The sequence below is a fragment of the Stenotrophomonas sp. RS-48 genome (assembly GCF_030053245.1).
In the GTDB taxonomy this organism is placed as follows: domain Bacteria; phylum Pseudomonadota; class Gammaproteobacteria; order Xanthomonadales; family Xanthomonadaceae; genus Stenotrophomonas; species Stenotrophomonas maltophilia_P.
Genome location: NZ_JASGBV010000010.1, coordinates 1 through 51867 on the forward strand (window position 1 = coordinate 1; position 51867 = coordinate 51867).

The window sequence follows — 51867 nt, forward strand, 5'->3', positions numbered from 1 at the left end:
GCAGCTGCGCCGATGGTAGTGTGGCTCAAGCCATGCGAGAGTAGGTCATCGCCAGGGTTTATACCCAAAACCCCGCTGCTCACGCAGCGGGGTTTTTCTTTATGCGTTTCAACAGCCGATGTTTCAGCCGGCGTTGTCGTGCCCCAGAAACGGCTGGATCACTGCCGCGATCTGCGCAGGCGCTTCCATATGCAGGTGATGGTTGCCCGGAAACACGGCCAGGCGCCCGTCGCGCAGGTGCTGCAGTCGCTCGCTGCGCATCGGCTCGGGATAGTACGACTGCGCGGGAGTCGCGTAGATCACCTGCGTAGGGCAGGCGATGGCCTGCAGCAGGTTGTCGATCTGGCCCTCGCTGAGCCGGATGGCGGTGGGCAGCATCAGGCGCGGATCGCTGCACCAGCGATAGCCGCCCTCTACGGGTTCGACCCCGCGCTCGACCAGCAGGCGCGCGCAGCCTTCGCTGAGCTGGTTGGTCATCATCCGCGCGCGGATCGGCGCGGCGAGATCAGGAAAGACCCGAAGCTGCTTGCGCGAAAGCGCGCGCGTGGCAGTCACATGCTCACGCAGCCGATGCGCGGTGTCCTCTTCCGGTCCCCGCAGGCCGCCCAGCGCTTCGATGGCGACCAGGCGTTCAATGCGGTCACTGACCGCCGCCGTCAGGCTGGCGATGCCCGCACCCATCGAATGGCCGAGCAGGCTGAAGTGCTCCCAGCCCAGCGCGTCGGCCACGTCAAGGACGTGGCAGATCGCGGCAGCGGTGGTGTAGCTGGCGCCGGCCGGGAGATGGGCGCTGTGGCCATGGCCAGGCAGGTCGATGGCCACCAGATCCAGATGGGGCAGATGCGGCGCGAGTGGCACGAAGCTGGCGGCGTTATCCAACCACCCATGCAGGGCCAGCACACGCGGGCCCTCCCCGTGATTGCGCAGGCCGGCCACGCGCGCGCCGCCGACCTCGAGTTCGAACCCCTGCAGGCTCATGCCAGCGAGGCCACGGCCAGCCGTGCCAAGGCACGCGCGTGCTCGGATCCATCGTTGAGGCAGGGGATGTAACGCATCCGTGCGCCGCGTTCGGCGAGGGTTTCAGTGAATCCCATCTCGACTTCTTCCAGCGTTTCCAGGCAGTCGGTGGCAAAGCCGGGACAGACCACGTCGATCTGCTTCACGCCGGCCTCGGCCAGCGCCCACAGGCTGGGTTCGGCATACGGCTGCAACCAGCGCTCGCGCCCGAAACGCGACTGGTAGCCGAGCTGCCACTCGCTCCGTTCCAGGCCCAGCGCATTGGCGATCGCCTGCGCACTGGCCTCGCATCGCTGCGGATAGGGATCACCGCCATCGGCCAGGCGCTGTGGAATGCCGTGGAAGGAGAACATCAACCTCTGACCACGGCCATGCGCCTGCCAGTAGCGCTGGATGGAGGCTGCCACGGCCGCGACCCAGTCCGGGTCGACCGAGTAGTCCTGTACCAGGCTGACCGTGATGCCCGAATTCCTGCGCTGCCAGGCATCGACACGATCCTCCACCGATGCGGTGGTGGTGGTCGAATACTGGGGATAGAGCGGCAGCACGACGATGCGCCGCACGCCTTCCGCCGCCAGCCGGTCCAGTTCCGCGGTCAATGCGGGTTCGCCATAGCGCATCGCATGGCGCACGCGCAGGGTCGGCAGCAGAGCTTGCATCGCCTGCGCCAGCCGCCGGGTATGGACCATCAGCGGCGAGCCCTCGGGCAGCCAGACCTGGGCGTACTTGGCGGCCGAGCGGCCGCTGCGCAATGGCAGGATCAGGCCGCGCAGCAGCGGCTGCCACAGCAGCGCCGGAATCGACACCACGCGCGGGTCGGACAGGAACTCAGCCAGGTAACGGCGTACGGCGGGGGCCGTCGGCGTCTCGGGCGTGCCTAGGTTGACCGCCAGCACGGCGGTATCGGGTGCGTCGAGCATGGGGCTCATTGTCGCCGATCTGCCGCTGTATCGGGATGCAGGATCTGCATCGCAGGCATAGTCATCTCCGATGCGGGACCGATGACGCTCATTGCCGATTCATCACAACACTACTAATTTCAGTCACTTGCTATATCTTCCTATGGACTGACTTCTGGAGCCTGCCATGCGTCGCCCGATCCAAGCCCTGCTGATCGCCGCCAGCCTGCTGTCCAGCCAGGCCATGGCCGGGCCGCAGGAAGACCAGCGCGCCCGCAACGCGGTGCGTGTGCTGGCTGAAATCCAGGAAATCCCTGAACAGGGGATTCCGGACAAACTGCTCGACGAAGGCCGCGCGGTCATCGTCATTCCCGACACGATCAAGGCAGGCCTGGTCATTGGTGGCCGCCGTGGCCATGGCCTGATGTCGGTCCGCATGCCCAACGGCGCGTGGTCCAACCCGGTCTTCGTCAAGCTCACCGGCGGCAGCATTGGCTTCCAGGCCGGCGTGCAGTCGTCGGACGTGGTGCTGGTGTTCCGCAACGACCGCAGCCTGGACAACCTGGTCAACGGCAAGTTCACCCTGGGCGCCGATGCCGGTGTGGCGGCCGGTCCGGTCGGCCGCAATGCGGCCGCGGCCACCGACGGCCAGCTCAAGGCCGAAATCTGGTCGTGGTCGCGTGCGCGTGGCCTGTTCGCCGGCGTCGCCCTGGACGGTGCGGTGCTGCAGATCGACGATGCCGCCAACCTTGACGCCTATGGCAGCAACACCACGCCGCGGATGATCTTCGAGGGCCGGGCAGCAGGTGCGCCGTCGATGGATGTGGTCGCCTTCCGTGATCGCCTGGAGGAGGCGACCTATGCCGCGCGCAACAACCGCGGTGGCAATGGTGGCACGGCCTCGCGCCCGGCTCCGGCGCCGACGGTCGCACCGCCGCCTGTTCAGGCAGCCCCGGCGGTCCCGGCGGAAGCCACCACCGCGCCCCTGCAGAACGTGCCGCAGAACCCGCCGCCACAGCAGCAGGGCTTCCAGCCGGTCAATGAAGGCGAAATCCGCACGGAGACGCTGGGCGGGAACTGACTTTCGTCACGCGCGCCGGCTAACGGCCGGTGCGCTATGCTCGACAGCCTGATCACTAACGTAACGAGCGTCTTTATGGGCAGTTTCAGCATCTGGCATTGGTTGGTCGTGCTGGCCATCGTCCTGCTGGTGTTCGGCACCAAGCGTCTGACCAGCGGCGCCAAGGACCTCGGTTCGGCGGTCAAGGAATTCAAGAAGGGCATGCGCGACGAGGACAAGCCGAACGCGCAGCTGGGCGATGAGACGCGCAGCCAGGACGCCTCGCGCACCGCGCAGGACGAGCACGACCGCAACGCACGCTGATCCGGAGCGGTCGCGGTGTTTGATATCGGCTTCAGCGAACTGCTGGTCATTGCGGTGGTCGCCCTGGTGGTGCTCGGTCCCGAGCGTCTGCCCAAGGCGGCCCGTTTTGCCGGCCTGTGGGTCCGTCGTGCCCGCAATCAGTGGGACTCGGTGAAACAGGAACTGGAGCGCGAACTGCAGGCCGAAGAGATCAAGCGGCAGATGCAGGACGTGCGGCAGGGCATGCAGGACACCGAGAACCAGTTGCGTGCCAGCGGCGAGGCGATCCGTCGCGAAGCCGCGCAGGCACAGCAACAGGGTGATGCGCTGGCGCAGGAGACGCGGGCACCGGCGCCGGCGGACCTGCCGCCGCATGTCAGCCAGGCACAGCAGGCTGCACCTCCCGCGTCCATGGGCGACGGCACTGCGGCCGATGCCGGCGGGGCGTCCGCTGCATCCGCAGCGGATGTAGACGACACCCGTCCGGTGCCAGCGTCGCAGAGCGAGGAGCGCGGCCGATGAGCGAACAGGATTTCGGCGAGAGCTCGCTGGTTGAGCATCTGGTGGAGCTTCGCGGCCGCCTGGTGCGTGCGCTGCTGGGCCTGGGCGTGGTGCTGCTGGCACTGCTGCCCTTTACCCAGAAGTTGTACAACGCGCTGGCCGAACCGCTGGTCTCGCAGCTGCCGAACGGCCAGACGATGATCGCCACCAACCCGGCCGGCGCCTTCTTCGCTCCGTTGAAGCTGACCTTCTTCGTCGCGCTGTTCGTGGCGGTGCCGTGGCTGCTGTACCAGTTGTGGGCCTTCGTCGCGCCGGGACTGTATGCCCGCGAAAAACGCCTGGCGGTGCCCCTGCTGGTGTCGTCGGTGCTGCTTTTCTACACCGGTTGCGCCTTCGCGTATTTCCTGGTGTTGCCGGCGGTGTTCCACTTCCTCACCACCTTCAGCCCCGATGTGATCGCGATCACTCCGGATGCCAACGCCTACCTGGATTTCGTGCTGGCGATCTTCTTCGCCTTCGGTGGCAGCTTCGAGCTGCCGGTGGCGATGGTGATCCTGGTACTGCTGGGATGGGTGACGCCGCAGCAGTTCAAGGAGGGCCGTGGCTACGCGATCGTGGGCATCTTCGTGGTGGCGGCCGTGCTGACGCCGCCTGACGTGGTCTCGCAGCTGATGCTGGCGATCCCGATGTGCCTGCTGTACGAACTGGGCATCCATGCCGCGCGATGGCTGGTGCCGTCCTCGGTGGTGAAGAAGCCCGCCGCGTGATGCGGCAGCGCCGGGCATGGCCCGGCGCTACCGTTGGGCGTGCTCAGGCGTGGAAGACGTCGTTCGCCGGCGGCGTGGCCGGAACCGGCGGAGCGCCACGGCTGCCACGGTGCACGAACATCTGCTTCCAGGCGGCATACACCGCGCCGACGTACAGCGGCATCACCACGGTGGTCAGCAGCAGCTGTGCGATGAACACAGCCACCATCTGCCCCCCCAGCAGCATCGCGATCTGGATCACGATCACGAACAGGATGTAGCCGCAGAAGGCGGCGATCACGCCGAGCACAGCGAACACCGCCATCGCCGCGATGTTCTCGATGCAGCCCTGCAGGCTCAGGCGCAGCGCGTGCATGCCGCTCTGCTTGTCGAACACCACCAGCGCGGGCTGGGTGAACATCGCCAGGGTCAGGGCGATGGCGGTCACGAACACCAGCAGCATCCACAGTGCGATGCGCGTGGCCGGCAGCTGGGCGACCAGTTCGGCGGCGGCTTCGGGGCTGACCTGCTGGTTGCTGCGGGCGATCTCTTCCATCCGTGCCATGACGTCGCTGAAGGCGGCGAAGCCTTCGCGACCGATCATCAGGTACAGCAGCACGCCCAGCAGCAGGACCACCAGCACCTGGATCGCCAGCGGCACCAGCAGGTGGCTGACGCGGTGGTCACGGATCGGCTGCAGCAGGTGGGTGACCAGGCCGGGCCGGCCATCGTCGATCTCGCCCATGGCGTACAGCATGCCGCCGAACATGATCGGCGAGACGGCCAGGGTCATCAGCTGCACGGCCAGGCCCAGCGCGCCGGGCACCAGGGTGGACAGCAGGGTGACCACCCAGCTGACCAGCATCCAGGTCAGGCCGATCCGCGCCAGCTGCAGCGGTGCACGCCGGTACAGGGAGAACGTATCCAGCAACCACTGGGCGCCCGCCGAGGCCGGCAGCTTGCGAATCTCTTTCATGGACATCCGGAGAGGACAGAAGGGGAGCGGGCAGTACCCGCGCCGCCGATTATCCCTGTTTTGCCGCCGGCTGGGCTGAAGACTGCCGTGCCTGGCGGATGAAACGGCGCAGCAGCTGCCGGGCCAGGGGGGCGGCGCTGACCGCGCGCTCGATGCTGCGGGCGCAGCCACCATGGCGGCCGATGCAGTCGGCCCGCGCACGCACGTAGCCGCGCATGTGGTGGGTGGCGAACTCGGGATGGAACTGCACGCCCCACGCCTGCCGGCCCCAGCGGAAGGCATGGCAGCCATCCTGCGGCGACCGTGCCAGCACGGCGGCCCCCTCGGGGGCACGCAGTACGGTCTGCAGATGGGTCGCGTGTGCCGCGAAATGCTGCGGCAGCCCCTGGAACAGGGGGTCCTGTGCTGCCTGCGGCTGCAGCTCCAGTTCAATGGTGCCCGACTCGCGTCCGGCCGGGTTGTAGGCCACTTCGCCGCCCAGCGCATGCGCCAGCAGCTGGTGCCCGTAGCAGATGCCGAACACCGGCACGTCATCGTGGGCGGCCTGCCGCAGCCACGCCGCGCTGCGCTCGCTCCAGTCGGCGTGGTCGGTGACGAAAGCGGCCGAGCCGGTCACCATCACCCCGGCGAACGCGCGCGGGTCGGGCAGGACGCCGCCGTGCTCGACATCGACCACCACCGTCTCGTGTTCTTCCAGGCCGGCGGCGACGCGGATCCAGTGCGGGAAACGCCCATAACGACGCAGCGAGGGCACTGGACGGCCGGTTTCAAGAATCAGGAAGGGCGCTGGGTTCATCCGGGGGCGGCAGGACAGACAGGACTTCCTCGATTGTAGTCAGCCCCTGCGCCACCTTTTCAAGCCCCGCCTGGCGCAGGGTTCGCAGGCCCTCGGCACGGGCGGCACGGCTGAAACCGGCCAGATCCATGTCGGCGCGGATCTGCGCGCGAAGCCGCGAACCCAATGGCAGCAACTCATACAGGCCGATGCGGCCGAGGAAACCGGTGCGCCGGCACTCCAGGCAACCGACCGGCCGACAGGGCGTGGCGGCATCTGGATATGCGGCATGGCTATCAGCCAGTACCGCCCAATCGGCGGCACCGAGCGTATGCGGCTGCTTGCAGTGCGGGCACAGGGTGCGCACCAGGCGCTGGGCGAGGATGCCGTTGACGGTGGAGGCCAGCAGGTAATGCGGCACGCCCAGGTCGAGCAGGCGGGTGATGGCCGAGGGGGCGTCGTTGGTGTGCAGGGTGGACAGCACCAGATGGCCCGTCAGCGACGCCTGTACCGCCATCTGCGCGGTTTCCAGGTCGCGGATCTCGCCGATCATGATGATGTCCGGATCCTGCCGCAGCAGGGTGCGTACGCCGCTGGCGAAGTCCAGGTCGATGTTGGTCTGCACCTGCATCTGGTTGAACTCCGGCGCGATCATCTCGATCGGATCCTCCACCGTGCACACGTTCACGTCCGGGGTGGCCAGGCGCTTGAGCGTGGAGTACAGGGTGGTGGTCTTGCCGGAGCCGGTCGGGCCGGTCACCAGCACGATGCCGTGCGGACGCTCGACCAGGGCGTTCCAGCCGGCAGCCTCCTGCGGGCTGAAACCCAGCTGGTCGATGCTCTTGAACGCCGCATCCGGGTCGAAGATGCGCATCACGCACTTCTCGCCGAACGCTGTGGGCATGGTCGACAGGCGCATTTCCACCTCGCGCCCACCCGGTGACCGGGTCTTGATGCGGCCATCCTGCGGCCGGCGACGCTCGGCCAGGTCCATGCGGCCCAGCACCTTGATGCGGCTGACCACGGCGGTCATCACCGCCGGTGGCACCTCGAACACCTTGTGCAGCACGCCATCGATGCGGAACCGCATGCGGCCCATGTCGCGGCGCGGTTCCAGGTGGATGTCCGACGCACGCTGCTCATAGGCGTACTGCAGCAGCCAGTCGACGATGTGCACGATGTGCTGGTCGTCGGCATTGACGTCGCCGGTGCGGCCGAGCTCGACCAGCTGCTCGAAGCTGGGCAGGGCGGTGTTCACCTCGCCGCGCACGTCGCCGCGCGCGCCACGCACCGAGCGCGTGACGCCGTAGAACTCCATGGTGTAGCGGTGCAGGTCCAGCGGATTGACCACGGCCAGCTCGATGCGGCGGCGGGTCAGGTGCTGCAGGTCGCGGCGCCATTCCTGTACCAGCGGTTCGCTGGTGGCCACCAGCACGCGTTCGGCGTCCACCGCCAGTGGCAGGAAGCGATGGCGGCGCGCATAGGCGTGCGAAACCAGGGCCGTGACCGCCGCCACATCGACGCGGGTCGGGTCGATGCGCAGGTAGCGGGTGCCGGTGCGCCGCGCCAGCCACTCGGTGAGGCGTTCCAGGGTCAGTTCGCCGCCGTCGCTGGCGGCAAGCTTGAGGTTGGACAGCAGTACCAGCGGATGGACTTCACTGGCGTTGCGGGCGCCCTGCGCGGAAAACCGCACGCGCTCGCGGTCCTGCCCGGCCACCAGGCCATCGGCCAGCAGTGCGGCCGAGACCTGTTCAAACAGCAGGCGGCCCCACGGCAGCGGTACCGCGCCGGGCTCGCCGGGCGTGCCCGCCGGCAGCCGATGTTCCATCTGCCTGCTCCTCCCGGGTACGGAATGCCCCGCAGGTCGGCCGTTATACTAGCGCACCCCCTTGCCGGCCAAGAATCGTCCGCATGTCCGCGACCCCGACCGTTCCGATCACCTTCCAGGGCCTGATCCAGACCCTGAACCAGTTCTGGGCCCAGCAGGGCTGCGTGCTCATCCAGCCGCTCGACCTGGAGGTGGGCGCCGGTACGTTCCACCCGGCGACCTTCCTGCGTGCGATCGGTCCGGAAGGCTGGAACGCGGCCTACGTGCAGCCCTCGCGCCGTCCCACCGACGGCCGTTACGGCGAGAACCCGAACCGCCTGCAGCGCTATTACCAGTACCAGGTGGCGATGAAGCCGGCGCCGGACAACATCCAGCAGCTGTACCTGGATTCGCTGCAGGCGCTGGGCATCGACCCGCTGGTGCACGACCTGCGCTTCGTCGAGGACAACTGGGAGTCGCCGACCCTGGGTGCCTGGGGCCTGGGCTGGGAGGTCTGGCTCAACGGCATGGAAGTGACCCAGTTCACTTACTTCCAGCAGGCCGGTGGCCTGGAGTGCCGTCCGGTGCTGGGCGAGATCACCTATGGTCTCGAGCGCCTGTGCATGTACCTGCAGAACTGCGACAACGTCTACGACCTGGTGTGGACCTACGGGCCGGACGGACAGCCGGTGACCTACGGTGACGTCTATCACCAGAACGAGGTGGAGCAGAGCACCTACAACTTCGAGCATGCCGACGTGGAAGAGATGTTCCACCGCTTCGACGCCTGCGAGCGCGAGGCGCAGAAGCTGGTCGAAGTGGGCCTGCCGCTGCCGGCCTACGAGCAGGTGATGAAGGCCAGCCACACGTTCAACCTGCTGGATGCGCGCCGCGCCATCAGCGTGACCGAACGCCAACGCTACATCCTGCGCGTGCGTGCGCTGGCCCAGGCGGTGGCCCGGGCCTATTACGAGCAGCGCGAGAAGCTGGGCTTCCCGGGCGCGAAGAAAGCCTGACGGCCGCTCTCCACCCTGCTTTTCATCACACCCCGGGGCGCCGGACGCGTTGCGCGCTGCGCCCCCCACCACAGGATCGAACCGATGAGCCAATTGTCCCCCCTGCTGATCGAACTGGGCACCGAGGAGTTGCCGGTCAAGGCGCTGCCGGGCCTGGCCCAGGCGTTTTTCGACGGTGTTGTCGAAGGCCTGCGCAAGCGCGGCATCGCCCTGGACACGGGCGATGCACGCCCGCTGTCCACCCCGCGCCGGTTGGCCGTGCTGCTGCCGGGCGTCGGCCTGGAACAGCCGGAGCAGCACAGCGAAGTGCTGGGCCCGTACCTGAACATCGCGCTGGATGCCGAAGGCCAGCCGACCAAGGCATTGCAGGGCTTCGCCGCCAAGGCCGGCATCGACTGGACCGCGCTGGAGAAGACCACCGACAACAAGGGTGAGCGTTTCGTGCATCGCGCGGTGACGCCGGGCGCGAGCACCGCCGATCTGCTGCCCGAGATCCTGCGCGAGGCCATCGCCGCCATGCCGATCCCCAAGCCGATGCGCTGGGGCGACCACCCGTGGGGCTTCGCGCGGCCGGTGCATTGGCTGGTGCTGCTGCACGGCAAGGACGTGGTCGCGGCCGAGTTGTTCGGCCTCAAGGCCGACCGCATGAGCCGTGGCCATCGCTTCCACCATGACAAGACCGTGTGGCTGACCCAGCCGCAGGACTACGTCGAATCGCTGCGCGCGGCCCATGTGCTGGTCGACCCGGCCGAGCGCCGCGCACGCATCGTCGCCGAGGTCGAAGCCGCCGCCGGCGAGGCTGGCGGCAGTGCGCGCATCACCGAGGACAATCTTGAGCAGGTGGTGAACCTGGTCGAGTGGCCCTCGGCAGTGCTGTGCAGCTTCGAGCGCGCCTTCCTGGCCGTGCCGCAGGAAGCGTTGATCGAAACGATGGAGATCAACCAGAAGTTCTTCCCGGTGCTGGATGACGCGGGCACGCTGACCGAGCAGTTCATCGGCATCGCCAACATCGAGTCGAAGGATGTGGCCGAAGTGGCCAAGGGCTACGAACGCGTGATCCGCCCGCGCTTCGCCGATGCCAAGTTCTTCTTCGATGAAGACCTGAAGCAGGGGTTGGCCGCGATGGGCGAGGGCCTGAAGACCGTGACCTACCAGGCCAAGCTGGGCAGCGTGGCGGACAAGGTCGCGCGCGTGGCGGCGCTGGCCGAAGCGGTTGCCGTGCAGGTGGGTGCCGATCCGGTGCAGGCCCGCCGCAGCGCGGAGTTGGCCAAGAACGACCTGCAGTCGCGCATGGTCAACGAGTTCCCGGAACTGCAGGGCATCGCCGGCCGCCATTACGCGGTGGCGGGCGGAGAATCGCCGGACGTGGCGCTGGCCCTCGACGAGGCGTACCAGCCGCGCTTCGGTGGCGATGACATCGCGCTGTCGCCGTTGGGCAAGGTGCTGGCCATCGCCGAGCGTGTGGACACACTGGCCGGCGGGTTCGCGGCGGGCCTGAAGCCGACCGGCAACAAGGATCCCTTTGCCCTGCGCCGCAACGCACTGGGCCTGGCCCGCACGATCATCGAGAGTGGCTTCGAGCTGGACCTGCGCGCGCTGCTGGCCAGCGCCAACCAGGGCCTGGCTGCGCGTGGCGTGCAGGCCGATGTGGGTGAGCTGTACGACTTCATCCTGGATCGCCTGAAGGGCTATTACGCCGACAAGGGCGTGCCGGCCACCCACTTCAACGCGGTCGCCGAACTGAAGCCGGCGTCGCTGTACGACTTCGATCGCCGCCTCGACGCGATCGGCACGTTTGCAGCGCTGCCCGAGGCCGAGGCCCTGGCCGCCGCGAACAAGCGCATCCGCAACATCCTCCGTAAGGCTGAAGGCGACATTCCGGGCCAGATCGACCCGTCGCTGCTGCAGGAGGAGGCCGAGCGCGCGCTGGCCGAAGCCGTCCCCGCCGCCATCGACGACACGGGCGCCAGCCTGCATCAGAAGGACTACGTGGCCGTGCTGGCCCGCCTGGCCCGCCTGCGCCCGCAGGTCGATGCATTCTTCGATGGTGTGATGGTCAATGCCGAAGACCCCGCACTGCGCGGCAATCGCCTGGCGCTGCTGACCCTGCTGGGCGAGCGACTGGGCAAGGTCGCCGCGATCGAGCATCTGTCGAGCTGAGTGGTCGCGCCGGGCCACGCCCGGCGAACGCGCGGTGTGGTGCTGGAAGAAGCCGCCGGGCATGGCCCGGCGTTACCGACATCATGCGGATGATGTCGGTAACGCGTATTTTGACCGCCACTTAACAACCGATGCCTGAAGGCGTGATGCATTTCGCATCGTCACGTTGGGTCGGTATGCTGTGCCGCATGCAGCCAAAGAAATACGCCCTGCCGCTGATGGTCCTGTCGCTGGTCGCCACCCCCGTGGCCCACGCGCGCGGCACCATCGACAAGGTGGACATCAAGGGATTGGACAAGGGCGACGACGCCGCGATCATCGAGAACATCCAGGAATCGCTCACGCTGTACGACACGATCGGCAAGGAGCAGGGTGAATCGCGGCTGGAGTACCTGCTGTCACAGGCCGAGCGGCAGACCCGGCAGGCGTTGGAGCCGTTCGGGTACTACAACCCGGTGATCACGGTGGAGGCGCCGCGCCAGGACGAGCATGTGCAGGTGCTGATCCACGTCGACAAGGGCACGCCGGTGACGGTGCGGCGCGAGCACATCGACATCACCGGCCCGGCCATGTACGACCAGTACCTGCAGGATGACCTGACCGCCTTCAAGCCGCGCAAGGGCCAGCGTTTCGAACATACCCAGTACGAAGCCAGCAAGATCACCATCACCCGCCGCCTGGCCGAGCGTGGCTACTTCGATGCCGATTACACCCAGCGCCAGGTACAGATCACCCGCGCCGACAACGCCGCGGACATCGACCTGACCTGGGACAGCGGCCGCCGCTACAACATGGGCCCGGTCCGGTTCGAGCAGGATTACTTCGTCGACAAGCTGTTCGATCCGCTGGTGTACTGGGAACAGGGCAGCTACTACCACGAAGGCAAGCTGGACCGGCTGCGCGAGTCGCTGACCAAGCTCGACTACTTCAGCGTGATCGACATCCAGCCGCGGCCGGACCAGGCCGACGACAATGGTGAGGTGCCGGTCGACGTCAAGCTGACCCGTGCCAAGCGCACGATCTACACCGCGGGCCTGAGCTACGGCAGCGAGAGTGGTCCCGGTGTACGCGGCGGTGTCGAGCGGCGGTTCCTCAACAACCGCGGCCACAAGATGAACACCCAGCTGGACTATGCGCAGAAGCGCAAGAGCCTGGTGACCAGCTACCGGATTCCCGCGTTCGCCTGGCTTGATGGCTGGTATACCTTCGCCGCCAGCGCCTACGACGAGCAGACCGACTACATCGACCTGCGCAACTTCAAGCTGATCGCCAGCCGCAGCGGCGAGATCAACGAATACTGGACCGCGATCGCGTCGGTCAACGCGCTGCGCGAGCGCTGGCGCTATGCATCGGGTACCGAGTTCACCGACGCGGTCTACAACACCTCCACGCTGGTCTATCCGCAGCTGGTGGCCGACTACGTCAATGTCGATGACGAGATGTTCCCGCGCAAAGGCATCAGCGGCACGGCCACCGTGCGCGCGGGCGTTGAAGGCGCCGGCTCCGATACCAGCTTCGTGCAGGCCAATGCCGTGCTTCGCTGGTACGTTCCGGTGGGCGAAAGCAACCGCCTGATCCTGCGTGGCGAGGGGGGCACCACCTGGACCAGCGATCTGGTGGCGATGCCACCCAGCCTGCGCTACTTCGCTGGCGGTGACCGCAGCATCCGTGGCTATGCCTACCGCGAGGTGGGCCCGCGCACGCCCGCGCCGGACAAGTACGCGCTGGGTGCCAAGAACCTGGTGATCGGCTCGGCCGAGTACGAGCACTACTTCAACGGTGGCCCCTGGGGTGCGGCGGTGTTCGTCGACACCGGCAGTGCCTTCGACAACACCATCGACCTGCATACCGGTGTGGGCTTCGGCGTGCGCTGGAAGTCGCCGGTGGGCCCGGTGCGCATCGACGTGGCCCACGGCCTGAACAACCCGGATTCGCAGTTCCAGCTGTATCTGAACATCGGAGCGGACCTGTGAGCACGCCCGCACAGACCCCGGGAACACCGCCGCCGCGCGTGCGCTTCTATCGCCGCCGCCGCTTCTGGGCATGGTCTGGCGTGGGCGTGCTGGGTCTGGTCCTGCTCGGCCTGCTGCTGCTGTACTGGCTGCTGCAGACCGTGGCCGGCCGTGACGTGCTGCTGGCGCAGGTGGTCGCGCGCCTGCCGGTGGGTGCCAGCTTCACCTGGGACAAGGTGGACGGACCGGTGGCCGGCCCGCTGACGCTCTACAACGTCGACTTCCGCTATGACGACATCCACTTCCATGCCGAGCGCGCGTACCTGGAGCCGGACCTGCGCCCGCTGCTGGGCCGCAAACTGCTGCTCGACAGGCTGGAACTGACCAATGCCTCGCTGAACCTGGCCAAGAGCGAGGAGCCGTTCAAGCTGCCGTCGTGGCCGGACTCGCTGCCGCAGATCGAGATGCCGCTGGCCATCCAGGCCGACGCCATCGCCATCGACGGGTTTCCGGGTGACCCAGGCCGGTGAACCGGTGATCGACATCAGCCGCGTGCGCGGCGGGGTGGAAATCGCCAACGGCGAATTCCAGGCGCGCGCGCTGGTCGTGGACAGCGATATGGGCAACTTCACCGCCCAGGGCCGCTACATCCCGGCCAAGGACTACGACACCGACGTGACCGTCACCGCGGTGCTGCCGGCGCCGCGTGGGCGCACGGCCGCCACGCTCGGCCTGGTTGCACGGGGCAATCTGGCGCACATGGAAGTGGCCGTGGCCGGGCGCGCGCCCAAACCGCTGCATGCGATGCTGGTGTTTGACGGGCGGACCGATCCGAGCTGGAGCGCGACCGTGCGCAGCGACGAACTGGACCCGGCTCTGCTGTCGCCAGCGCTCGCGGGTTCGGCCATCGCGCCACTCGCGCTGGATTTCAGCGCCACCGGCAAGGGCGGCAACGCCCAGCTGCGCGGCACGGTGAAGCAGGGCGAGCAGGCGCTGGAGCTGGCGCCCTCGGTCATCTCGCTGCAGGACCAGGTGCTGAAGGTCTCGCCGCTGGTGGTGAAGGGACTGGGGGGCGAGGCACGCCTGGAAGGTACCGCTGATTTCAGCCAGGAAGACCAGCAGAAACTCGATTTCTCGGTCATCGCCCATGATCTGACCTGGGTGCCGGCGGAGGATCCGAACACCGCCGGTGGTCCGCCCGTACCGGTGACACTGAAGGAAGCCCGCTTCGGCCTGGCAGGGACGCTGAAGGCATGGGCTGCGATCGGTCGTGCCGACGTGGAGCGCGAGCAGCAGAAGGCGCAGCTGCGTTTCGACGTGCGCGGCAACGACCAGGCGGCCTCGATCCGCGAGCTGCAGGCGCAGACGCCCGGCGGGCAGTTGCAGGTGGAGGGCCAGGTGGCATGGGCACCGCAGCTGGACTGGGATGCCAAGGCCACATTGAAGGACTTCGACCCGGGCTATTTCGTGCCTGGATGGAATGGCCGGCTGTCGGGCAATTTGGCGTCCAAGGGCCGCCAGCTGCCGCCGCCGGCAAATGCCCCGCCGGGTACTGCCGGCACGCTGGAAGCCACGGTCGATCTGCCGTCGCTGAAGGGCGTGCTGCGTCAGCGCAACCTCGATGCGCAGGGCAAGTTCGCGCTGCAGGGCGAACAGGGCCAGGGCGAGCTGAAGCTGGCCGTCGGCAGCAGCCGGGTCACCGCCTCGGGCAAGGTGGGCGACCGCCTGGACATCGACGCACGTTTCGAACCGCTGCAGCTGAGCGACCTGCTGCCTGGCGCCGATGGCGGCCTGCGCGGGCAGGTACAGGTGACCGGCCCGCGTGACGCACCGGACATCACCGCGGACCTGGTCGGCAACAACCTCAACTGGGATGGCTATGGCGCCGAGAGCCTGAGCATCAAGGGGCGGCTGCCGTGGCGTGGCGACAGCGGCACGCTGGCCGTGCAGGGACAGCAGGTCAACGCGGGCATGCTGCTGGAACGGTTGAACATCGATGCGCAGGGCAGCGTGTCGAACCTGCGCCTGGCGGCACAGACCCGCAACGAACTGGGCGCGATCGACCTGCAGGGCAGCCTGCGCCAGCAGGGCCAGCAATGGCGGGGCGAACTGGCTTCGCTGCGTATCGCACCGGTGAAGGGCGATGCCTGGGCGCTGCGCGCGCCGGCCGCCTTCGCCATCAACAATGGCAGCTACACGCTGGCCGAGGCCTGCCTGGCTGCCGCCAGCAGCGGGGCGCTCTGTGCGCAGGCGAACTGGCCGCGCGAGGGCCTGGTGGTGCGCGGCGATGCGTTGCCGCTGGCACTGGTGCAGCCGTGGCTGCCGCCGCAGTCCGGACGTCGCATCTACCTGCGCGGCGAGCTCGGTCTGGATGCGCAGATCCGGCCGCGCGGCAATGCGTGGGAAGGACACGTCGAAGTGCGTTCGCTGGAGGGCGGGGTGCGCCTGGGCGAGAACCGCAACGTCGGTGGCGACAGCACCCGGGGCGAACTGGTGCGTTATGACCAGTTCTCGCTGAAGCTGGACATGACCCCGGCCAGCATCAAGGGCTATCTGGGCATGGGCTTCCAGGGCAACGGCTTCGTCGATGCCAGGATGCAGACCGGCTGGGAAGCCAGCGCGCCGTTGAACGGTGAGCTCTACCTCAACATGTCGCGGCTGTACTGGCTGGAGCTGTTCTCGCCGGACATCGTGCGCCCGACCGGCCTGATCGAGGGCCACGTGAGCCTGCGCGGTACCCGTGGCCAGCCATCGCTGGGCGGCGACGCGCAGCTGAGCAATTTCAAGGGCGAATTCCCCGCGCTGGGGCTGACGTTCGACCAGGGCAAGGGCAGCTTCGTCGCCCAGCCCGACGGCTCGGCCAAGATCACCGCGCAGGCCAACTCGGGCCAGGGCACGCTGTATGTCGATGGCGGCCTGTCCTGGTTCGGTGATGCGCAGCCGCTGCAGCTGAAGATCCACGGCGAGAACGTGCTGCTGTCCAATACCAGCGAACTGCGCATCGTCGCCAACCCCAATCTGGACTTCACCCTGGCCAAGGCCGCGATGGAGCTGCGTGGCACCGTGCATGTGCCGGAGGCGGACATCGATCTTGAGCGGCTGGATCGCGGGACGTCGGTTTCCGAGGACGTGGTGGTGCTGGACCCGGCCGATCCGGAGGAATCGCGCACCTCGCCGCTGGACATGGACCTGACCGTCAGCCTGGGCGACAAGGTGAAGATGACCGGCTTCGGCCTGAAGGGCGCGCTGACCGGCAAGATGCAGGTCTGGGCCAAGCCCGGTCGCGAGATGACCGCCAATGGCGGGCTGGAGGTCAGTGGCCGCTACAAGGCCTATGGCCAGGACCTGACCATCACCCGCGGCAACCTCAACTGGAACTACAACGCCGTATCCGACCCGCGCATCAACATCCGTGCCGAGCGCCGGATCGGTGATGTCACCGCTGGCATCGACGTGACCGGCCGTGCACAGCAGCCGCGTGCGGACGTGTGGTCCGACCCGGCGATGTCGCAGTCCGAAGCGCTGGCCTATCTGGTGCTGGGCCGCAGCCTCACCGGTGCCAGCAGCGACCAGGCCCAGCAGGTCAATGCAGCCTCGGCCGCACTGTCGGCCGGCAGCGGCCTGCTGGCGTCGCAGCTGGGGGCCAAGCTGGGCCTGGACGATGCGGGCGTGAGCCAGTCGCGCGCGCTGGGCGGATCGGTGATCGGCGTGGGCAAGTACATCTCGCCCAAGCTGTATGTGGGCTATGGCGTATCGCTGGTCGGCGCCGGTTCGGTGATCACCCTGAAGTATCTGCTGCGCCGCGGTTTCGACGTGGAAGTGGAGTCGAGCACGGTGGAAAACCGCGGCTCGATCAACTGGCGGCGGGAGAAGTAACCCGCCGCCATCGACCGGTAGCGCCGGGCCGCGCCCGGCCCCCAACCATCGGCCGTTGCCCCTGCCGGCCCCAGCGGCTATGGTCCCGGGCTGTTCTGTCGTACCGGATCGCCTCATGTCGCCACGCAAAACCCTTCCTGCCGCCCTGGCCCTGGGCCTCACCCTCGCTGCGGGCGCCCATGCCGATGAAGGCATGTGGATGCCGACCCAGCTGCCGGAGCTGGCCAAGCCGCTGCGCGCAGCGGGCTTCATGGGCGATCCGGCCGACCTGGCCAACGTCACCGCACCACCGCTGAGCGCCGTGGTGCGGGCCGGAGGCGGCACCGGTTCGTTCGTTTCCGCCGACGGACTGCTGTTGACCAACCACCATGTGGCGATGGGCGTGATCCAGTACAACAGTTCGCCCGAGCACAACCTGATCGACAACGGCTTCATCGCCCAGGGGCGCGCCGACGAGCGGCCGGCCAATCCGGACTTCCGTGTGCTGGTCACCGTCGGCTTCGACAAGGTGACCGATCAGGTGCTGGCCAATGCCCGTGGCAAAACCGGCCGTGCGTACTTCGATGCGGTCGATGCGGCCAGCAAGCAGATCGTGGCGGAGTGCGAGAAGAACGGCAGCGTGCGCTGCTCGGTGGCTAACATGTACTACGGCACCGATTTCTATCGCATTGCCCAGCTGGAACTGAGCGATGTGCGCCTGGTCTACGCGCCGCCGCGTGCGATCGGCAACTATGGCGACGAGATCGACAATTTCATGTGGCCGCGCCATACCGGCGATTTCACTCTGCTGCGTGCCTATGTCGGCAAGGATGGCAAGCCGGCCGCGTACAGCAAGGACAACGTGCCGTATCAGCCACCGGCGCACCTGAAGATGTCCGTTGAAGGTCCGAAGGAGGGCGATTACGCGATGCTGGCCGGTTACCCGGGCATCACCTACCGCCACCGCACCGCGGCCGAGTTCGCCAGCCAGGTCGATGCGGTGTTGCCGCGCCGGGTATCGGTGTTCCAGCAGATGATCGACACCATCGAGGTGGCAACTGCCAAGGACGCGCAGGCGCGTACCCGTTACGCTTCGCAGCTGCAGTCGCTGAAGAACAACCGCAAGCGCGCCGCCGGTGAGCTGGAAGGCCTGCTGCGCAGCGATGCCAAGGCGCAGCGCGCTGCCGACGAGTCGGCCATGCTGGCGGCCACCGACCGCCGGTACCGGAGTGACATCCAGGCGTTGCTGGCCAATCTCTCGCAGGGTGCGGCGGTGGGTGAGCGCGACCTGCTGCTGGAGCAGATGGCCAACCAGAGCCAGCTGCTGCGCTCGGCGCTGCTGCTGGAACGCCTGCGCATCGAGTCGGCCAAGCCGGATGCACAGCGCGAAAGCGGTTACCAGCAGCGCGACCAGGCGATGATCGAGGGCGTACTCAAGCAGGTGCAGCGTCGGTATGCAGCGGAGGTCGAAAAGGCGCTGCTGACCACCCTGCTTACGCGATACCAGCAGTTGCCGGACGCGCAGCGCGTGGCCGAGTTCGATGCCGCCTTCGGCCGCACCCCGGCGCAGCTGGCGCAGGCGCTGGACACGCTTTACGCCAGCACCCGGCTGGGCGACGAGGCGCAGCGTCTCTCGCGCTTCGCCGCTGCGCGCGATGGCAAGGCCCTGGCACCCGATCCGCTGATCGCAGTGGCCGGCCCGCTGGTGGCGGCGCAGCTGCGCATCGAGAACGAGAGCAAGACCCGCGAAGGCGAGCAGCTGCGCCTGCGCCCGGCCTACATGCAGGCGCTGTTCGCCTGGCGTGCCAAGCAGGGCCGCGCGGTGTACCCGGATGCCAACCGTACCCTGCGCATCAGCTACGGCAAGGTCGAGGCACTGCACCCGCGTGACGGCGTGACCTACTCGCCGGTGACCACGGTGGCCGGTATCGTCGAGAAGAACACCAACGCCTATCCCTTCGATGCGCCGGCTCCGCTGCTGGCCGCCGTCGCCAAGGGTGATTTCGGCAGCACGGCCGATCCGGCCCTGAAGACACAGACCGTCAACTTCCTGACCAACCTCGATACCACCGGCGGCAACTCGGGATCGCCCGTGCTCAATGCCAAGGGTGAACTGATTGGCCTGAACTTCGACAGCAACTGGGAATCGGTCAGTGCCAGCTGGTGGTTCGATCCGCGCTACAAGCGCGCCGTGCACGTGGACATGCGCTATCTGCGCTGGCTGCTGGCCAAGGTCTACCCGGCGCCGGAACTGTTGAAGGAAATGGGCGTTCCGGCCCAGTAAGACGCCGGCCACGACCCCGGTCGTGGCCCGCACCGCGTAGGCCCCCCACGCCGGTGGGGGGGTGTTGCCCCCAACGAGCCCGTACGTCTGGCCGCCTCTGGCCTACACTGCGGGTTCCTCTGACGGAAACGCGCGCGTGGTCTCCAGCTGGATCCTTCTGCTGGTCTCGGTTGCCTATGCCGCACTGCTGTTCGGCGTGGCATGGTGGGGCGACCGTCGGCCGATGTACCCGGACCGGCCCTGGCTGCGGCCGGTGGTCTACAGCCTGGCGCTGGCCGTGTACTGCTCGTCCTGGACCTTCTATGGCGCGGTGGGCACCGCCGTGCGCAACGGTATCGGTTACCTGCCGATCTACATCGGGCCGCTGCTGCTGCTGCTGTTCGGCTGGCGCATCATCGAGCGCCTGGCCCTGATCGCCCGCAGCCAGAACGTGGTGTCCATCGCCGATTTCATCTCCTCGCGCTTCGGCCGCTCGCGGCGCCTGGCCGCGCTGGTGGCGATCATCGCCCTGATCGGCATCGTTCCCTACCTGGCCCTGCAGTACAAAGCGGTGGCGATGAGCCTGCAGGTGCTGACCGGCAACACCGGCCCGACCGGCTTCTTCAGCGATCCCGCACTGTATGTCGCCCTGCTGATGGCCCTGTTCGCCACGCTGTTCGGCACGCGCCAGGTGGATGCCACCGAGCATCACCACGGCATGATGCTGGCGATCGCCCTGGAATCGGTGATCAAGCTGCTGGCGATGCTCGCCGTTGGCGTATTCGCCTATGTGTGGCTGACCGACCGCACCGATGCGGTGGTCGAGTCGGTGCATACGCTGTTCACCGGATTGCCGCCGGTGGGATTCATTTCGCAGACCCTGCTCAGTTTCCTCGCCATCGTCTGCCTGCCGCGCCAGTTCCATGTCGCGGTGGTCGAATGTGGCGATGTACGCGACGTGCGCCGCGCACGCTGGATGTTCGGTGGTTACCTGGTGCTGATCTCGGCGATGGTGCTGCCCATCGCCACCGCGGGCGTCACGTTGTTCGGCACCGGCGGCAGCGTCGCCGACGATGCGATGGTGCTGGCGCTGCCGCTGGCCGAAGGCCGCAACGCACTGGCGCTGGTCGCCTATGTGGGTGGCTTCTCCGCGGCCACCGGCATGGTCATCGTCTCATCCATCGCGCTGGCCACCATGGTCAGCAATGATCTGGTGATGCCGGTGCTGCTGCGCCGCAGTGGCGATCACCAGGAAGCAGCCGACGTGGCCTCGCGCGTGCTGTGGATCCGCCGCCTGGCGATCCTGCTGCTCGCGTTGATGGCGTACAGCTACTACCGCAGCAGCAGCAACGACAGCACCCTGGCGTCCTACGGCCTGATGGCGTTCGCCGCGGTAGCGCAGTTCGCACCTGGCCTGATCGGCGGCCTGTACTGGCGTGGCGCCAGCCGCCGCGGCGTGGAAACCGGCATGCTGCTCGGCTTCGCCACCTGGCTCTATACCCTGTTGCTGCCGGCGATGACCATGGCGGGATGGGTCGACGCCGGCTGGGTCCAGCAGGGTCCGTTCGGCATCGAATGGCTGCGCCCGCAGCAGCTGTTCGGCATGACCGGCTGGGATCCGCTGACCCACGGTACCTTCTGGTCGTTGCTGGTCAATGCAGCAACGATGATGCTGGTGTCCGCACGCTGGCGGCCGGGGGTGGACGAGCGACTGCGTGCTGCGCCCTTCCTCGATCCGTACGCCGAGCGCCCCTCGGTCGCCGGCGGTTGGCCGGGCCACGTGCATGTGGGCGACCTGCTGGCGCTGGCCTCGCGCGTGGTGGGCGAGCGCCATGCGCGGCGTTCGTTCTTCGAGCAGGCGCAGTCGCTGGGCCGCGAACTGCAGTCTTCCGCGCCGGCCGACCGGCCCTGGGTGCAGTTCACCGAGCGCCTGCTGGCCGCGTCGATCGGTGCCGCCTCCGCGCGCCTGCTCCTGACCAGCCTGCTGCGCGGTTCCGGCATGGACCTGGGTGAGGTGGTAGCGGTGCTGGACGAAGCCGGGCAGGAACTGCGCTTCAACCGCGAGATCCTGTCCACCACGCTGGAAAACATCAGTGCAGGTGTCAGCGTGGTCGATCCGGACATGCGCCTGACGGCGTGGAACCGCCGCTACCAGGACATGTTCGGCTACCCCGACGGCATGCTGTACGTGGGCCGCCCGGTGGCCGACCTGATCCGCTACAACGCCGAACGGGGCGAGCTGGGCGAGGGCGACATCGAGGTGCAGATCAACCGCCGCATCGGCTACATGCGCGCCGGCTCACCGCATGTGTTCGAGCGCACGCGCAGCGATGGCAAGGTGATCGAGATGCGTGGCCAGGCCTTGCCTGGTGGCGGCTATGTGACCAGCTACAACGACATCACCGATTACAAGCACGCCGAGAAGGCGCTGCTGGAAGCCAACGAAACGCTGGAACAGCGCGTCGCCGAGCGCTCCCACGAAGCTGAAGCCGCCCAGCAGTCGAAGACCCGCTTCCTGGCCGCGATCAGCCACGACGTGCTGCAGCCGCTCAATGCCGCGCGCCTGTTCGCTTCGGCGCTGCGTGACAGCGTTCATGTGAGCGACGAGCAGAAGCATCTGGCCGAGCGCGTGGATGCCTCGCTGCGCGCGGCGGAGGAGCTGCTGGATGGCCTGCTGGACGTATCGCGGCTGGATGCAGGTGGGTTGCATCCGGTCATTGGCGAGTTCGACGTCAGCGCGCTGATGCGCGAGCTGGCCGCACAGTACACGCCGGTTGCCGCCGGCCGTGGCCTGCGCCTGGATCTGTTCGCGCGCCCGGCATGGGTGCGCAGCGACCGGCGCCTGCTGCGGCGTGTGCTGCAGAACTTCCTGGCCAACGCGCTGCGCTATACACGGCAGGGCCGCATCGTGCTGGCCGTGCGCCATCGGGGCGAGGAAGTGGAACTGCAGGTGTGGGATACCGGCCCCGGCATCCCGGAGCATCACATGCGGCAGATCTTCGATGAGTTCCATCGCTACCAGCAGCCCTTCGACTGGGGCGAGCAGGGCCTGGGTCTGGGCCTGTCGATCTGCCAGCGCATCTCGCGCCTGCTGGACCATCGGCTCAACGCACGCAGCCGCGTCGGCAGCGGGTCGATGTTCTCGATCATCCTGCCTCGCGTGGCGCCTCTGCCGGGCTACACCGAGCCTGCCACGGCGGTCCAGGTGGCCGCCACGCCGGTGCGCAGCGATTCGCTGGCCGGCCTGCGCGTGCTGTGCGTGGACAATGACGAGGAAATCCTCGACGGCATGCGTGCGCTGCTGGGTCGCTGGCAGGTGCAGGTGATCACCGCCGCCACCGTCGATCAGGCGCTGGAAAAGATTGCCGAGCGCCCGCAGGTGATGCTGGTGGATTACCACCTGCATGACCGCATGGATGGCCTGGACGCGCTGGTGGCACTGCGCGAGGCGGCGGGCTATCCGCTGCCCGGTGCCCTGCTCACTGCCGATGGTCGCGATGAGCTGAAGCGGATGGCGCGCGAGCGGGGTTATCGGGTGCTGACCAAGCCGATCAAGCCGGCCTCGCTGCGCGCCTTCCTCGGCGCGCTGCGCGACGCCGGCAGCAACGAAGCCTGATGGCAACTGTAGAGCCGAGCCCATGCTCGGCTCCGCGCGCAGCCCGGCGCTGATATAGCCATCGCTATACAAACCAGCCCTGCCTGCGCGTTTCACCAGAAATGTGCCAGGCGCGAATCGCGATGCTAAGCTTCGCGTCCCCTTGGGGAGTAGCCGGATTCCTACGCAGGAATCGTCCACGTCAACATACTCGGCCAGTGCGCCGTGGCGTGGACAGCCATGATGGTTGGCGAGACCAGCGGCCCGCGCGCGCAACGTCAGGTTGGGCGCGAGCGCAGGCCGTGCGTCCGTCCAAGCCCGACCTCAGCAAGCACACATGTCCCCCATTTCGATCCTCCTGATCGGCTTTGCCATGTCCACCGATGCCTTCGCCGCGGCGATCGGCAAGGGCGCGGCGATGCGCAAGCCGGTGTTCCGCGATGCACTGCGTGCCGGCATCATCTTCGGCGTCATCGAGGCGATCACGCCCATCATCGGCTGGTTGCTCGGCCGCGCCGCCCTGCAGTACGTCGAAGCCTTCGATCATTGGATCGCCTTCGGCCTGCTTGGCGCTCTGGGCATCCACATGATCTACAACGGCCTGCGTCCGGATGAGGGTGAAGAGGATGAAGACCCCTCGCAGCACCACGGCTTCTGGAAGCTGGCGCTGACGGGATTCGCCACCAGCATCGATGCGATGGCGGTGGGTATCGGCCTGGCGTTCATGGATGTCCATATCGGCGTGATGGCGGCGGTCATCGGCCTGTGCACGCTCACAATGGTCACCGTCGGCATCATGCTCGGCCGCGTGCTGGGCAGCATGGTTGGCAAGCGTGCCGAGATCATTGGCGGCGCGATCCTGGTGATCATCGGCGCGACGATCCTGTACGAACACCTGCGCGGCGTGGGCTGAGCAGGGGCTACCTGTAGAGCCGAGCCCGTGCTCGGCGGGCGTATGAAGCAGCCGAGCATGGGCTCGGCTCTACGTCAGGGTCTTGGCTGACAGGCATTGCGGCGTTGCACTGATGGAGAGGCTGTCATGCGTGCCATAGCCTCTTCGCATGGCCAGTCCCGCACTTCGTTATGGTCGTTGGTCGCATACCGGCAATGTCTACGCGCTTACCACGGTAACGCATGCGCGTCGTCCCTGGTTCATAGACAAGGCCAACGTTGAGCTGCTGATCGAAGCCCTGCGCACGGTAGAGCGGACCGGTCGTACCTTCTCCCTGGGCTGGGTGATCATGCCCGACTACCTGCATTGGTTGATGGAGTTGCGTACCGGCACGCTGGCCGGCCGCATGCAGATCCTGAAGTCCAGGAGTGGAAGATCCATCGCCACGCGCGTTGATGCGAACGTGCCGATCTGGCAGCCGGGGTACTACGACCATGCGTTGCGCAGTGACGAATGCCTGCACACGCAGGCGAGATACATTGCGGCCAATCCCGTGCGTGCAGGGTTGGCGACCCGTATCGCGGAGTACCCCTATGCCTGGAGTCGATGGCCGCTTGAGGCATGATTGGCATTGAGGCGAAGAGCAGCCGAGCACGGGCTCGGCTCTACGAGGGCATCACGAGACCCCGTGCACGGCTCCGCAGCCCGGCACGGTCAGTCTTCTTCCGGCGGCAGCACGATCGCGTCGTCGTCGATGGCCAGCTTGCCGGCCATCAGCACCGCCTGGGTGCGGTTGGTCACGCCCAGCTTGCGCAGGATCGCGGTCACATGTGCCTTGATCGTCGCTTCGGAGACGTTGAGGTCGTAGGCGATCTGCTTGTTCAGGCGGCCGGCGCCCAGCATCTGCAGCACGCGGAACTGCTGCGGCGTCAGCTCGCGCAGGCGCTGGCCGACCTCGCGTTCCTCGCGCTCGGTGGGTGGCACGTTGTGTGCCTCCGGCGGGGCCCACGTCTCGCCGTCGAGGATGGTGCCCAGCGCATGACCGATGGTGTCCGAGTCGGCGGACTTGGGAATGAAGCCCAGCGCACCGTGATCGAGCGCACGGCGCATCACCGTGGCCTCCTCCCGCGCGGAGACGACCACCACCGGCAGGTGAGGATGCAGCGAGCGCATGTGCACCAGTGCGTTGAAACCCTGTGCACCCGGCATGTTGAGGTCCATCAGGACCAGGTCGGCATCGTTGTGCTGGTCGGCCAGTGCATACAGCGCTTCCACGCTGTCAGCCTCGAACAGCTGCACGCCGGGGATGACCCGCTGTACGGCCCCACGCAGGGCTTCGCGGAACAGCGGGTGGTCATCTGCAATCAGGAGGGTGGTCATGGTCGGGGGGAACCGTGGGGAAACTGTTCGGGGGCCAGGCCCCTGGGGGCAGAGAGCCCTTTCCCTGCGGAAAGGGATCCGACCCCGGGTCGTACGTCAGCGTACCTTGCGTTCGTCCACCAGCGACGCCACCACCGACGGATCGGCCAGGGTCGAGGTGTCGCCGAGCTGGTCCGGCGCGTTTTCAGCAATCTTGCGCAGGATGCGGCGCATGATCTTGCCCGAGCGGGTCTTCGGCAGGCCCGGTGCCCACTGCAGGTGGTCCGGGGTGGCGATCGGCCCGATTTCCTTGCGCACCCATGCGATCAGCTCCTTGTGCAGCTCTTCGCTCGGCGCTTCCTCGGCCACCAGGGTGACGTAGGCATAGATGCCCTGGCCCTTCACGTCGTGCGGGAAGCCGACGACGGCGGCTTCTGCCACCTTCGGGTGCGAGACCAGCGCGCTTTCGACCTCGGCGGTGCCGATGCGGTGGCCGGACACGTTGATCACATCGTCCACGCGGCCGGTGATCCAGTAGTAGCCGTCTTCGTCGCGGCGGCAACCGTCGCCGGTGAAGTAGCTGCCCGGATACGTGCGGAAATAGGTGTCGATGAAGCGCTGGTGGTCGCCGTACACCGTGCGCATCTGGCCCGGCCAGGAATCACGGATGATCAGATTGCCTTCGGTCGGGCCGTCCTGGATCTCGCCATCGGCGTTCACCAGCGCCGGCTGTACGCCGAAGAAGGGCAGGGTGGCCGACCCCGGCTTGAGGTCCATCGCACCGGCCAGCGGCGAAATCAGGATGCCGCCGGTCTCGGTCTGCCACCAGGTATCGACGATCGGGCAGCGGCTGTCGCCGACCACCTCGTAGTACCAGCGCCAGGCCTCGGGATTGATCGGCTCGCCGACGCTGCCGAGCAGGCGCAGCGAGGCGCGCGAGGTCTTCTTCACCGGCTCCTCGCCTTCGCGCATCAGTGCACGGATGGCGGTCGGCGCGGTATAGAAGATCGACACCTTGTGCTTGTCGATGACGTTCCAGAAACGCGAGGTGTCCGGGTAGTTCGGCACGCCCTCGAACATCAGCGAGGTTGCGCCGTTGGCCAGCGGGCCGTACACGATGTAGCTGTGGCCGGTGACCCAGCCGACGTCGGCGGTGCACCAGTAGATGTCGTCCTCGCGCAGGTCGAACACCGCTTCGTGGGTGTATGCCGCGTACAGCAGATAACCGCCGGTGGTGTGAAGCACGCCCTTCGGCTTGCCGGTGGAACCGGACGTGTAGAGGATGAACAGCGGATCCTCGGCGTTCATGCGCTCCGGCTCGCAGGTGGATGGCTGGCTGTCCACGACGTCATGGAACCAGCGGTCGCGCGGGGCCTGCATGTCCACCGCGCCGCCGGTGTGGCGCACCACCAGCACGGTCTCCACGGTGTTGGTGCCCGGCAGTTTCAGGGCTGCATCGACGTTGGCCTTCAGCGGAACCTTGCGGCCACCGCGCAGGCCCTCGTCGGCGGTGATGATGAGCTTGCTCTGGCAGTCGCTGACACGATCGGCGATCGAGTTCGGCGCGAAGCCACCGAACACCACCGAGTGGATCGCACCGATGCGCGCGCAGGCCAGCATGGCCACGGCAGCATCGACGATCATCGGCAGGTAGATGGTGACCCGGTCACCCTTGCCGACGCCCAGGTTGCGCAGCGCATTGCCGAGCCGGCAGGTGCGCTCGTACAGCTCGCGATAGGTCACGTGCTGGGCCGGTGCGTCCGGGCTGTCCGGCTCGAACAGCAGGGCGGTCTTGTCGCCACGGCTGTCCAGCTGGCGGTCAAGGCAGTTGACGCTGGCGTTGAGCTCGCCGTCCTCGAACCACTTGATGTGGAAGTCGGCCAGGTCGTAGCTGACGTTCTTGATCTTCGTCGGCGTGCGCATCCATTGCAGGCGCTCGGCGGCCTTGCCCCAGAAACCCTCCGGGTCGGTCACAGAAGCCTGGTACTGCTGTTGGTAGGACGTCTTGTCGATGCGTGCCTTGGCGGCGAACTGCGGATCGACGGGGTAGATATCAGCCATGGCACCCTCACTTGCACGTTGACTTTGTATGTGCGGTCGCAGCATCGCAACGACCGATCCCCCTCAGTTTGCCCCATCCACCCCCGGCCGCGTCACCACTGTGCTTAGACCATGGTCGAAAGTGAGCGCCCTGCGGGCCCGGCTTCGACCAATGGCGAATAGCCGGTGCGCGCATGTGCCCCGCAGTCTCGGCTCGACCGTGCCCCACGCGCGGCATCACCTTGCCACTTGGGAGAGAGGGCAACATGAGCCACCGTACGTTGAAAGCCGTGCGCACACCTTTGGCGGCCTGCCTGCTGGTCGCCCTGGTCGCACCGGGCATGGCGTTCGCAGAGACCGCCAAAGAAAAAGCACTCGAATCACGCGTCGCCGAACTGGAGCGCCAGGTCCAGCTGCTGCTGTCTTCGCAGCAACAGCAGCAGACCCAGATCGCCCAGACCCAGCAGGCGGTGACCGAAGTCCGCACCGTGCAGTCCGAGCAGAAGCCGGCGGTGCCGGCCGGCAAGCAGCCGATCCAGGTCACCACCATCACTCCGGGTGCCGCACCGGGTACCACGGTCAAGATCGGTGGCTTCATCAAGGCTGACTTCCTGGCGACCCAGACCAGTGACGGCCAGCTGGCCGACGATGCCACCGGCCGTTCGCTGTATCTGCCGGGCCAGACCCCGGTGGAAGGCGCCGGCGGAAACGGCAGGCGTTCGGGCACCGACTACAACGCCCACGCAAAGTTCTCGCGCTTCAACCTGGGCATCGACAACGTGAGCGAGTCCGGCAACAAGGCCGGCGCGTTCTTCGAGATGGACTTCTTCGGCAACTCGCTCGGCAACCAGACCGCCACCAACACCTACGGTGTCACCCTGCGCCATGCCTACATGTACTGGAACAACTGGCTCGCCGGCCAGACCTGGTCCAACTTCATGGACGCGGCCGCATTGCCGGAAGCGGTCGACTTCGTCGGCCCGACCGACGGTGTGATCTTCGTACGCCAGGCACAGGTGCGTTACACCAGCGGGGGCTTCAGCGTTGCCCTGGAAAACCCGGAAACCACCACGCTTACCGGTACCCGCAATCCGGTCACCGGCGCCTGGACCAACGCCAGCGCCAACTCCGATCGCGGCAGCCTGCCGGATCTGACGATGCGTTACGGCTGGAAGGGCGACTGGGGCACCTTCGGCGTCGGCGGCATCGTCCGCCAGCTGAAGGTCGACAACCAGACCACCGGCGCCAAGGCCGACAAGGTTGCCGGCGGCCTGACCCTGGGCGGCAAGTGGGTGATGGGCGACAGTGATTCGCTGCATTACCAGTTCACCGGAGGCGAGGGCATCGCGCGTTACATCGGCCTGGGCATCACCGCCGACTCGGCCTATGACATCGCCCGCGACGAGCTCAATCCGACCGGCGTTCTGGCCGGCTACGTGGGCTGGCGCCATGCGTTCTCGCCGAAGCTGCGCACCAACCTGATCTATGCGCGCAGCGACTACGACAACGACAGCGTGCTGGGCCCGCTGGTCACCAAGAGCGTGCAGAGCATCCGCGGCAACATCTTCTACTCACCGCTGCCCAAGGTCGATGTCGGCGCCGAGCTGATGTATGGCCGCCGCGAGATCGAGAACGGCAACAAGGGTGACATCACCCGGCTGCAGTTCACCACGAAGTACAGCTTCTGACGGCGCGCCGACCCAGGTCGGCCGCTACCGATACTGAGTGCCGACCCACCGTCGGCACTTGCCAACAACGATTGCTTCGGAGGGGAAGCGTCTCATGTCCAGCACACCCAGCACCGCGCACAATCCCGCGGGCACCCTTACCAAGGGCCACAAGAAAGTCATCTTCGCTTCGAGCCTGGGTACGGTCTTCGAGTGGTATGACTTCTTCCTGTACGGCTCGCTCGCCGCCATCATCGCCAAGCAGTTCTTCAGCGGTGTCAATGAAACCACGGGCATGATCTTCGCCCTGCTGGCGTTCGCCGCCGGCTTCTTCGTGCGTCCGTTCGGCGCGGCCTTCTTCGGCAGCCTCGGCGACCGCATCGGCCGCAAGTACACCTTCCTGGTCACCATCCTGATCATGGGCATCTCGACCTTCCTGGTCGGTGTGCTGCCCAACTACGCGTCGATCGGCTTTGCCGCGCCGGTGATCCTGATCATCCTGCGCCTGGCCCAGGGCCTGGCGATGGGTGGCGAATACGGCGGCGCGGCGACCTATGTGGCCGAGCATGCCCCGGACGACAAGCGTGGCCTGTACACCAGCTTCATCCAGTGCACCGCCACGCTGGGCCTGTTCATGTCGCTGCTGATCATCCTGGCCTGCCGCTACTTCCTGGGCAATGAAGCATTCGAAGCCTGGGGCTGGCGCATTCCGTTCCTGGTGTCCATCGTGCTGCTGGGCATCTCGGTGTGGATCCGCCTGCAACTGAGTGAGTCGCCGCTGTTCCAGCAGATGAAGTCGGAAGGCAAGGGCTCCAAAACGCCGTTCCGTGACAGCCTGAAGGGCGGCAACCTGAAGCTGATGCTGCTGGTCCTGCTGGGCGCAGCGGCCGGCCAGGCCGTGGTCTGGTACGGCGGCCAGTTCTATGCGCTGTTCTTCCTCAGCAGCATGCTGAAGGTCGACGCCACCACCTCCTACCTGCTGATCGCGGCCGCACTGGCGCTGGGTGTGCCGTTCTTCATCTTCTTCGGCTGGCTGTCCGACCGCATCGGCCGCAAGAAGATCATCCTCGCCGGCTGCCTGCTGGCTGCCGTGACTTACATCCCGATCTTCAAGGGCCTGACCCACTTCGCCAACCCGGCCATCGAAGAGGCCCGCAGCAGCTCGCCGGCCCTGGTCGTGGCCGATCCGTCCACCTGCTCGTTCCAGTTCGATCCGGTCGGCCTGCGCAAGTTCACCAGCTCCTGTGACGTGGCCACCGCCGCGTTGACCAAGGCGGGCGTGCCGTACGACGTGCAGCCGGCAGCGGCGGGTTCGCTGGCGATCGTCAACGTCGGCAGCGCCAGCGTCACCTCGTATGAAGCGGCGGGACTGAGCAAGGACGAAGGCAAGGCCAAGGCCGACGCATTCGGTGCCGAACTGAAGACCGCCCTGACCACCGCCGGCTACCCGGCCAAGGCGGACAGCGCGCGCATCAACATTGCGGGCACGATCTTCATGCTGTGGCTGCTGGTGCTGTACGTGACCATGGTCTACGGCCCGATCGCCGCCTACCTGGTCGAGCTGTTCCCGACCCGCATCCGCTACACCTCGATGTCGCTGCCGTATCACATCGGCAACGGCTGGTTCGGTGGCTTCCTGCCGGCGATCTCCTTCGCGCTGGTGGCCGGTACCGGCAATCTGTACTACGGCCTGTGGTATCCGATCGCGATCGCGCTGATGTCGGTGGTGATCGGTGGCCTGTTCCTGCGTGAAACCAAGGACGTGGATATCACCAAGTAGGAATGATGTTCACCGGATGAAGGAGAGGCCGTGGTGCAGACCACGGCCTTTTCGTTGCCCTGTAGCGCCGAGCCATGCTCGGCGACCGCGCAGCGCGCGGCACAAAACTCCGCAGACGCGAAAAGACAGCGTTCAATGCCGTAATCGTGGTTGAAAAGCATCCGAAGCCACCCGCCATCTCGCGCCCAGGGTCAGATCTCTTTCGCGCGCGAAAGGTATCTGACTCCGTCGGACAGTGCCGCACCCCGTATAGTCGGCCCATGACGACCACCGCCCCAGCCGACCTCCCCGACCTCCTGCACACCCTGCGCAGCGCCTGGCAGTCGCAGCGCCCGTCGCTGGATCAGCGCGAAGCCGACCTGCGCCGCCTGCGCGAGGCGCTGAAGCCGCGTCTGGATGAAATGGCCCAGGCCATCGCCGAGGACTTCGGCCACCGCGCCCACGTTGAATCGAAACTGGCCGATGGCATGAGCGTGCTGTCGGCCATCGACCACCTGCGGCGCCACCTGCGGCGCTGGTCGAAGCCGCAGCGGGCATCGGCGGGATGGAAGTTGTGGCCGGCGCGCGCGCAGCTGCGGCCGACGCCGTTGGGCGTGGTCGGGGTGATCTCGCCGTGGAACTACCCGGTTACGCTGGCATTGGTGCCACTGGCCACCGCCATCGCTGCCGGCAACCACGTACTGCTGAAGCCTTCGGAACACACGCCCCGCACCAGCGCGTTCCTGGCCGATCTGCTGGCCAGTGTGTTCCCGCCCGATCGGGTGGCGGTGGTGCAGGGTGGTGCGGACGTGGCGGCGGCGGTGTCGTCGCTGCCGTTGGACCATCTGCTGTTCACCGGCTCGACGGCCGTGGGCCGCAAGGTGATGGCGGCTGCGGCCGAACATCTGGTGCCGGTCACGCTGGAACTGGGCGGCAAGTCGCCGGCCATCGTCTGCCGTGATTTCCCGCTGGACAAAGCCGCCGCACGGCTGGCCACCGGCAAGTGGTTCAACGCGGGCCAGACCTGCATCGCGCCGGATTACGTGCTGATCGATAGCGCGCGTCAGCGCGAGTTCGTGCAGGCGCTGCAGCAGCAGGTACGCGAGCGCTATGGTGACTTCAGCGAGGCCGGCGACTACACGCGCATCATCAACGAAGGCCAGTACCAGCGCCTGCAGGGCTACCTGGCACAGGCGCGGCAACGCGGGGTGCCGGTGATTCCGCTGGCGCACGTGGATGAGGCTCGCGCCGACCGCGAGCGCCTGCTGGTGCCGACCGTGGTGCTGGACCCGCCGGACAACCTGGACCTGATGCGTGAGGAGATCTTCGGGCCGATCCTGCCGGTGCGCGCCTACCCGGATCTGGATGCGGCGCTGGTCGACGTTCTCTCCCGCGACCGGCCGCTGGCGCTGTATCCCTTCAGCCACGACCGCGCCACCGTGGAGCGCATTCTCGCCAACGTGGTGGCCGGGGGAGTAACGGTCAACGACACGCTGCTGCACTTCGCCGCCGATGGCCTGCCGTTCGGCGGGGTGGGCGCCAGCGGCATGGGCGCGTACCACGGCCGCGCCGGGTTCGATGCGATGAGCAAGCGGTTGCCGGTGCTGTGGCAGTCGCGCTGGGCGGCCAGCGACAGGCTGCGGCCGCCGTATTCGAAGATTGCGGGGATGTTGAAGCTGCTGCTGCGGTGAAACCACGCATGGCGTGGCTCTACCGGTAGGTGCCAACCTTGGTTGGCACGCGGGGCATCCATGCGCCAACCAAGGTTGGCGCCTACCAAAGCAGGCCCGGGTAGAATGCCCCCATGAAGATCGCCTCGTGGAACGTCAATTCGCTCAACGTCCGCCTGCCGCACCTGGAGCAGTGGCTCAAGGAGTTCGGCCCGGACATCGTCGGCATCCAGGAAACCAAGCTGGAGGACCACAAGTTCCCGGATGCGGCGCTGATCGGCGCCGGCTACCGCAGCGTATTCGCCGGCCAGAAGACCTACAACGGCGTGGCCCTGCTGTCACGCGAGCCGGCGCAGGACGTGCAGATCGGCATTCCGGGTTTCGAGGACGAGCAGAAGCGCGTCATCGCCGGCACCTTTGGCGACCTGCGGGTGATCAACCTGTATGTGGTCAACGGCCAGGACGTCGGCACCGACAAGTATGCGTACAAGCTGCGCTGGCTGGAGGCCGTGCACGCCTGGATCGGCGAGGAACTGCAGCGGCACCCGAAGCTGGTCGTGCTGGGTGACTTCAACATCGCCCCGGACGCCCGCGACGTGCATGATCCGGAGGTGTGGAACGAGAACCACATCCTCACCTCCACCGCCGAGCGCGGCGCGCTGAACAAGCTGCTGCAGCTGGGCCTGCACGACGGTTTCCGGCTGCACAACGAGCAAGCCGGCACGTTCAGCTGGTGGGATTACCGCGCGGCGGGCTTCCGCCGCAATCTGGGCCTGCGCATCGACCTCACCCTGGTCTCCGATGCGCTCAAGGGCGGCGCCGTGGCGTCCGGCATCGACCGCGAGCCACGTACCTGGGAGCGCCCCAGCGACCACGCGCCGGCATGGGTGCAGTTGGGGTGAGGTAGCGCCGGGCCGTGCCCGGCGCTGCCCGTCGGATCAACGTATGCTCTTGCGGGTGAACAGGTTGACGATCGCCAGCAGGATCACCGCACCGATCAGCGAGAACAGGAAGGTGCGGATGGTGATCGCTTCGTTGATGCCGCCGCCGAACAGCCAGCCGGAAATCAGCGCGCCGACAATGCCGACCACGATGTTGAGAATGATGCCCTGCTGCGCATCGCGCTTCATGATGATGCTTGCCAGCCAGCCCACGATGCCGCCGACGATCAGCCAGATGATGATGCCCATGATCGAACCTCCGGTGGAAAACCGTGACCAGTTGACGCGCATGGCTGTGAACCCGTCGTGCAATCCCGTGACGGTTGCGTGCGGATGAGCTTGCCAGCCACCCTGGATGGCCCCTGGCGCTTCGGCCCGGTCACGGTCTGGCGGCGGCCACACGTGCCGGGCCAGCGCGGTGAGCCGCAGGCCCGGCAGGTGCTGGCACAGGCGCTGGATCTCGCGCCGGAGGCACTGCCGCTGGTCCGCGACGACAAGGGCCGACCCGAGCTGACCGGTGCGCTGGCCAACCACGGCACGGGCTGGAGCCACAGTGGCGACGTGCTGCTGGTGGCGCTGGGTGAAGGTGTACGGCTCGGCGTGGACCTGGAACTGCTGCGCCCGCGCCCACGCCTGCTGGAGATCGTGCAGCGCTTCTTCCATCCGGAAGAGGTGGCCTGGCTGCAGGGCCTGGACGCCACGGAACGCGAACACTGGTTCTTCCGTGTCTGGTGCGCCAAGGAGGCGCTGCTGAAGGCACACGGGCAGGGCATTTCGTTCGGCCTGCATCGCCTGCAGCTGGCGCCAGGTGTCGACGGCGCCCTGCACCTGCGCTGGTGCGACCCTGCGCTGGGTGATGCCCGGCAGTGGCATCTGCACGAATGGCAGGCCAGCGGCCAGTTCCGTGCCGCATTGGCCTGGTATCCGCAATGAAGCGGCGAATCAGCCCGGGAAACGGGCGATAATGGCGGCATGAGCGAACACGAACTCCCCGCCGGCGTGACCGCCACGCTGGAGCAGGGCCTGGCCGGCATGGGCCTGGACGCCGCACTGGCGCCGCCGCTGCTGCGCTACCTGGGCCTGCTGCACCGCTGGAACGGCACCTACAACCTCACCGCCATCCGCGACCCGCAGGAGATGGTCACCCGTCACCTGCTCGATTCGCTGGCCATGCAGCCGTTCGTGGCCGATGGCCGCCTGGCCGACCTGGGTACCGGTCCTGGGCTGCCCGGTATCCCGCTGGCGATCGCCTGCCCGGGTCTGCAGGTCACCCTGGTCGAGAGCAACGGCAAGAAGGCCCGCTTCATGCGCGAGGCCGTGCGCCAGCTCGGCCTGGGCAATGCCCGCGTGGCTGAGTCGCGCGCCGAAGCGCTGGACGAGGCCGGCCACTACGACCAGTTGACCGCCCGCGCGATGGACACGCTGGCCGGCATCATCCGCGTCGGTGGCCACCTGCTGCGTCCTGGCGGCGTGCTGCTGGCGATGAAGGGCGTCTACCCGCATGAAGAGATCGCCGCACTGCCGGCAGGCTGGCAGGTGCGCGACGTGGCCCCGTTGAGCGTGCCCGGCCTGGCGGGCGAGCGCCACCTGGTCACCGTTACAGGCCCCTGATCCCGCCGCCAACCCTTTGCGCGACAAGGGGTTGGCGATCCACGATTTCCGCCCGGGCCCGGTTGTACGCATAATGACCGGTCCCAGCATCCGTCGACGAGGCACACCCGCATGGCCCGCATCATCGCCATCGCCAACCAGAAGGGTGGCGTCGGCAAGACCACGACCGCCGTCAACCTGGCCGCTTCCCTGGCCAACGCACCCAAGCGCGTGCTGTTGGTCGACCTGGATTCGCAGGGCAACGCGACCATGGGCAGTGGTGTGGACAAGCGTGAGCTGGCGGCGTCCACCTGCGACCTGCTGCTGGGCGAGAACACCGCCGCCGACGTGCGCGTGCAGACCGCGGAAGGCTACGACCTGCTGCCCGGCAACATCGACCTGACCGCTGCGGAGATCCAGCTGATGGCGCAGGGCGAGCGCGAGCAGCGCCTGAAGCGGGCGCTGGCGCCGATCCGCGACGAGTACGACTACATCCTGATCGACTGCCCGCCGGCGCTTTCACTGCTGACGCTCAACGCACTGGCCGCCGCCGATTCGGTGATCGTGCCGATGCAGTGCGAGTACTACGCGCTGGAAGGTCTGAGTGCTCTGGTGGAAACCATCGAGGCGCTGCGCGCCAGCCTGAACCCGGCGCTGGAGATCGAGGGCGTGCTGCGTACCATGTTCGATGTGCGCAACAACCTGGCCAACGCCGTATCGGCCGAACTGACCGAACACTTCGGCGACCGCGTGTTCCGTACCATCGTGCCGCGCAACGTGCGCCTGGCTGAAGCGCCCAGCCACGGCCAGAGCATCGTCGGCTACGACCGCGCCTCGCGCGGCGGCGTGGCTTACCTGGGCCTGGCCGGCGAGATCATCCGTCGCAACAACGAACGCAACAAGGCCACCAAGGCCGTGGAGACCGTCTGATGACCAGCAGCAAGCCGGCAGCCAAGAAGCGAGGCCTCGGCCGTGGCCTGGATGCGCTGCTCGGTCCGAAGGGAGCGGTCAGCCAGGTGCAGGCCACCACCGCGGTGATCGAACCGTTGCCGGGTGAGGTGCTGCGCAAGCTGCCGGTCGGCCAGCTGCAGCCGGGCAAGTACCAGCCGCGTCGCGAAATGGACGAGGGCAAGCTGTCCGAACTGGCGGACTCGATCCGGTCGCAGGGCGTGATCCAGCCGATCCTGGTGCGTCAGCTGCCGGCGGGCAACTTCGAGATCGTCGCCGGCGAACGCCGCTGGCGCGCCTCGCAGCTGGCCGGTCTGGACGAAGTGCCGGTGGTGGTGCGCGAACTGGAAGACCGCACCGTCATCGCGATGGCGCTGATCGAGAACATCCAGCGCGAAGACCTCAACCCGCTGGAAGAAGCCGAGGCGCTGCAGCGCCTGATCAGCGAGTTCACCCTGACCCATGCCGAGGCGGCCGAGGCCGTCGGCCGCTCGCGCGCGGCGGTGTCCAACCTGCTGCGCCTGCTGGAACTGCCGGTGGCCATCCGCCTGCTGCTGGAAACCCGCCGCCTGGAAATGGGCCACGCCCGCGCGCTGCTGACCCTGGCCCCGGAACTGGCCGGCAAGCTGGCGCAGGAAGCGGCCGATGAAGGCTGGTCGGTGCGTGAAGTGGAGCGCCGCGCGCAGGCCTTCGCCGCCGGCAAGGTGCCGAGCAACCGCCCGGCGGCCACGCCGAAGGTGCAGCAGGCCGACATCGCCTCGCTGGAAACCGAACTGTCCGAGTCGCTGGGGACCAAGGTGGCGATCAGCCACGGCCGCGGCGGCAAGGGCAAGCTGATCATCCACTACACCGATCTGGATACCCTCGACGGCGTGCTGGAAAAGCTGCGGACCCGCCAGGGCTGAGTCGCTCGGCACGTGGACAGAGACCTGCAATGACCATCCTGCTCACCGGCGCTGCCGGCTTCATCGGTGCCTACACCGCCCGCGCGCTGCTGGAGGCGGGCCAGCCGGTGGTGGGCCTGGACAACTTCAACGACTACTACGACCCGCAGATCAAGCGGGACCGCGTGGCCGCGCTGTGCCCCACGCTGGATCTGCGCACGCTTGACCTGACCGACCGTGAAGGCCTGGCCGCGCTGTTCGACGAACTGCAGCCGAGCGCGGTGATCCATCTGGCCGCGCAGGCCGGGGTGCGCTATTCGCTGGAGAATCCGCAGGCCTACGTCGACAGCAACCTGGTCGGCTTCGTCAATATCCTGGAACTGTGCCGCCACCGCGGCGTGCAGCATCTGGTCTACGCCTCCAGCAGTTCGGTGTACGGCGATTCGGCCACGCCGCCGTTCTCCGAGGACCAGCGCGTGGACCAGCCGCGCTCGCTGTACGCGGCCACCAAGGCTGCCAACGAGCTGATGGCGCACACCTACGCGCAGCTGTATGGCCTGCATGCCACCGGCCTGCGCTTCTTCACCGTGTACGGCGCGTGGGGACGGCCGGACATGGCGCCGCTGCTGTTTTCGTGTGCCGTCCTGGCCGGGCGCCCGATCGAGGTGTTCAACCAGGGGCGCATGCAGCGCGATTTCACACATGTCTCCGACATCGTGTCGGGTATCCTCGGCGCGCTCGCGCACCCGGCCGATGGTCCGGTACCGCATCGGGTATTCAACCTCGGCAACCATACGCCGGTCGAGCTGGAGCGCTTCATCAGCGTCATCGAGCAGGCCGCCGGCCGCCCTGCGCAGAAGGTCTACAAGCCGATGCAGCCGGGCGACATGGTCCGCACGATGGCCGACACCCGCCGCGCACATGACGCATTCGGCTTCGATGCGGTGACCCCGATCGAGCAGGGGCTGCCGCCCGTCGTCCAGTGGTGCCGCGAGTATTTCGGCGATCGCGCCTGAGGAGCAATCCTCACACAGCCGGATTCATCTTCGGATAACCTCGGCTTCGGAGAATGCGCGGTCTTTGTCCCCTCTTGGCCGAGTGACCCATGAGCCAACCCGAGCTTTCCGTTGTCGTCCCCGTATTCAACGAGCGCGACAATGTCGCGCCCCTGATCGCCGAAATCGTCGCGGCACTGCGGGGCCGGTTGCCGTTCGAGATCGTCTATGTCGACGATCACTCCCGCGATGACAGCCTGGCGGTGCTGCAGGGCCTGAAAGCCACCACGCCGGAGTTGCGGGTGCTGCACCATGTCGAGCAGAGCGGGCAGAGCACAGCGGTGCGCACCGGTGTCAAGCATGCCCGTGCGCCGTGGATCGCCACCCTGGATGGTGATGGCCAGAACGATCCGGCCGACATCCCCAAGCTGCTGGCGGCTCGCGATGCTGCCGACGGGCAGGTGAAGCTGTTTGCCGGCTGGCGCGTCAACCGCCAGGACAGCGGCAGCAAGCGCTGGGCCAGTCGCTGGGCCAACCGCATCCGGGCGCGCATGCTGCGCGACGATACGCCCGACACCGGCTGCGGCATCAAGCTGTTCGAGCGCGAAGCCTTCCTCGACCTGCCGTATTTCGACCACATGCACCGCTATCTGCCGGCGCTGATGCAGCGTGCCGGTTGGAAGACCACCAGCGTGCCGGTCAACCATCGTCACCGTACCGCTGGCGTCTCCAAGTACAACAACCTCGGCCGTGCGCTGGTCGGCATCCGCGACCTGCGGGGCGTTGCCTGGCTGATCACCCGCAGCAGGCGTACCGCGGTGGAAGAACGATGATGGCGCTGCACTGGCTCGACCAGCCGCTGACCTGGTTGTTCTGGACCGGCCTGCATGTGACGGGCTGGAAGCTGATCGGCTATACCGGCGCACTGATGTTCGGCGGCCGCTGGCTGGTCCAGTTCATCGCCTCCCGGCGTGCCGGCAAGCCGGTCATCCCGCGCCTGTTCTGGTACATGAGCGTGATCGGCAGCCTGATGACGCTGAGCTACTTCCTGTTCTCGGCCAAGCAGGATTCGGTGGGCGTGCTGCAGAACCTGTTCCCGGCGTTCACCGCGCTGTACAGCCTGCACCTGGACATCCGGCACCGCGGCTGGAAGCGGGACAAAGCCAGCCATTGAGGTAGCGCCGGAGAGGTGTCCGTTCTGCACGCTGCGCGCTCGCGGGGCATGGCCCCGCGCTACCGATCCAACCGTTGAGGCGGCACCTGGGCGGGATCGAACGCCGGTAGCGCCGGGCCATGCCCGGCGAAGGTGTGCGGTCCCCGCGTTACCGGTCCTGCAGCGCAGGCAGGACTTTTGAACCATGCCCCGGCTGTCCGGCGGTGCCATGATCGGCGTCTGCCTTCCCGGGAACCTGTGCTCGTGAAAACCCGTCTTGCCGTTGCCCTGCTCATCGCCCTGTCCGCTCCGGCTGCCGTCGTGGCGGCTCCGCCCGCGCTCGCGGCGTCCGCCCCTGCGACCACCGAATCGGCGGCCGATGCCGCCTTCCGCGCGCTGTACGAAAAGGAATGGAAGTGGCGCCAGGCCGGGGGCGGTGAAGCCAGCGAGGATGGCGACGCGCCGGCCAACGCCACGCGGCTGCCCGATGTGGGCGCGGCCGCGCAGCAGGCGCGCCTGAAGGTCTGGGACCAGACCCTGGCCGAGCTGAAGAAGATCGACCCGAAGACACTCAGCGCCGACAACCAGGTGAACTACGCGATCTACCGCGACCAGGTGTTCAACCTCGCCGAGGAGGTGCGTCTGCGGGCCTACGAGATGCCGTTCAACTCCGATTCCTCGTTCTGGTCCAATCTCTCGTTCATGGCCCGGCGCGAGATGAAGACCGCGCAGGACTTCCGCAACTACATCGCACGCCTGGACGACGTGCCGCGCTATTTCGGCCAGCAGACCGAGAACATGCGCGCCGGACTCAAGCGGGGTTTCAGCGTGCCCCGCGCGGTGCTTGACGGGCGCGAGGTCTCCATTGCCACCGTCGCCGAGCTGAAGGACCCCACCGAGTCGCCGCTGTACGCGCCGTTCAAGAAGCTGCCGGCCAGCATTCCGGCGGCCGAGCAGGCGCAGCTGCAGGCGCAGGCCCGTGCGGTGATCAGCGGCAAGGTGGTGCCGGCCTTCCAGCAGCTGCGTACCTTCTTCGTCAATGAGTACGTCCCGCAGGCGCGTACCACCCTGGCGGCCGAAGCGATGCCGGAGGGCAAGGCGTTCTACAGGCAGCAGATCCACGAATACACCACGCTGGACCTGTCGCCGGATGAGATCCATCGCATCGGCCTGGGCGAAGTCGCGCGCATCCAGAAGGAGATGAACGACATCATCCAGCAGGTCGGCTTCAAGGGCAGTTTCGGCGAATTCCTGACCTTCCTGCGCACCGATCCGCAGTTCTACGCCAAGACCCCGAACGAGCTGCTGTATCGGGCGGCGTGGATCTCCAAGCGCATCGATGGTGTCATCGGCAAGTACATGACACTGCCGCGCGCGCGCTTCACCATCGTGCCGGTGCCGCCGGACATCGCGCCATTCTGGACCGCAGGCCGCGGTGGCATGGGCACCTATTGGCTCAACACCTACAACCTGCCGGCGCGGCCGCTGTACAACCTGCCAGCGCTGACCCTGCACGAGTCCGATCCCGGTCATGCCCTGCAGGGCGCGCTCGCCGCCGAACAGGGCGAACAGCCCGAGTTCCGCCGCAACGCCTACATCTCCGCCTACGGCGAAGGCTGGGGCCTGTACAGCGAGAAGCTGGGCGTGGAGATGGGCATCTATGAAACCCCCTACGAGGATTTCGGTCGCCTCACCTACGAGATGTGGCGCGCGGCACGCCTGGTGATCGATACCGGGGTGCACAGCAAGGGCTGGACCCGGGAACAGGCCATCGCCTACCTGCGTGACCATACCGCGCTGAGCGAGCACGAAGTGACCACCGAAGTGGATCGCTACATCTCCTGGCCGGGCCAGGCGTTGAGCTACAAGCTCGGCGAGATCGCCATCGTGCGCCTGCGCGCGCAGGCCGAGAAGGAGCTGGGCGACAAGTTCGACGTCAAGGGTTTCCATGACGCCGTGCTCAAGCAGGGGTCGGTGCCGCTGCCGGTACTGGAACAGCAGATCCAGGCCTATATCGCGCAGCGCAAGCAGGCCTGATCCGAAATGCCGCCGGGCATGGCCCGGCGCTACCGGAATGCGCGGTGGTAGCGCCGGGCCACGCCCGGCGAGCGCGAAGCGCGGCAGACGGGGCCGGGTTTCCTCCAGGAACCCCGGCCCCGCCGCGTCTTCATCGATGCGCACCGCGCGTGTAGCGATCCACCCATTCGCGCTCGAAGGCGTCGGCGATCAACGGCACCTTGAAGATCGCCGTATTGTTCTCCAGCTGCGCCATCATCCGGATCTCGCTGACCGTAGGGTAATGACGCAGCAGGCGATGCGCTTCGGCCCGGATATCCATCGGCAGCCCGGCGTTGTCGGCCAGTTCGATCAGGAAGGCGCCGGCCTGGACCAGGTGGCGGGTGCGGTCCTGCGGTGTGGTCATGCAACGTCTCCTTGCAGGTGATCGACCCGGCAGGTACATCCCTGGCCGGGCCAGAAGGGCCTCAGTGCGACGTGCCGGCCACGTTGGCCGGCCGAGGCCTGGCCACGCGCGCAGCGAAGGTCGGCAGCACCAGCAGGGTCAGCGCGGTCGCCGTGATCAGGCCACCGATCACCACCGTCGCCAGCGGTTTCTGCACCTCCGCACCGGAGCCACTGGCGATCGCCATCGGAATGAAGCCGACAATCGCCACCAGTGCCGTGGTCAGCACCGCGCGGATCCGGCTGGCGGCACCGTTGATTGCCGCCTGCAGGGGCAGGTCACCGGCATCGAGCCGCTCGCGGACGGCCTGCATCAACACCAGGCCGTTCAGCGTGGCCACGCCGGACACGGCGATGAAGCCGACCGCAGCCGATACCGAGAAGGGCATGCCACGCAGCAGCAGGGCGAGAATGCCGCCGACCAGCGCCAGCGGCACGCAGCTGAACACCAGCACGGCTTCCTTGCCACTGCGCAGGGCCATGAACAGCAGGCTGCCGATCAGCAGGAAAACGACCGGCACCACCGTTGCCAGGCGCTTTTCCGCGCGCTGCAGGTTCTCGAACTGGCCACCCCAGGTGAGATAGGCGCCCGGCGGCAGCGCCACGTCGGCCACCGCTGCCTGCGCTTCGCCGACGAAGCCGCCCAGGTCGCGGCCGCGCACATTGGCCTGCACCACCACCCGGCGGCTGCCATTGTTGCGGCTGATCTGGTTCGGTCCCTCGCTGACCGTGATGCGGGCCACCGAGGACAGCGGAATGACCAGTCCGGCCGGTGTGGCAATCGGCAGCGATGACAGCTGGTCCGGATCGTTGCGTGCGGCATCGTCCAGCCGCACCACCACGTCGAAGCGTCGGTCGCCCTCGAAGATCTTGCCGGCCGCCGTGCCACCGATGCCGGTGGCCAGTGCATCGCTTACGTCCGCAGCGGTCAGCCCGTACTGCGCGGCGGCGACAGGGTCGATCTTCACGTTCAGGGTCGGCAGGCCGGAAATCTGCTCCACCCGCACGTCAGCCGCACCGTCCACCGCACGCAGCTTCAACGCGACCTGGTCGGCCACCTTCTGCAGCTGGCTGAAGTCATCGCCGAAGATCATCACCGCCAGGTCGGTGCGCACGCCGGAGATCAGCTCGTTGAAGCGCAGCTCGATCGGCTGGCTGAACTCGAAGCTGTTGCCCAGCTGCTGCCCGGCCAGCGCCTCGAAGCGCGCCACCAGCGCCTCCTTGTCCAGCGTCGGATCGGGCCACTCCTTGCGCGGCTTCAGCACGATCACGCTGTCGGAGATGTTGGTCGGCATCGGGTCGATCGCGGCTTCAGCGGTACCGGTGCGCGAAAACACGGTTTCCACTTCCGGTTGCCCGGCAATCGCCTTTTCCAGCGCCAGCTGCATCGCCAGCGACTGCTCCAGCGAGGTCGACGGTACGCGCAGCGCCTGCATCGCCACATTGCCCTCATCCAGCGTCGGCATGAATTCGCGGCCCAGCAGCGAGAACGAACCGATGCCCACCACCACCATCATCACCGCGCCGGCCAGCACCGAGCGCGGGTGGTCCACCGCCTTGCGGATCACCGGTTCGATGCGTGCGCGCAGCACGCGGATCAGGCGTGTTTCGTGTTCGCCGTCATCGGCGTGCGCCCCGCTTTCCTTCAGCTTCGGCTCGCGCACCAGCAGCGCAGCCATGGCCGGCACGAAGGTGAAGGAGAACAGGAAGGCACCCACCAGAGCCAGCATGAACGTGGCGGCCATCGGATGAAACGTTTTTCCTTCCACGCCTTCCAGGGTCAGGATCGGCGCAAACACCAGCAGGATGATCAACTGGCCGAACGCCGCTGGACGCGCCATCTTCCGCGCCGACTCCGCCGCCACGCGCAGACGTTCCATCGCGGTCAGCGCACGGCCCAGTTCGGCGCGGCGCTGGCCCAGCATCAGCAGCGTCGACTCGATCACGATCACTGCACCGTCCACCAGGATGCCGAAATCCAGCGCACCCAGGCTCATCAGATTGCCGCTGATGCCGAAGCGGTTCATGCCGATCACGGCGAACAGGAACGACAGCGGAATCACCAGCGCGGTGATGGTTGCCGCGCGCAGGTTGCCCAGCAGCAGGAACAGCACCACCACCACCAGCAGCGCACCTTCGGTGAGGTTCTTTGCCACGGTTCTGATGGTGGAGTTCACCAGCACGCTGCGGTCCAGCACCGGCACGGCCACGATGTCGGCCGGCAACGACCTGTTGACCTGCTCCAGGCGCGCCGCTGCCGCCTGCGCGACGGTGCGGCTGTTGCCACCGGCGATCATCAAGGCGGTACCGAGCACGGCCTCGTGACCATTGCGGCTGGCCGCGCCCAGGCGCGGTGCACGGCTGAGATCGACATCGGCCACGTCGGCCACGCGCACCACCACGCCGTTGCGGGTCGCAACGGGGGCCTGCGCCAGATCATCAGTGGTCAGTGCCAGGCCGTCCGCACGTACCACCAGGCCTTCGCCGGCACGCTGCACGAAACCGGCACCCGCCTGCACGTTGGCGCGCTGCAGTGCCGTGACCAGGTCGGCCAGGCCCAGGCCATGCGCAGCCAGCCTGGCAGTGTCCGGGTGCACGCCGTACTCCTTCACGTACCCACCGACCGTATCGACGCCGGCCAATCCCGGGCTGGAGCGCATCTGCGGCGCGATGATCCAGTCCTGCACCGTACGCAGGTAGGTGGCGCGTTCTTCCGGCGTGCGCAGCAGGCTGCCCTCCGGTGTCCGGTAGACCTCGCCGGCCTGCCAGCCCGCTTCCCCCGGTCTGGCCAGCCGGGCGGGATCGAACGGGGTGAAGTCCACCGTCCACATCAGCACCTCGCCCAGGCCGGTGGTGACCGGCGACAGCAGCGGCGACGCGCCATCGGGCAGATCTTCCGCTGCTTCACGCATGCGCTCGGCCACCTGCTGGCGGGCGAAGTAGATGTCGGTCGCGTCGGTGAAGATCGCGGTGACCTGGGAGAAGCCGTTGCGCGACAGCGAACGGGTGGTGGTCAGGCCGGGAATGCCGGCCAGCGCGGTTTCCAGCGGGTAGGTCACCTGCCGCTCGATCTGTTCCGGTGTCAGCGCAGGTGCCACCGTGTTGATCTGTACCTGGCGGTTGGTGATGTCCGGCACGGCGTCGATCGGCAGCTTGCCCAGCTGGAACAGGCCCCAGGCCGCGATCAGCGCCGCCAGGAACACCACCAGCCAGCGGAAGCGCACCGCTGATTCAATGATGAGCTTGAACATGGTCGCCTCCTCAGTGGCCGTGCTCGGCTTCGCCCTTGGCCAGTTCGGCCTTGAGCAGGAAGGCATTGGTGCCGACGATGCGCTCGTTGCCGCTCAGTCCACCGAGGATCTCGATGCGATCACCGGCACGACGGCCGGCCAGCACCGGCTGTGCCTTGAAACCGCCTTCCACGGCGACGAACACGGCGCTGCTGCCGTCGACGTTCTGCACGGCATCGGCTGGCACGCTCAGTGCACCGTCCCGGCCTTCGGTGACCACCCTGGCCGACACCGGCGAACCGGCCGGCGGCAAAGCCGCCTCCACCGGCGTCGCGCGGATGACCGCCACGCCGCCCTGCTGGCGCACGTCGGCCGCAGAGCCGGTGACCGTGGCGGTGAAGCTGCCGCCCGGCACCGTGACGTCCAGCGTCATGCCCGGGGTGACCTGCGCGGCCAGCGCAGGCGGTGCGGTGAACACCAGTTCGTTCATCGCCGGATCGGCGACATCGGCCACCGCGCTGCCTGCGGCGACCACGCCGCCTGGAGTGACCTGGACGTTGCCGACGATGCCGGTCACCGGGCTGGTGATGCGCACGCGGCCACTGGCATCGGGCGCACCGTTGGCCGCGGCCTGCGCCTGTGCGGCAGTCGCCTGCGCCTGTGCGGCCAGCGAACGGGCGCGCGATGCTTCCAGCTCCTGGCGGGCGACCACGCCCTGTTCGACCAGCGCCTTGTCGCGGCCGTAGGCCAGGCGTGCCGCCTCGGCTTCGGCCGATGCGGCCAGAGCGTTGGCGCGGAACACGGCGGCTTCGCCGCTGACCACGATCGCCAGGGCCTGGTTCTGCTTCACCGCTGTGCCTGGTGCCACCAGCACACGTTCGACGCGACCGCTCACGGTGGACGCCACCGAGGCACGTGCGCCCACCGATGGTTCGACACGGCCCGACAGGCGGGTGGAGCCGCCACCACCGCGTCCGACGGCCACCACTTCGATACCGGACGCCTTGATCTGTTCCGGCGTCAGCTGCACCACGCCTTCGTCGGCGTCGGCCGGTGCCTTGGTAGCCTCGGCCTTGGCGTCCGGGCTGTCGGCTGCGTGGCCGTGGCCGTCATCGCTGCCGGCTTTGGCTGCAGTGGCATCGGCTGTTTCCGGTGTCTGTGCGTTGCCGGCGCAGCCGGCGAGGAGAACGGCCAGCACGACGCCGCCAAGCAGGGGAAAGGAACGGGACAGTGTCATGGGGCCTCCATAAAGGGTGCGCGCCCCTCGAGGCGGGCAAGATCGATTTCCGCGGCGACGCGCGACAGGCGTGCATCCACCGCGGTGCCGCGGGCGGCAATGAGCGCGCTGCGCGTGCTGCGCAGTTCCAGCTGCGAGATGCGTCCGGCATCGAAGCCGACGCGGGCCAGCCGATAGGCTTCCTCGGCCGCCACCACGCTTTCATCGGCGGCGCGGGTGCGGCTGCTGGCGGCCTTCAGCCCGGCAATGGCCGACAGCCGTCCGGCCTCGCTGTCGCGGCGTTGCTGGTCCAGGCGGGCTTCGGCCGCGCGCTGGTCGGCACTGGCGGCACGGATGCCGCCCCGGTTGCGGTCGAACAACGGCACGGTCAGGCTGACGCCGAGCGTGTAAGCGCGTTCGCCGCCTTCGCGGAAGCGGGTCTGTCCGGCGGTCAGGCTCAGGTCGGGCAGCGCCCGCTTGCGCTCGACGTCCACCAGCCGGCCGGCCGCATCGGCTTCGGCTTCGGCGATACGCACCGCGAGTGCGGCATCGGTGGCGCCGCGTGGCAGCGGAGGTGCGCGGTCGAGCAGGCTGCTGTCGATCGACTGCACCGGCGAATCCAGCAGCGCGGCGCCGGCCAGGCGCGCCAGCGCGGCGTCGCGGAAGGCCTGCGCCTCGTCCAGCGCGGCGCTGGCATTGGCCACCTCGCTCTGCGCCTGCACCGCACGCAGTTGCGGTTCACGCCCTTGCCTGACCATGGCATTGACGGCCTTGGCATCGTCGCGGGTCAGGGCCAGCGCCTCTTCGGCCAGGGTGTAGCGGCGCAATGCGCTCTCTGCCTGTGCGTAGGCCGCGGCCAGCTGGCCGGCAACATCACTGCGGCTTTGCGCGCCACGCAGATTGGCGGCCTGGGCCTCGGCACGGGCGGCACGTACGCGCGCGCCGCGCTGGCCCCAGACCTCCAGCGGCTGGGACAGGCTGAGCACACTGTCGGCCTTGCCCATGCCGCCGTAGGAGCCGGTGCCCCACGCGTTCTCGGCCGACCAGGAAAGGGAAGGATTGGGCAGCGCACGGGCCTGGTCGGCGCGGGCGTCGGCAGCCTCGGCCAGCGCCGAGCCCACACGGGCGCCGGGCAGCTGGTCCAGTCGTTCAAGCAGGGTGTCGTAGGAAGGAGCAGCTTGCGCCATCACCGATGCCGCCGGGGCCAGGCCCAGCAACACGGCGACGACCAGCCCGGCCGCACGCGGCGACCGTGGTGTCAGGATCGACATAGGGGGATTCCGGTTGTGAGTGAAACGGGAGCCCGCAGCAGCGGGACGCGCTCAGCTCACGCCCGGGGGGGACGCGTCAGTTCATCCTGGGCGACGGCGTAGGCCGTCGCATCGCCGGCCGTCATCCAGCGCGCCGGCAGCGGCGCATCGAAGGCGGCGAAGGTGTTCGCCGGCAGGCTGGAGGTGGAATGGTGGCAGTGGTTATGCGTGCAGGCACCGGTGTGCTTGCTGTCACTGTCGCCTGCGGTGTCATCGGCCGCCGACTCCACATGTGCCACGCTGGCATGCGGTTCCACCGCGCACGCCAGCGCGTCGGCCACCGGCACGACCACGAATGCCGCCATCAGCAGCATCAGCAGGTACGAGCGTAGGTGGCGGGCGATCCAACGCATGGAGGGGAGGCTAGCAAGCGGTTTTCGCCGGATACAATATCAATGGCCACTTCGGGAATTCGTCGGAATCTCCCGTTCAGCTGGGGGTGATTGCGCTGTTCCACCCCCGCTCCGCATCGAGTCCCGTCACCGAGGCAGGAAGATGAACGCACGCATTGCCACCGCAGGCCTGGTGCTGCTTCTGGCCAGCCCGGCCGCCCGCGCAGCCGACGACGTCTATGTGGAATTCCTGTGGTCGCCGACGCCGGCCGATGCACTGGCGCGCTCGCAGACACAGCTGTTCATTGCCGATGGACAGCATGACCATCGTATCTGCGTGGCCGCCGATCTCGACGACACCGACGTGGGTGGGCTGCAGATCGAGATCCGCGATGCCAAGGGTGGACGGGTCTCGCGCACGGCCCATGAGGATTACCGTGGCCGCAAGAAATGCTACGAGGCCGATCTGGGCACCGCCGGTGCCGTGGGGATGTGGACCGTCGACGCCGTGCTGGGCGATGGGCGCCGTGGCAGTGCGCAGATCCGCGTGGACCACCGGCTCGAAACGTCGCCCCTGTACCTGCGGCACGACCAGCCGTACGTGGCTGGGAGGCCGAACTACGACGCGTCCATTCCGCCGGCCGAGTGGGTGGGCACGCTGGTCTGGGCGATGGATGTGGATGCGGAGGGCAATGTGACCCACGTTGAGGTGGAGCATGCCGAGGGCGTGGGTGAGCGCCTGCGCGAGCGTGCGCTTGCGGCAGGCTGGTTGAGCCGGTTCGGCCCCGACCCGGCCCGCCAGGCGAAGCCGTTGCGCTGGCGCCGCACGCTGCAGTTCGCATCCGAGTAGCCCTGGCAGCCGGTGCGGGCCGGCGGCGTTCCGCTCACGGCAGTTTCGCGATCACCTTGATCTCGAACTGGAAGCCGTACAGCCAGGTCACGCCGATACCGGTCAGGGTGGGGTGCGGCGCCTCGCCCCAGTACTCGGGCACGATCGCCCAGGCCTTCTCGAAGTTCTTCTCCGGATCGACCAGGAACACGGTCACGTCGATCACGTCATCGAACGTGCAGCCTGCGGCGGCCAGCACCGCATTGAGATTGTCGAAGGCGCGACGGACCTGCGCCTCGAAGTCCGGTTCGGGCGAGCCATCCTCGCGGCTGCCGACCTGCCCGGAGACGAACAGGAAGCCATTGGACCGGATCGCCGGAGAGTAGCGGTTGCGGTCATACAGGGCCTGGCGGCCAACGGGGAAAACGACATCGCGGTGTGACATGGGAAGGGCCTGATGGGAAGAACCGCCATCCTGCTCGCGATTGTTGTCTGGATATACCGCGATGATCGGACTAGATTGATCGCACAACCCAAACAATCGGATCGCCGATGGACCGCTTCGAGGCCATGCGCGCCTTTGCCCGTGTGGTGGAGACCGGCAGCTTCACCCGTGCCGCGACGACCCTGCAGATCAGTCGCACCACGGTGACCCAGCTGGTGCAGCAGCTAGAAGCGCACCTGCGTCTGCGCCTGCTCAACCGCACCACGCGGCGGGTCAGCGTCACCGCCGATGGTGCGGCCTACTACCCCCGCATTGCCCGCCTGCTGGCCGAGCTGGAAGAGGTCGAGGGTGGCCTGGGCGATGCCGCCGTGCAGCCGCGCGGCCGCCTGCGCATCGACGTGCCCGGGCCCTATGCGCGGCTGCGGCTGGTGCCGGCACTGCCGGACTTCCAGGCGCGCTACCCCGAGATCCAGCTGGACATCGGCGTCAGCGACCGCGAGGTCGACGTCATCGCCGACAACGTCGACTGCGTGATCCGTGGCGGCACCCCGGCCGACCCGGCCCTGGTGGCACGGCCGCTGGGCGAGCTGCCGATCGGCTTCCACGCCAGCCCGGACTACGTGCAGCGCTTTGGTCTGCCGGAGCATCCGCGCGCGCTGGAGGGACCGCAGCACCACATGGTTGGGCTGCTCAGCCCACGCAGCGGGCGGGCGCGGGTCTTCGCCGCGCGGCGCGGCGATGAGACCGTCCAGGTGCAGGGCCGCCATACGGTCGGCTTCGATGACGGCAATGCCTATCTCGCCGCCGGCCTGGCCGGGCTGGGCGTGGTCGCCCTGCCCAGCTACATGGCCGAGCCGCACGTGGCACGCGGTGAACTGCTGCCGCTGCTGCAGGCCTGGCAGCTGCCGTCGATGCCGATGCACATCATGTTTGCGCCGAACCGGCACATGAGCCAGCGCCTGCGGGTATTCATCGACTGGGTGGTGGAAGCGCTGGGGTGATGGACCCGCAGGGCCGAGCCCACGCCCGGCCGCTCCTGTGGGTAACTTGCGCAAGGCCTTGATTGCATGCATAATGCGCGGCTCGCTGTGTCCGGTTTCGTGCCGGGCGGCGCCCCCGGGAGCACGTCCCCGGCCGCCCAACGCCAGCGTAACCCTTTGATTCTCTTGACGTGTGGTGGGCAACCACCGAGGCCGCCGTCTCCCGGGCTACGGGCTGACAACAACTACTATCGAGGTGCGCAATGTCCCGCGTATGCCAGGTTTCCGGCAAGCGAGTGCAGACGGGTAACAACGTCTCGCACGCCAACAACAAGACCCGTCGTCGTTTCCTGCCGAATCTGCACGAGCGCCGTTTCTGGGTGGCCAGCGAGAACCGCTGGGTCAAGCTTCGTGTTTCCGCGCATGCACTGCGCACCATCGACAAGAACGGCATCGATTCCGTTCTGGCTGAGCTGCGTGCGCGCGGCGAAAAGGTCTGAGGAGTAAAGCATCATGGCAGGCAAGCGCGATAAGGTCCGTATGATTTCCTCGGCCGGTACCGGCCACTTCTACACCACGGACAAGAACAAGAAGAACACCCCGGGGAAGATGGAATTCCTGAAGTACGATCCGGTCGTGCGCAAGCACGTCCTGTACAAGGAAGGCAAGATCAAGTAATCCGCACGGATTGCTGGTCCCCGCGAAGAAACCCGCCCTTGTGGCGGGTTTTTTCTTGCCTGTCGTCTGGTCTGGTGGGTGTCGGCCCTTGGCCGGCACGGCCGTACTCCCTGCGCAGGCTGTCGCCTATGGCGCAGTGCGCGGAATCATGGGCCGAATGCGATAAGTGATTCTTCCTACCGGTTCCGGCAGTTCGCGCGATCCAAATCAATTGGAATCACTGGCTTCGCTGTGTCCATGATGGCAAGCCGCTGCATCTGCAGCGGTCGGGCTTGCAATCCCGAGGAATCGAGTAACGGTAAATTCGCCAGCCGCTGCCCCTGCTTTTGCAGCGGCTGGCGACCCGCTCTGCCTTCTGGCGGGCGGTGCGTGGGGGCCGTGTGCCCGCCGGTTTGTTCCCGTTGCTTGTTCCCCGGTATTGCAACCACGCATCGTCCGCCACCTTCACCGGTGGCCAGATCCGTTGAAGGAGGCTGCATGAACACCCCATCACACCGGCAGGACCTGGAACTGGGCTGGCTGCGCCTGCAGCGCATGCTGGAAGGCATCGAAGGCATGGCGCTGCTGCTGTGCGACCACCATCTGGCGCTGAGCAAGGGTACCTCCTCGCCGCTGCCGGATGCACAGCTGGAGCGGGCGGCGCAGGCCATTGCCTGCATGGCGCTCAACGGCCGCCGCCACGCCGAATCGGTTCGCCAGCTGAGCGAGGTGCCGGTGCGGCATTGAAGCCCGCCCTCCCTTGTAGAGCCGAGCCCGTGCCCGGCTGCGCTGAGGCAGTCGAGCAAGCTCGACTCTACACACCCTGCTGGGCAGAATGGCCCATCACCTGCCGACGGACGACGCGATGCTGGTTGAGTGGTTGCTGGGATCGTATCTGCTGCTGATCGACTGGCTGATCCGGCTGGTCGCGCTGTGCTGGATTCCGACCCGCACCACGCCGGGCGCGGCCCGCAGCTGGCTGCTGCTGGTCGGTTTCGTGCCGCTGCTGGGCCTGCCGCTGTATCTGCTGTTCGGCCACCCGTGGCTGTCGCGCGAGCGCATCCGCCGCCAGGCCGAGGCCTCGCAGGTCATCCGCGAAGAGCAGGCGCTGCAGCGCCGCCTGCGCTGGAAGCCGGAACCGGATACGGCCAGTGCGGAAATCGTGCCGCTGGTGCAGCGCCAGGGCGATTTCATGCCGGTGCACGGCAACGCCGTCGATCTGCTCACCGATTACGACGAATCGCTGCACACGCTCATCGCCGACATCGACCAGGCCGAAGACCGCGTGCACCTGCTGTACTACCTGATGTTCGACGATTCGGTGGGCGAGGCCATCGTCGAGGCGCTGCAGCGTGCCGCCGCCCGCGGCGTGCAGTGCAGGGTGCTGCTGGACGCGGTGGGCGCCAAGCGCGGCCTGCGCGCCTACCGCAAGCGCCTGCAGGCGCGCGATATCGAAGTGCGGGCGATGCTGCCCGGCGGGCTGCGCTGGCGCCGCAGCGGCCGCATGGACCTGCGCAACCATCGCAAGATTGCGGTGATCGACAACGAAGTGGGCTACATCGGTTCGCAGAACCTGGCACGGCCG

43 protein-coding genes, 1 pseudogene and 1 riboswitch are annotated in these 51867 nt (G+C 67.4%); of the genes and pseudogenes, 30 read left to right on the plus strand and 14 right to left on the minus strand.

Annotated elements, in window-relative coordinates:
• Positions 1-123 precede the first annotated feature (123 nt).
• Both QMZ25_RS02430 and hemH read right to left on the minus strand, forming a co-directional pair.
• A complete protein-coding gene (locus QMZ25_RS02430; protein WP_283219070.1) occupies positions 124-978 on the minus strand; it encodes an alpha/beta hydrolase in 855 nt (284 codons plus the stop codon).
• The gene (gene hemH / locus QMZ25_RS02435) at positions 975-1937 is read right to left on the minus strand and encodes a ferrochelatase (protein WP_283219071.1); all 963 of its coding nucleotides are present in this window, start codon (positions 1935-1937) and stop codon (positions 975-977) included. The genes QMZ25_RS02430 and hemH overlap by 4 nt, the downstream gene beginning before the upstream one ends.
• 166 nt (positions 1938-2103) lie before the next feature.
• Between hemH and QMZ25_RS02440 the strand changes: the two genes are divergently transcribed.
• From QMZ25_RS02440 to tatC, 4 genes are all read left to right on the plus strand, one after another.
• The gene (locus QMZ25_RS02440; protein WP_053517681.1) at positions 2104-2997 is read left to right on the plus strand and encodes a YSC84-related protein; all 894 of its coding nucleotides are present in this window, start codon (positions 2104-2106) and stop codon (positions 2995-2997) included.
• Positions 2998-3072: 75 nt separating this feature from the next.
• Positions 3073-3300: a Sec-independent protein translocase subunit TatA gene (gene tatA, locus QMZ25_RS02445; protein WP_053517682.1), complete on the plus strand. Its 228-nt coding sequence runs from the start codon at positions 3073-3075 to the stop codon at positions 3298-3300.
• A gap of 15 nt (positions 3301-3315) precedes the next feature.
• On the plus strand, positions 3316-3801 hold the full coding sequence (gene tatB, locus QMZ25_RS02450; RefSeq protein ID WP_065181400.1) for a Sec-independent protein translocase protein TatB: 486 nt from the start codon (positions 3316-3318) through the stop codon (positions 3799-3801).
• Entirely contained in the window at positions 3798-4547 is a 750-nt protein-coding gene (gene tatC / locus QMZ25_RS02455; protein ID WP_010482410.1) for a twin-arginine translocase subunit TatC, read from the plus strand. The genes tatB and tatC overlap by 4 nt, the downstream gene beginning before the upstream one ends.
• Before the next feature lie 43 nt (positions 4548-4590).
• Here the strand turns inward: tatC and QMZ25_RS02460 are convergent, their stop codons facing one another.
• Genes QMZ25_RS02460 through QMZ25_RS02470 form a run of 3 tightly spaced genes read right to left on the minus strand, consistent with a single transcriptional unit; the run spans position 4591 to position 8105 of the window.
• Positions 4591-5502 (minus strand): BPSS1780 family membrane protein, encoded by a 912-nt coding sequence (locus QMZ25_RS02460; protein WP_053517685.1) that lies wholly within the window; start codon positions 5500-5502, stop codon positions 4591-4593.
• 49 nt (positions 5503-5551) lie between these two features.
• Positions 5552-6298 carry a glutamine amidotransferase gene (locus QMZ25_RS02465; protein WP_283219072.1) on the minus strand — a complete coding sequence of 249 codons (747 nt, stop codon included), beginning with the start codon at positions 6296-6298 and terminating at the stop codon, positions 5552-5554.
• Entirely contained in the window at positions 6270-8105 is a 1836-nt protein-coding gene (locus tag QMZ25_RS02470; RefSeq protein ID WP_111187173.1) for a GspE/PulE family protein, read from the minus strand. Before QMZ25_RS02470 ends, QMZ25_RS02465 begins: the two co-directional genes overlap by 29 nt.
• 83 nt (positions 8106-8188) lie before the next feature.
• On the opposite strand from QMZ25_RS02470, the gene glyQ reads away from it, so the two are divergent.
• The 8 genes and pseudogenes from glyQ to QMZ25_RS02510 all read left to right on the plus strand — a co-directional run bounded on the left by glyQ (position 8189) and on the right by QMZ25_RS02510 (position 24442).
• The gene (glyQ, locus tag QMZ25_RS02475; protein WP_053517689.1) at positions 8189-9100 is read left to right on the plus strand and encodes a glycine--tRNA ligase subunit alpha; all 912 of its coding nucleotides are present in this window, start codon (positions 8189-8191) and stop codon (positions 9098-9100) included.
• A gap of 84 nt (positions 9101-9184) precedes the next feature.
• Positions 9185-11260: a glycine--tRNA ligase subunit beta gene (glyS, locus tag QMZ25_RS02480; RefSeq protein WP_283219073.1), complete on the plus strand. Its 2076-nt coding sequence runs from the start codon at positions 9185-9187 to the stop codon at positions 11258-11260.
• 176 nt (positions 11261-11436) lie between these two features.
• Complete coding sequence (locus QMZ25_RS02485) at positions 11437-13233, plus strand: autotransporter assembly complex family protein (RefSeq protein WP_053517726.1); 1797 nt, start codon at positions 11437-11439, stop codon at positions 13231-13233.
• A pseudogene (locus tag QMZ25_RS02490) lies at positions 13230-17088 on the plus strand (translocation/assembly module TamB domain-containing protein). Before QMZ25_RS02485 ends, QMZ25_RS02490 begins: the two are co-directional and overlap by 4 nt.
• 115 nt (positions 17089-17203) lie before the next feature.
• Positions 17204-19351 carry a S46 family peptidase gene (locus tag QMZ25_RS02495; RefSeq protein ID WP_283219074.1) on the plus strand — a complete coding sequence of 716 codons (2148 nt, stop codon included), beginning with the start codon at positions 17204-17206 and terminating at the stop codon, positions 19349-19351.
• 136 nt (positions 19352-19487) lie between these two features.
• On the plus strand, positions 19488-22946 hold the full coding sequence (locus QMZ25_RS02500) for a PAS domain-containing hybrid sensor histidine kinase/response regulator (protein WP_053517694.1): 3459 nt from the start codon (positions 19488-19490) through the stop codon (positions 22944-22946).
• Positions 22947-23084: 138 nt separating this feature from the next.
• Positions 23085-23174, plus strand: a riboswitch (yybP-ykoY riboswitch).
• Between the two features lie 88 nt (positions 23175-23262).
• Positions 23263-23838, plus strand: coding sequence for a manganese efflux pump MntP family protein (locus QMZ25_RS02505; RefSeq protein ID WP_053517695.1), 576 nt, complete (start codon positions 23263-23265; stop codon positions 23836-23838).
• A gap of 148 nt (positions 23839-23986) precedes the next feature.
• Positions 23987-24442, plus strand: a complete 456-nt coding sequence (locus tag QMZ25_RS02510) for a transposase (RefSeq protein WP_283219075.1) — start codon at positions 23987-23989, stop codon at positions 24440-24442.
• Between the two features lie 89 nt (positions 24443-24531).
• Here QMZ25_RS02510 and QMZ25_RS02515 read toward each other — a convergent pair whose 3' ends face one another.
• Both QMZ25_RS02515 and acs read right to left on the minus strand, forming a co-directional pair.
• Entirely contained in the window at positions 24532-25197 is a 666-nt protein-coding gene (locus QMZ25_RS02515) for a response regulator transcription factor (RefSeq protein ID WP_005411662.1), read from the minus strand.
• A gap of 96 nt (positions 25198-25293) precedes the next feature.
• Positions 25294-27237: an acetate--CoA ligase gene (acs, locus tag QMZ25_RS02520; RefSeq protein ID WP_065181408.1), complete on the minus strand. Its 1944-nt coding sequence runs from the start codon at positions 27235-27237 to the stop codon at positions 25294-25296.
• Positions 27238-27482: 245 nt separating this feature from the next.
• Between acs and QMZ25_RS02525 the strand changes: the two genes are divergently transcribed.
• The 4 genes from QMZ25_RS02525 to xth all read left to right on the plus strand — a co-directional run bounded on the left by QMZ25_RS02525 (position 27483) and on the right by xth (position 33214).
• Positions 27483-28904, plus strand: a complete 1422-nt coding sequence (locus QMZ25_RS02525; RefSeq protein WP_053517699.1) for a DcaP family trimeric outer membrane transporter — start codon at positions 27483-27485, stop codon at positions 28902-28904.
• 94 nt (positions 28905-28998) lie between these two features.
• Positions 28999-30663, plus strand: a complete 1665-nt coding sequence (locus tag QMZ25_RS02530) for an MFS transporter (RefSeq protein WP_053517700.1) — start codon at positions 28999-29001, stop codon at positions 30661-30663.
• A 260-nt stretch (positions 30664-30923) separates the two neighbouring features.
• On the plus strand, positions 30924-32333 hold the full coding sequence (locus tag QMZ25_RS02535) for a coniferyl aldehyde dehydrogenase (RefSeq protein ID WP_283219076.1): 1410 nt from the start codon (positions 30924-30926) through the stop codon (positions 32331-32333).
• 113 nt (positions 32334-32446) lie between these two features.
• Complete coding sequence (gene xth / locus QMZ25_RS02540; protein ID WP_283219077.1) at positions 32447-33214, plus strand: exodeoxyribonuclease III; 768 nt, start codon at positions 32447-32449, stop codon at positions 33212-33214.
• 36 nt (positions 33215-33250) lie between these two features.
• Here xth and QMZ25_RS02545 read toward each other — a convergent pair whose 3' ends face one another.
• The gene (locus QMZ25_RS02545; RefSeq protein WP_005411656.1) at positions 33251-33502 is read right to left on the minus strand and encodes a GlsB/YeaQ/YmgE family stress response membrane protein; all 252 of its coding nucleotides are present in this window, start codon (positions 33500-33502) and stop codon (positions 33251-33253) included.
• 84 nt (positions 33503-33586) lie between these two features.
• Here QMZ25_RS02545 and QMZ25_RS02550 point away from each other — a divergent pair, with 84 nt between their 5' ends.
• The 8 genes from QMZ25_RS02550 (at position 33587) to QMZ25_RS02585 (ending at position 40860) form a co-directional block, all read left to right on the plus strand.
• On the plus strand, positions 33587-34186 hold the full coding sequence (locus QMZ25_RS02550) for a 4'-phosphopantetheinyl transferase superfamily protein (RefSeq protein WP_279942626.1): 600 nt from the start codon (positions 33587-33589) through the stop codon (positions 34184-34186).
• 39 nt (positions 34187-34225) lie between these two features.
• The gene (gene rsmG / locus QMZ25_RS02555; protein ID WP_053517711.1) at positions 34226-34864 is read left to right on the plus strand and encodes a 16S rRNA (guanine(527)-N(7))-methyltransferase RsmG; all 639 of its coding nucleotides are present in this window, start codon (positions 34226-34228) and stop codon (positions 34862-34864) included.
• A 111-nt stretch (positions 34865-34975) separates the two neighbouring features.
• Positions 34976-35773 carry a ParA family protein gene (locus QMZ25_RS02560; RefSeq protein WP_053517712.1) on the plus strand — a complete coding sequence of 266 codons (798 nt, stop codon included), beginning with the start codon at positions 34976-34978 and terminating at the stop codon, positions 35771-35773.
• Complete coding sequence (locus QMZ25_RS02565; protein ID WP_053517713.1) at positions 35773-36696, plus strand: ParB/RepB/Spo0J family partition protein; 924 nt, start codon at positions 35773-35775, stop codon at positions 36694-36696. The genes QMZ25_RS02560 and QMZ25_RS02565 overlap by 1 nt, the downstream gene beginning before the upstream one ends.
• A 29-nt stretch (positions 36697-36725) precedes the next feature.
• On the plus strand, positions 36726-37691 hold the full coding sequence (locus QMZ25_RS02570; protein WP_283219078.1) for an NAD-dependent epimerase/dehydratase family protein: 966 nt from the start codon (positions 36726-36728) through the stop codon (positions 37689-37691).
• Positions 37692-37780: 89 nt separating this feature from the next.
• Entirely contained in the window at positions 37781-38503 is a 723-nt protein-coding gene (locus QMZ25_RS02575) for a glycosyltransferase family 2 protein (RefSeq protein ID WP_065174256.1), read from the plus strand.
• Positions 38503-38844 (plus strand): lipid-A-disaccharide synthase N-terminal domain-containing protein, encoded by a 342-nt coding sequence (locus QMZ25_RS02580; RefSeq protein WP_053517717.1) that lies wholly within the window; start codon positions 38503-38505, stop codon positions 38842-38844. The genes QMZ25_RS02575 and QMZ25_RS02580 overlap by 1 nt, the downstream gene beginning before the upstream one ends.
• Positions 38845-39087: 243 nt before the next feature.
• Positions 39088-40860: a DUF885 family protein gene (locus QMZ25_RS02585; RefSeq protein WP_283219079.1), complete on the plus strand. Its 1773-nt coding sequence runs from the start codon at positions 39088-39090 to the stop codon at positions 40858-40860.
• Between the two features lie 130 nt (positions 40861-40990).
• On the opposite strand, the gene QMZ25_RS02590 is transcribed toward QMZ25_RS02585, so the two are convergent.
• From QMZ25_RS02590 to QMZ25_RS02610, 5 genes are all read right to left on the minus strand, one after another.
• Positions 40991-41245 carry a BPSL0761 family protein gene (locus QMZ25_RS02590; protein ID WP_128987622.1) on the minus strand — a complete coding sequence of 85 codons (255 nt, stop codon included), beginning with the start codon at positions 41243-41245 and terminating at the stop codon, positions 40991-40993.
• A gap of 61 nt (positions 41246-41306) precedes the next feature.
• The gene (locus QMZ25_RS02595) at positions 41307-44534 is read right to left on the minus strand and encodes a CusA/CzcA family heavy metal efflux RND transporter (RefSeq protein WP_283219080.1); all 3228 of its coding nucleotides are present in this window, start codon (positions 44532-44534) and stop codon (positions 41307-41309) included.
• A gap of 10 nt (positions 44535-44544) precedes the next feature.
• The gene (locus QMZ25_RS02600; RefSeq protein WP_111187182.1) at positions 44545-45750 is read right to left on the minus strand and encodes an efflux RND transporter periplasmic adaptor subunit; all 1206 of its coding nucleotides are present in this window, start codon (positions 45748-45750) and stop codon (positions 44545-44547) included.
• The gene (locus QMZ25_RS02605; protein ID WP_053517721.1) at positions 45747-47000 is read right to left on the minus strand and encodes a TolC family protein; all 1254 of its coding nucleotides are present in this window, start codon (positions 46998-47000) and stop codon (positions 45747-45749) included. The genes QMZ25_RS02600 and QMZ25_RS02605 overlap by 4 nt, the downstream gene beginning before the upstream one ends.
• 56 nt (positions 47001-47056) lie before the next feature.
• Positions 47057-47392: a hypothetical protein gene (locus QMZ25_RS02610; protein ID WP_283219081.1), complete on the minus strand. Its 336-nt coding sequence runs from the start codon at positions 47390-47392 to the stop codon at positions 47057-47059.
• Between the two features lie 142 nt (positions 47393-47534).
• On the opposite strand from QMZ25_RS02610, the gene QMZ25_RS02615 reads away from it, so the two are divergent.
• Positions 47535-48221, plus strand: a complete 687-nt coding sequence (locus tag QMZ25_RS02615) for a hypothetical protein (RefSeq protein WP_262100256.1) — start codon at positions 47535-47537, stop codon at positions 48219-48221.
• A gap of 34 nt (positions 48222-48255) precedes the next feature.
• Here the strand turns inward: QMZ25_RS02615 and QMZ25_RS02620 are convergent, their stop codons facing one another.
• On the minus strand, positions 48256-48645 hold the full coding sequence (locus QMZ25_RS02620) for a RidA family protein (protein WP_053517723.1): 390 nt from the start codon (positions 48643-48645) through the stop codon (positions 48256-48258).
• A gap of 107 nt (positions 48646-48752) precedes the next feature.
• On the opposite strand from QMZ25_RS02620, the gene QMZ25_RS02625 reads away from it, so the two are divergent.
• From QMZ25_RS02625 to QMZ25_RS02645, 5 genes are all read left to right on the plus strand, one after another.
• Positions 48753-49646 (plus strand): LysR family transcriptional regulator, encoded by an 894-nt coding sequence (locus QMZ25_RS02625; protein ID WP_053517725.1) that lies wholly within the window; start codon positions 48753-48755, stop codon positions 49644-49646.
• 242 nt (positions 49647-49888) lie between these two features.
• Positions 49889-50125 (plus strand): 50S ribosomal protein L28, encoded by a 237-nt coding sequence (gene rpmB, locus QMZ25_RS02630; RefSeq protein ID WP_005411638.1) that lies wholly within the window; start codon positions 49889-49891, stop codon positions 50123-50125.
• Between the two features lie 10 nt (positions 50126-50135).
• Positions 50136-50303: a 50S ribosomal protein L33 gene (rpmG, locus tag QMZ25_RS02635; RefSeq protein ID WP_169411268.1), complete on the plus strand. Its 168-nt coding sequence runs from the start codon at positions 50136-50138 to the stop codon at positions 50301-50303.
• Between the two features lie 477 nt (positions 50304-50780).
• Complete coding sequence (locus QMZ25_RS02640) at positions 50781-51029, plus strand: hypothetical protein (RefSeq protein ID WP_053519934.1); 249 nt, start codon at positions 50781-50783, stop codon at positions 51027-51029.
• A gap of 118 nt (positions 51030-51147) precedes the next feature.
• The coding region (locus QMZ25_RS02645; protein WP_283219082.1) for a phospholipase D-like domain-containing protein at positions 51148-51867 on the plus strand (720 nt) is incomplete at its 3' end.

What these genes read in the sequence shown, in the direction of transcription:
- QMZ25_RS02430 (WP_283219070.1), bottom strand. Translation starts at nt 978, where the DNA reads ATGAGCCTGCAGGGGTTCGAACTCGAGGTCGGCGGCGCGCGCGTGGCC.
- hemH (WP_283219071.1), bottom strand. Translation starts at nt 1,937, where the DNA reads ATGCTCGACGCACCCGATACCGCCGTGCTGGCGGTCAACCTAGGCACG.
- QMZ25_RS02440 (WP_053517681.1), top strand. Translation starts at nt 2,104, where the DNA reads ATGCGTCGCCCGATCCAAGCCCTGCTGATCGCCGCCAGCCTGCTGTCC.
- tatA (WP_053517682.1), top strand. Translation starts at nt 3,073, where the DNA reads ATGGGCAGTTTCAGCATCTGGCATTGGTTGGTCGTGCTGGCCATCGTC.
- tatC (WP_010482410.1), top strand. Translation starts at nt 3,798, where the DNA reads ATGAGCGAACAGGATTTCGGCGAGAGCTCGCTGGTTGAGCATCTGGTG.
- QMZ25_RS02460 (WP_053517685.1), bottom strand. Translation starts at nt 5,502, where the DNA reads ATGAAAGAGATTCGCAAGCTGCCGGCCTCGGCGGGCGCCCAGTGGTTG.
- QMZ25_RS02465 (WP_283219072.1), bottom strand. Translation starts at nt 6,298, where the DNA reads ATGAACCCAGCGCCCTTCCTGATTCTTGAAACCGGCCGTCCAGTGCCC.
- QMZ25_RS02470 (WP_111187173.1), bottom strand. Translation starts at nt 8,105, where the DNA reads ATGGAACATCGGCTGCCGGCGGGCACGCCCGGCGAGCCCGGCGCGGTA.
- glyQ (WP_053517689.1), top strand. Translation starts at nt 8,189, where the DNA reads ATGTCCGCGACCCCGACCGTTCCGATCACCTTCCAGGGCCTGATCCAG.
- glyS (WP_283219073.1), top strand. Translation starts at nt 9,185, where the DNA reads ATGAGCCAATTGTCCCCCCTGCTGATCGAACTGGGCACCGAGGAGTTG.
- QMZ25_RS02485 (WP_053517726.1), top strand. Translation starts at nt 11,437, where the DNA reads ATGCTGTGCCGCATGCAGCCAAAGAAATACGCCCTGCCGCTGATGGTC.
- QMZ25_RS02495 (WP_283219074.1), top strand. Translation starts at nt 17,204, where the DNA reads ATGTCGCCACGCAAAACCCTTCCTGCCGCCCTGGCCCTGGGCCTCACC.
- QMZ25_RS02505 (WP_053517695.1), top strand. Translation starts at nt 23,263, where the DNA reads ATGTCCCCCATTTCGATCCTCCTGATCGGCTTTGCCATGTCCACCGAT.
- QMZ25_RS02510 (WP_283219075.1), top strand. Translation starts at nt 23,987, where the DNA reads ATGGCCAGTCCCGCACTTCGTTATGGTCGTTGGTCGCATACCGGCAAT.
- QMZ25_RS02515 (WP_005411662.1), bottom strand. Translation starts at nt 25,197, where the DNA reads ATGACCACCCTCCTGATTGCAGATGACCACCCGCTGTTCCGCGAAGCC.
- acs (WP_065181408.1), bottom strand. Translation starts at nt 27,237, where the DNA reads ATGGCTGATATCTACCCCGTCGATCCGCAGTTCGCCGCCAAGGCACGC.
- QMZ25_RS02525 (WP_053517699.1), top strand. Translation starts at nt 27,483, where the DNA reads ATGAGCCACCGTACGTTGAAAGCCGTGCGCACACCTTTGGCGGCCTGC.
- QMZ25_RS02530 (WP_053517700.1), top strand. Translation starts at nt 28,999, where the DNA reads ATGTCCAGCACACCCAGCACCGCGCACAATCCCGCGGGCACCCTTACC.
- QMZ25_RS02535 (WP_283219076.1), top strand. Translation starts at nt 30,924, where the DNA reads ATGACGACCACCGCCCCAGCCGACCTCCCCGACCTCCTGCACACCCTG.
- xth (WP_283219077.1), top strand. Translation starts at nt 32,447, where the DNA reads ATGAAGATCGCCTCGTGGAACGTCAATTCGCTCAACGTCCGCCTGCCG.
- QMZ25_RS02545 (WP_005411656.1), bottom strand. Translation starts at nt 33,502, where the DNA reads ATGGGCATCATCATCTGGCTGATCGTCGGCGGCATCGTGGGCTGGCTG.
- QMZ25_RS02550 (WP_279942626.1), top strand. Translation starts at nt 33,587, where the DNA reads ATGAGCTTGCCAGCCACCCTGGATGGCCCCTGGCGCTTCGGCCCGGTC.
- rsmG (WP_053517711.1), top strand. Translation starts at nt 34,226, where the DNA reads ATGAGCGAACACGAACTCCCCGCCGGCGTGACCGCCACGCTGGAGCAG.
- QMZ25_RS02560 (WP_053517712.1), top strand. Translation starts at nt 34,976, where the DNA reads ATGGCCCGCATCATCGCCATCGCCAACCAGAAGGGTGGCGTCGGCAAG.
- QMZ25_RS02565 (WP_053517713.1), top strand. Translation starts at nt 35,773, where the DNA reads ATGACCAGCAGCAAGCCGGCAGCCAAGAAGCGAGGCCTCGGCCGTGGC.
- QMZ25_RS02570 (WP_283219078.1), top strand. Translation starts at nt 36,726, where the DNA reads ATGACCATCCTGCTCACCGGCGCTGCCGGCTTCATCGGTGCCTACACC.
- QMZ25_RS02575 (WP_065174256.1), top strand. Translation starts at nt 37,781, where the DNA reads ATGAGCCAACCCGAGCTTTCCGTTGTCGTCCCCGTATTCAACGAGCGC.
- QMZ25_RS02580 (WP_053517717.1), top strand. Translation starts at nt 38,503, where the DNA reads ATGGCGCTGCACTGGCTCGACCAGCCGCTGACCTGGTTGTTCTGGACC.
- QMZ25_RS02590 (WP_128987622.1), bottom strand. Translation starts at nt 41,245, where the DNA reads ATGACCACACCGCAGGACCGCACCCGCCACCTGGTCCAGGCCGGCGCC.
- QMZ25_RS02595 (WP_283219080.1), bottom strand. Translation starts at nt 44,534, where the DNA reads ATGTTCAAGCTCATCATTGAATCAGCGGTGCGCTTCCGCTGGCTGGTG.
- QMZ25_RS02600 (WP_111187182.1), bottom strand. Translation starts at nt 45,750, where the DNA reads ATGACACTGTCCCGTTCCTTTCCCCTGCTTGGCGGCGTCGTGCTGGCC.
- QMZ25_RS02605 (WP_053517721.1), bottom strand. Translation starts at nt 47,000, where the DNA reads ATGTCGATCCTGACACCACGGTCGCCGCGTGCGGCCGGGCTGGTCGTC.
- QMZ25_RS02610 (WP_283219081.1), bottom strand. Translation starts at nt 47,392, where the DNA reads ATGCGTTGGATCGCCCGCCACCTACGCTCGTACCTGCTGATGCTGCTG.
- QMZ25_RS02615 (WP_262100256.1), top strand. Translation starts at nt 47,535, where the DNA reads ATGAACGCACGCATTGCCACCGCAGGCCTGGTGCTGCTTCTGGCCAGC.
- QMZ25_RS02620 (WP_053517723.1), bottom strand. Translation starts at nt 48,645, where the DNA reads ATGTCACACCGCGATGTCGTTTTCCCCGTTGGCCGCCAGGCCCTGTAT.
- QMZ25_RS02625 (WP_053517725.1), top strand. Translation starts at nt 48,753, where the DNA reads ATGGACCGCTTCGAGGCCATGCGCGCCTTTGCCCGTGTGGTGGAGACC.
- rpmB (WP_005411638.1), top strand. Translation starts at nt 49,889, where the DNA reads ATGTCCCGCGTATGCCAGGTTTCCGGCAAGCGAGTGCAGACGGGTAAC.
- QMZ25_RS02640 (WP_053519934.1), top strand. Translation starts at nt 50,781, where the DNA reads ATGAACACCCCATCACACCGGCAGGACCTGGAACTGGGCTGGCTGCGC.